This window comes from Pontitalea aquivivens, assembly GCF_046507575.1.
In the GTDB taxonomy this organism is placed as follows: domain Bacteria; phylum Pseudomonadota; class Alphaproteobacteria; order Rhodobacterales; family Rhodobacteraceae; genus Pontitalea; species Pontitalea aquivivens.
In genome coordinates, this window is sequence record NZ_JBKFEY010000020.1 from 1 (window position 1) to 52,086 (window position 52,086).

Annotated in this window: 48 protein-coding genes and 1 pseudogene; 11 read left to right on the forward strand and 38 right to left on the reverse strand. The window is 62.7% G+C overall.

The annotated features are described in order from the left end of the window. Positions 1–618, reverse strand: a 618-nt coding sequence (msrQ, locus tag ACK8OU_RS15725) for a protein-methionine-sulfoxide reductase heme-binding subunit MsrQ (RefSeq protein ID WP_410304363.1), incomplete at its 3' end; no start/stop codon positions are given. Next, positions 618–1,550, reverse strand: a complete 933-nt coding sequence (gene msrP, locus ACK8OU_RS15730) for a protein-methionine-sulfoxide reductase catalytic subunit MsrP (RefSeq protein WP_410304364.1) — start codon at positions 1,548–1,550, stop codon at positions 618–620. The genes msrQ and msrP, both read right to left, overlap by 1 nt. A 167-nt stretch (positions 1,551–1,717) precedes the next feature. Between msrP and ACK8OU_RS15735 the strand changes: the two genes are divergently transcribed. The 5 genes from ACK8OU_RS15735 to ACK8OU_RS15755 all read left to right on the forward strand — a co-directional run bounded on the left by ACK8OU_RS15735 (position 1,718) and on the right by ACK8OU_RS15755 (position 5,505). After that, a complete protein-coding gene (locus ACK8OU_RS15735) occupies positions 1,718–2,170 on the forward strand; it encodes a DUF302 domain-containing protein (protein WP_410304365.1) in 453 nt (150 codons plus the stop codon). Positions 2,171–2,356: 186 nt separating this feature from the next. Beyond that, on the forward strand, positions 2,357–2,836 hold the full coding sequence (locus ACK8OU_RS15740; RefSeq protein WP_410304366.1) for a fasciclin domain-containing protein: 480 nt from the start codon (positions 2,357–2,359) through the stop codon (positions 2,834–2,836). A gap of 84 nt (positions 2,837–2,920) precedes the next feature. Next, a complete protein-coding gene (gene smpB, locus ACK8OU_RS15745; protein ID WP_410304410.1) occupies positions 2,921–3,394 on the forward strand; it encodes an SsrA-binding protein SmpB in 474 nt (157 codons plus the stop codon). A gap of 72 nt (positions 3,395–3,466) precedes the next feature. Further along, entirely contained in the window at positions 3,467–4,324 is an 858-nt protein-coding gene (sseA, locus tag ACK8OU_RS15750; RefSeq protein WP_410304367.1) for a 3-mercaptopyruvate sulfurtransferase, read from the forward strand. Next, on the forward strand, positions 4,324–5,505 hold the full coding sequence (locus ACK8OU_RS15755) for an amino acid aminotransferase (protein ID WP_410304368.1): 1,182 nt from the start codon (positions 4,324–4,326) through the stop codon (positions 5,503–5,505). Before sseA ends, ACK8OU_RS15755 begins: the two co-directional genes overlap by 1 nt. A 46-nt stretch (positions 5,506–5,551) precedes the next feature. Here the strand turns inward: ACK8OU_RS15755 and ACK8OU_RS15760 are convergent, their stop codons facing one another. The 17 genes from ACK8OU_RS15760 to ACK8OU_RS15840 all read right to left on the reverse strand — a co-directional run bounded on the left by ACK8OU_RS15760 (position 5,552) and on the right by ACK8OU_RS15840 (position 26,764). Continuing rightward, positions 5,552–6,175: an exopolysaccharide biosynthesis protein gene (locus ACK8OU_RS15760; protein WP_410304369.1), complete on the reverse strand. Its 624-nt coding sequence runs from the start codon at positions 6,173–6,175 to the stop codon at positions 5,552–5,554. Between the two features lie 85 nt (positions 6,176–6,260). Further along, complete coding sequence (locus ACK8OU_RS15765) at positions 6,261–7,619, reverse strand: NAD(P)H-dependent oxidoreductase (protein WP_410304370.1); 1,359 nt, start codon at positions 7,617–7,619, stop codon at positions 6,261–6,263. Between the two features lie 68 nt (positions 7,620–7,687). Further along, positions 7,688–8,047, reverse strand: a complete 360-nt coding sequence (locus ACK8OU_RS15770; protein WP_410304371.1) for a hypothetical protein — start codon at positions 8,045–8,047, stop codon at positions 7,688–7,690. Beyond that, a complete protein-coding gene (locus tag ACK8OU_RS15775; RefSeq protein WP_410304372.1) occupies positions 8,044–9,123 on the reverse strand; it encodes an EscU/YscU/HrcU family type III secretion system export apparatus switch protein in 1,080 nt (359 codons plus the stop codon). The genes ACK8OU_RS15770 and ACK8OU_RS15775 overlap by 4 nt, the downstream gene beginning before the upstream one ends. After that, positions 9,120–9,884, reverse strand: coding sequence for a flagellar biosynthetic protein FliR (locus tag ACK8OU_RS15780; RefSeq protein ID WP_410304373.1), 765 nt, complete (start codon positions 9,882–9,884; stop codon positions 9,120–9,122). Before ACK8OU_RS15780 ends, ACK8OU_RS15775 begins: the two co-directional genes overlap by 4 nt. Continuing rightward, positions 9,881–11,971 (reverse strand): flagellar biosynthesis protein FlhA, encoded by a 2,091-nt coding sequence (gene flhA / locus ACK8OU_RS15785; protein ID WP_410304374.1) that lies wholly within the window; start codon positions 11,969–11,971, stop codon positions 9,881–9,883. The genes ACK8OU_RS15780 and flhA overlap by 4 nt, the downstream gene beginning before the upstream one ends. After that, positions 11,971–12,741 (reverse strand): transglycosylase SLT domain-containing protein, encoded by a 771-nt coding sequence (locus tag ACK8OU_RS15790; protein WP_410304375.1) that lies wholly within the window; start codon positions 12,739–12,741, stop codon positions 11,971–11,973. The genes flhA and ACK8OU_RS15790 overlap by 1 nt, the downstream gene beginning before the upstream one ends. A gap of 139 nt (positions 12,742–12,880) precedes the next feature. Further along, complete coding sequence (gene gyrB, locus ACK8OU_RS15795; protein ID WP_410304376.1) at positions 12,881–15,319, reverse strand: DNA topoisomerase (ATP-hydrolyzing) subunit B; 2,439 nt, start codon at positions 15,317–15,319, stop codon at positions 12,881–12,883. Positions 15,320–15,392: 73 nt separating this feature from the next. Further along, positions 15,393–16,457, reverse strand: a complete 1,065-nt coding sequence (recF, locus tag ACK8OU_RS15800; RefSeq protein WP_410304377.1) for a DNA replication/repair protein RecF — start codon at positions 16,455–16,457, stop codon at positions 15,393–15,395. A gap of 43 nt (positions 16,458–16,500) precedes the next feature. Further along, entirely contained in the window at positions 16,501–17,619 is a 1,119-nt protein-coding gene (gene dnaN / locus ACK8OU_RS15805) for a DNA polymerase III subunit beta (RefSeq protein ID WP_410304378.1), read from the reverse strand. A gap of 99 nt (positions 17,620–17,718) precedes the next feature. Beyond that, complete coding sequence (gene dnaA, locus ACK8OU_RS15810) at positions 17,719–19,080, reverse strand: chromosomal replication initiator protein DnaA (protein WP_410304379.1); 1,362 nt, start codon at positions 19,078–19,080, stop codon at positions 17,719–17,721. 672 nt (positions 19,081–19,752) lie between these two features. Continuing rightward, positions 19,753–20,844: a quaternary amine ABC transporter ATP-binding protein gene (locus ACK8OU_RS15815; RefSeq protein ID WP_410304380.1), complete on the reverse strand. Its 1,092-nt coding sequence runs from the start codon at positions 20,842–20,844 to the stop codon at positions 19,753–19,755. Then, positions 20,837–21,721: an ABC transporter permease gene (locus ACK8OU_RS15820; protein WP_410304381.1), complete on the reverse strand. Its 885-nt coding sequence runs from the start codon at positions 21,719–21,721 to the stop codon at positions 20,837–20,839. The genes ACK8OU_RS15815 and ACK8OU_RS15820 overlap by 8 nt, the downstream gene beginning before the upstream one ends. Positions 21,722–21,801: 80 nt before the next feature. Then, positions 21,802–22,797, reverse strand: coding sequence for an ABC transporter substrate-binding protein (locus tag ACK8OU_RS15825; protein ID WP_410304382.1), 996 nt, complete (start codon positions 22,795–22,797; stop codon positions 21,802–21,804). A gap of 716 nt (positions 22,798–23,513) precedes the next feature. Next, positions 23,514–24,494: an NAD(P)H-dependent flavin oxidoreductase gene (locus tag ACK8OU_RS15830; RefSeq protein WP_410304383.1), complete on the reverse strand. Its 981-nt coding sequence runs from the start codon at positions 24,492–24,494 to the stop codon at positions 23,514–23,516. After that, a complete protein-coding gene (gene bktB / locus ACK8OU_RS15835) occupies positions 24,491–25,699 on the reverse strand; it encodes a beta-ketothiolase BktB (RefSeq protein ID WP_458524358.1) in 1,209 nt (402 codons plus the stop codon). The genes ACK8OU_RS15830 and bktB overlap by 4 nt, the downstream gene beginning before the upstream one ends. A 63-nt stretch (positions 25,700–25,762) precedes the next feature. Next, complete coding sequence (locus ACK8OU_RS15840) at positions 25,763–26,764, reverse strand: 3-hydroxyacyl-CoA dehydrogenase family protein (RefSeq protein ID WP_410304385.1); 1,002 nt, start codon at positions 26,762–26,764, stop codon at positions 25,763–25,765. Between the two features lie 256 nt (positions 26,765–27,020). On the opposite strand from ACK8OU_RS15840, the gene ACK8OU_RS15845 reads away from it, so the two are divergent. Beyond that, positions 27,021–27,884, forward strand: coding sequence for a crotonase/enoyl-CoA hydratase family protein (locus ACK8OU_RS15845; RefSeq protein WP_410304386.1), 864 nt, complete (start codon positions 27,021–27,023; stop codon positions 27,882–27,884). Positions 27,885–28,129: 245 nt separating this feature from the next. Next, on the forward strand, positions 28,130–28,987 hold the full coding sequence (locus ACK8OU_RS15850; protein WP_410304387.1) for an IclR family transcriptional regulator: 858 nt from the start codon (positions 28,130–28,132) through the stop codon (positions 28,985–28,987). 77 nt (positions 28,988–29,064) lie between these two features. On the opposite strand, the gene ACK8OU_RS15855 is transcribed toward ACK8OU_RS15850, so the two are convergent. The 19 genes from ACK8OU_RS15855 to ehuR form a co-directional block, all read right to left on the reverse strand. Beyond that, the gene (locus tag ACK8OU_RS15855) at positions 29,065–30,006 is read right to left on the reverse strand and encodes an AEC family transporter (protein ID WP_410304388.1); all 942 of its coding nucleotides are present in this window, start codon (positions 30,004–30,006) and stop codon (positions 29,065–29,067) included. Positions 30,007–30,058: 52 nt separating this feature from the next. Next, positions 30,059–31,264 carry a CaiB/BaiF CoA transferase family protein gene (locus tag ACK8OU_RS15860; protein WP_410304389.1) on the reverse strand — a complete coding sequence of 402 codons (1,206 nt, stop codon included), beginning with the start codon at positions 31,262–31,264 and terminating at the stop codon, positions 30,059–30,061. Beyond that, complete coding sequence (locus tag ACK8OU_RS15865) at positions 31,261–32,769, reverse strand: tripartite tricarboxylate transporter permease (RefSeq protein ID WP_410304390.1); 1,509 nt, start codon at positions 32,767–32,769, stop codon at positions 31,261–31,263. The genes ACK8OU_RS15860 and ACK8OU_RS15865 overlap by 4 nt, the downstream gene beginning before the upstream one ends. A gap of 4 nt (positions 32,770–32,773) precedes the next feature. Then, positions 32,774–33,256, reverse strand: a complete 483-nt coding sequence (locus ACK8OU_RS15870; protein WP_410304391.1) for a tripartite tricarboxylate transporter TctB family protein — start codon at positions 33,254–33,256, stop codon at positions 32,774–32,776. Between the two features lie 4 nt (positions 33,257–33,260). Beyond that, positions 33,261–34,208 (reverse strand): Bug family tripartite tricarboxylate transporter substrate binding protein, encoded by a 948-nt coding sequence (locus tag ACK8OU_RS15875; RefSeq protein ID WP_410304392.1) that lies wholly within the window; start codon positions 34,206–34,208, stop codon positions 33,261–33,263. A gap of 65 nt (positions 34,209–34,273) precedes the next feature. Next, positions 34,274–35,509 (reverse strand): acyl-CoA dehydrogenase family protein, encoded by a 1,236-nt coding sequence (locus tag ACK8OU_RS15880; RefSeq protein WP_410304393.1) that lies wholly within the window; start codon positions 35,507–35,509, stop codon positions 34,274–34,276. A 1-nt stretch (position 35,510) separates the two neighbouring features. Further along, the gene (locus ACK8OU_RS15885) at positions 35,511–36,911 is read right to left on the reverse strand and encodes an acyl-CoA dehydrogenase family protein (protein WP_410304394.1); all 1,401 of its coding nucleotides are present in this window, start codon (positions 36,909–36,911) and stop codon (positions 35,511–35,513) included. Next, the gene (locus ACK8OU_RS15890; RefSeq protein ID WP_410304395.1) at positions 36,908–37,057 is read right to left on the reverse strand and encodes a hypothetical protein; all 150 of its coding nucleotides are present in this window, start codon (positions 37,055–37,057) and stop codon (positions 36,908–36,910) included. Before ACK8OU_RS15890 ends, ACK8OU_RS15885 begins: the two co-directional genes overlap by 4 nt. Before the next feature lie 359 nt (positions 37,058–37,416). Further along, a complete protein-coding gene (locus tag ACK8OU_RS15895; RefSeq protein ID WP_410304396.1) occupies positions 37,417–38,304 on the reverse strand; it encodes a DMT family transporter in 888 nt (295 codons plus the stop codon). A 50-nt stretch (positions 38,305–38,354) separates the two neighbouring features. After that, the gene (gene doeB / locus ACK8OU_RS15900) at positions 38,355–39,362 is read right to left on the reverse strand and encodes a N(2)-acetyl-L-2,4-diaminobutanoate deacetylase DoeB (RefSeq protein ID WP_410304397.1); all 1,008 of its coding nucleotides are present in this window, start codon (positions 39,360–39,362) and stop codon (positions 38,355–38,357) included. Positions 39,363–39,366: 4 nt separating this feature from the next. Continuing rightward, positions 39,367–40,548, reverse strand: a complete 1,182-nt coding sequence (gene doeA, locus ACK8OU_RS15905; protein WP_410304398.1) for an ectoine hydrolase DoeA — start codon at positions 40,546–40,548, stop codon at positions 39,367–39,369. Between the two features lie 41 nt (positions 40,549–40,589). Then, a complete protein-coding gene (gene eutC, locus ACK8OU_RS15910) occupies positions 40,590–41,573 on the reverse strand; it encodes an ectoine utilization protein EutC (RefSeq protein ID WP_410304399.1) in 984 nt (327 codons plus the stop codon). Further along, positions 41,570–42,538 (reverse strand): hydroxyectoine utilization dehydratase EutB, encoded by a 969-nt coding sequence (gene eutB / locus ACK8OU_RS15915; protein WP_410304400.1) that lies wholly within the window; start codon positions 42,536–42,538, stop codon positions 41,570–41,572. The genes eutC and eutB overlap by 4 nt, the downstream gene beginning before the upstream one ends. After that, positions 42,535–43,299 carry an ectoine utilization protein EutA gene (gene eutA, locus ACK8OU_RS15920; RefSeq protein WP_410304401.1) on the reverse strand — a complete coding sequence of 255 codons (765 nt, stop codon included), beginning with the start codon at positions 43,297–43,299 and terminating at the stop codon, positions 42,535–42,537. The genes eutB and eutA overlap by 4 nt, the downstream gene beginning before the upstream one ends. Continuing rightward, a complete protein-coding gene (gene ehuD / locus ACK8OU_RS15925; protein ID WP_410304402.1) occupies positions 43,296–43,955 on the reverse strand; it encodes an ectoine/hydroxyectoine ABC transporter permease subunit EhuD in 660 nt (219 codons plus the stop codon). The genes eutA and ehuD overlap by 4 nt, the downstream gene beginning before the upstream one ends. A 1-nt stretch (position 43,956) precedes the next feature. Next, on the reverse strand, positions 43,957–44,613 hold the full coding sequence (gene ehuC / locus ACK8OU_RS15930) for an ectoine/hydroxyectoine ABC transporter permease subunit EhuC (protein WP_410304403.1): 657 nt from the start codon (positions 44,611–44,613) through the stop codon (positions 43,957–43,959). A gap of 87 nt (positions 44,614–44,700) precedes the next feature. Further along, complete coding sequence (ehuB, locus tag ACK8OU_RS15935; RefSeq protein WP_410304404.1) at positions 44,701–45,519, reverse strand: ectoine/hydroxyectoine ABC transporter substrate-binding protein EhuB; 819 nt, start codon at positions 45,517–45,519, stop codon at positions 44,701–44,703. A 25-nt stretch (positions 45,520–45,544) separates the two neighbouring features. Then, the gene (gene ehuA / locus ACK8OU_RS15940) at positions 45,545–46,330 is read right to left on the reverse strand and encodes an ectoine/hydroxyectoine ABC transporter ATP-binding protein EhuA (RefSeq protein WP_410304405.1); all 786 of its coding nucleotides are present in this window, start codon (positions 46,328–46,330) and stop codon (positions 45,545–45,547) included. Positions 46,331–46,441: 111 nt separating this feature from the next. Beyond that, positions 46,442–47,827 carry a MocR-like ectoine utilization transcription factor EhuR gene (ehuR, locus tag ACK8OU_RS15945; RefSeq protein ID WP_410304406.1) on the reverse strand — a complete coding sequence of 462 codons (1,386 nt, stop codon included), beginning with the start codon at positions 47,825–47,827 and terminating at the stop codon, positions 46,442–46,444. A gap of 57 nt (positions 47,828–47,884) precedes the next feature. On the opposite strand from ehuR, the gene ACK8OU_RS15950 reads away from it, so the two are divergent. From ACK8OU_RS15950 to ACK8OU_RS20640, 4 genes and pseudogenes are all read left to right on the forward strand, one after another. After that, complete coding sequence (locus tag ACK8OU_RS15950) at positions 47,885–48,361, forward strand: Lrp/AsnC family transcriptional regulator (protein ID WP_410304407.1); 477 nt, start codon at positions 47,885–47,887, stop codon at positions 48,359–48,361. A gap of 183 nt (positions 48,362–48,544) precedes the next feature. Then, positions 48,545–50,068 carry an NAD-dependent succinate-semialdehyde dehydrogenase gene (locus ACK8OU_RS15955; protein ID WP_410304408.1) on the forward strand — a complete coding sequence of 508 codons (1,524 nt, stop codon included), beginning with the start codon at positions 48,545–48,547 and terminating at the stop codon, positions 50,066–50,068. 19 nt (positions 50,069–50,087) lie between these two features. Further along, complete coding sequence (locus ACK8OU_RS15960; RefSeq protein WP_410304409.1) at positions 50,088–51,461, forward strand: aspartate aminotransferase family protein; 1,374 nt, start codon at positions 50,088–50,090, stop codon at positions 51,459–51,461. 230 nt (positions 51,462–51,691) lie between these two features. Continuing rightward, positions 51,692–51,868: pseudogene (locus ACK8OU_RS20640) on the forward strand (IS30 family transposase); the annotation flags it as partial. Positions 51,869–52,086 lie beyond the last annotated feature (218 nt).

Here is a 52,086-nt window from a genome sequence, read left to right on the forward strand (position 1 = left end):
CGAAGCCCCGCAGCGATTCCCGAAAAACCACCGCAAAGGCCGCAGCCGAGTCGCCAACAGGACCAGAATCGTCCCCAACCACAGCCACCCTTCCAGCGTGACGACCTTCATCTGCCACAGATAGTGCGCCACCCCGAGCAGCGCGGCCGGATAGACCAGCCAGTGCAGTCGCCGCCAGTTACCGCGCAGCCAGCGGACCGCGCGATCGTTCGACGTCATGGCCAGGGGCACCAGCAAAACGAAACCGCCAAACCCCAGAACCAGATACGACCGCTTGACCAGATCGGCCGCAACCTGTGCCCACAACATGCCCATGTCCAGGATCGCCCACGCCGCCAGGTGCAGCACCACATAAAAGAACGCCAGAAGCCCCAGCGCCCGCCGAAAGCGGACCAGGTTGACACCAACAAACCGGCGCAGCGGCGTTACAACAAGCCCGCCGGCCAGAAGCCACAGGGCAATCTTGCCCAGCCGGTGTTCGATCTCTTTCACCGGATCGACACCAAGATCGCCGACAACCCCAAGCCAGACGATCCAGACCAAGGGCAGCAAGCCCGCCATATATACCACGAAGGGCGGCAGCTGGCGCAGGGCGTCATTGAAACGGGCCGCCCGCATCAGTAGAGCTTCGCCAGGTCCATGCCCGCATAAAGCCTGGCGACATGATCGCCATAACCGTTGAACATCAATGTCGGCTCACGCGCCGCAAAGATGCCCGCGCCGATGCGGCGTTCGGTGGCCTGGCTCCATCGCGGGTGGTCCACGGTCGGGTTCACATTGGCATAAAAGCCGTATTCCGAGGGCTGGAGGCTTTTCCAGGTGGTCGCGGGCTCTTGATCGGTCAAGGACAGGCGCACGATCGACTTGATGGATTTGAAACCATATTTCCACGGAACCACCAGGCGGATTGGCGCACCGTTCTGGTTGGGCAACTCTTCGCCATAAAGACCTGTCGCCAGAATCGTCAGCGGATGCATCGCCTCATCCAGACGCAGGCCTTCACGATAGGGCCAGTCGATCCCGCCGCTGCGTTGACCAGGCATTTCCTCGGGACGCAAAAGCGTTTCAAAGGCCACATATTTCGCGCCCGGCTGCACGCCCACGCGGTCCAGCAGCGCCGACAGTTCGAACCCGATCCAGGGGATCACCATCCCCCAGGCCTCGACGCAGCGGAACCGATAGATCCGTTCCTCAAGCGTGACGGGCGCCAGAATATCCTCAAGCCCATAGGTACCGGGGCGGTCCACCAGACCATCGATCCGGATCGACCAGGGATCGGTCTTCATCAGATGCGCATTGCGGCGCGGGTCGGACTTGTCCCAGCCAAATTCGTAGAAATTGTTGTACGTCGTGATTTCCTGATAGGTGTTCGGCGCCGCATCCGTCGACCACCCCGAGGGTTTCGCCGCAATCTTCGCGCCCGCGCGCCCCGGCAAGGCCCCCGCCAGAACCGCCCCGCCCGCAGCCGCAATCAACGCACGGCGGTTCAGAAAGACGGCCTTTGGCGTCACCTCGGACCACTTCGGTTGCTTCAGATCACGCAAGCGCATCACTCTCTCCTACACCAGTTTGGCCATAGATAGCGCGCCAACACCGGCCATCTTGTCACAATAGCTTGAAATTCGCGCGGCGTTAGCCCTTTGCCCCGCGCGATTTTGTCGCCAGACTGTCCCCATCAGGGCGCCGGGGCAGCCGGCCAGATGTTGAGGAGTGACAGATGCACAGATTTTGGACCACCTGCCTGATGGCGGCCCTTTTCATGGGCGGGGCCGCACAGGCCCAGGACATTCACGTCTGGGAAGTCGAGGACAGTTTCGACAATGTCGCCTTCGCCGTTGAAAACGCGATCATCGGCCAGGGCCTGGTCATCGACCATACAAGCCATGTCGGCGACATGCTGGAACGCACCAAGGCCGATGTCGGCGCCAGCAAGACGATCTTCACGGGTGCACAGATCTTTTCCTTCTGTTCGGCCAGCGTTTCGCGGGCGGTGATGGAAACCGATCCCGCGCTTGTCCAGTTCTGTCCCTATGGCATCTTCGTCTATGAAACGCCCGACCGGCCAGGCACGGTCGCCGTAGGCTTCCGCGACTATCCCGAAGGACCGATGGATCAGGTCGAAGATCTTCTGTCGCGCATCATCACTGATGCCCTGATGCTGGAAGATTGAGACCGGATCACGACCGTTTCGATCACAAGAATCTGATTGGAAATCTGCGTGGCGCCGGGCTTGGTCCGGCACCGCCATAATTCAAGACCAAAGGATCAGGGTTTTTTCATGATCCGGCACGGGTGGTGTCGCGTTTTTCCCACGTTGCCGAAACAACGGCATCGCAGATTTCTAGGGAGAAACGTCATGATCCGCAGAACCCTCCTCGCTTTCGCAGCCTCGACCTTCCTGGCCGCCCCCGCACTGGCGGACAACCATTCCAAGGACATCGTGGACACCGCCGTTGCGGCGGGCGGCTTTACCACGCTTGTCGCCGCCGTGCAGGCCGCGGGCCTTGTCGACACGCTGAAGGGCGAAGGCCCGTTCACAGTGTTCGCGCCCACCGACGACGCCTTTGCCGCGCTGCCCGCCGGCACGGTCGAAGACCTGCTGAAGCCGGAAAACAAGGACAAGCTGACCGCAGTCCTGACCTATCACGTCGTCCCGGGCAAAGTGATGTCGGGTGATCTGGCCAACGGCATGAAGGCCGCCACCGTACAGGGCGCAGAAGTGACCATCATGACCGAAGGCGGCGTCAAGGTCGACGCGGCCAACGTCACCACCGCCGATATCGAGGCGTCAAATGGCGTGATCCATGTGATCGACGCCGTGATCCTGCCCAAGTAACCCCTTTTAACCCCTTTCCGGGCGGTGCTGTCGCGCCGCCCGGATCTGGACAGATCGGCGCATCGCCATTATCTCGGTGCGATCATGGTCAAGAAATCCGATCCCAATTCCAGGCTGATCGCCGAAAACCGGCAGGCACGCTATCATTACGCCATCGAGGATGACCTTGAGGCGGGCATCGTCCTGACCGGCTCCGAGGTGAAATCGCTGCGGACGGGCCAGTCGAACATCGCCGAAAGCTATGCCTCGGTCGAAGAAGGCGAACTGTGGCTGATCAACGCCTATATTGCCGCCTACAAGGAGGCCGGCGTCTTCGGCCATGAGGAACGGCGCAAGCGCAAGCTTCTGGTGTCCAGGAAGGAACTGTCCCGGCTGTGGAACGCGACGGGGCGCGAAGGCATGACGCTTGTGCCCCTAAGCATGTATTTCAACGAAAAGGGCCGTGTGAAGATCAAGATCGGCATCGCCAAGGGCAAGAAGCTTGCCGACAAACGCGAAACCGAGGCCAAGCGCGACTGGAACCGGCAAAAACAGCGCCTTTTGAAGCAGGGCGGCTGATCGCGTCGCCTTCCGGCCTTGCCCGATTGCGCCTTCCCGGCTAAGGAAAATCCGTTGAACGGAGGGCGCAAGATGGCCGTGGACGATCCCAAAACCCTGGTTTCCACCGAATGGCTGGAAGCGCATCTGAAGGACCCCGATCTGCGGGTGCTGGATGGGTCCTGGTTCTTGCCGGCAATGGGCATGGACGCAAAGGCCGGCTATGCCGCGGCCCATATCCCCGGCGCCCGTTTTTTCGACATCGACGACATTTCCGACAACCGCTCGGCCCTGCCGCACACGGCCCCGCCGGTGGAAAAATTCATCAGCCGGATGCGCGCGATGGGCGTGGGCGACGGTCATCAGGTGGTGGTCTATGATCAGCACGGCATATTTTCCGCCCCCCGCGTCTGGTGGACCTTCCGCCTGATGGGCAAAACCGACATCGCCGTGCTGGATGGCGGCCTGCCGAAGTGGCTGGCCGAGGGGCGCCCGGTCGAAGACATGCCCCCGATCGTGCGCGATCGCCACATCACGGTGCAGCGCAACGCGGCACTGGTGAAAGATGTCACCCAGGTGGCCCATGCCTCGAAGCTGGGCGATCACGAAATCCTGGATGCCCGCCCCGCCGGCCGCTTTACCGGGGCCGAGCCCGAACCCCGCCCCGGCCTGCGCCAGGGCCACATCCCGGGGGCCAAGAACATCCCCTGGTCCAGCCTGCTGAATGGCGATGGCACGATGAAATCCCCCGGGGATCTGCGCGCCCTGTTCACCGCCACGGGCGTCGACCTGGCGAAACCGGCGATCTGCAGCTGCGGGTCGGGCGTTTCGGCGGCGATGATCGCCCTGGCGCTGGAACGGATCGGGCACCGCAACCATTCCGTCTATGACGGGTCCTGGGCGGAATGGGGTATGTACAACGACCTGCGCATCGCAACCGGAGAGAAATGATGTTCAACACCCTCAAACCGCAGGCGCCGGACAAGATCCTGGCGCTGATGGGGCAGTTCAAGGCGGACAGCCGGGCCGACAAGATCGACCTGGGCGTGGGCGTCTACAAGGACGCGAACGGCCATACCCCGGTGATGCGCGCGATCAAGGCCGCGGAAAAGAAACTGTGGGAAGCCGAAACCACCAAGACCTATACCGCGCTGGCCGGTGAAGCCGATTATCACGCCGCGATGGCCGAAATGGTGCTGGGCGCGGGCTATCCGAAGGACCGGCTTTCGGCACTGGCCACCGTGGGCGGCACCGGCGCCTGCCGTCAGGGCTTTGAGCTGGCGCGTATGGCCAGCCCCGGCTGCACGATCTGGGTTTCCGACCCGACCTGGCCGAACCACCTGTCGATCCTGGCTTTCATGAAACAGGATTACAAACTCTACCGCTATTTCGACGCGGCCACCCGCTCGGTCAGCTTCGACGCGATGATGCAGGATCTGCAAGACGTGAAGGCGGGCGATGTCGTGCTGCTGCACGGCTGCTGCCACAACCCGACCGGGGCGAACCTGACGCTGGATCAATGGTCGGCCGTGGCCGACCTGCTGGAAGCCAGGGGCGCGGTGCCGATGATCGACCTGGCCTATCAGGGCTTTGGCGACGGGCTTGAGGCCGATGCCGCCGGCACCCGCCTGATCGCGCAGCGCCTGCCCGAGGTGATGATCGCGGCCTCTTGTTCCAAGAATTTCGGCATCTACCGCGAACGCACCGGCATCCTGCTGGTCCTGTCCGACGCCGCCGCGCGCGACACGACGCAGGGCACGCTGGCCTATCTGAACCGCCAGAACTATTCTTTCGCGCCCGATCACGGCGCGCGCCTGGTGACCATGGTTCTGACCGATCCGGCGCTGCGCAAGGAATGGGAAACCGAGCTGGAAGAGGTGCGCACCGGCATGCTGGGCCTGCGCGAACAACTGGCGGCGGAACTGCGGCAGCTGTCGAATTCCGACCGCTTCGATTTCATCGCGCGCCACCGCGGGATGTTTTCGCGGCTTGGCGCCAGCCCCGAACAGGTGGAAAAGATGCGCGTGGACAACGCCATCTACATGGTCGGCGATTCGCGGCTGAATATCGCGGGGCTGAACGCCACGACGGTTCCGATCCTGGCCCGCGCAATCATCGCCGCCCGGGTCTGATCCCGGGCCGGAAAACGGCAAAGGCCCGCGCGCCTGATACGGCCCCTCAGCCGATCACGGCGCGCGCGCCCGCCGACACGGTCATGACCACCGCCAGCGTGACCAACACCGAAACGGCCCCCAGCACCAGCCCCGCGGCCGATATCAGCCCATCGCGTTCAATCAGTCCGAAGCCGCTGACAAGCAGCGAGATGGCTGGAAACCAACCGCTCAGCGGGATGGGCAGAAACAGGGTAAAGGCGATGACGAACAGCGCCAAACCCAAAAGCCGTTCATTGCGGCCATGAAACAGCCAGATCATCCGCGGCCGCACCAGCCGTTCCACCGGGCGCGATATCGGGCGCAACCGTATGACCGTGCGCCGCAGCGCCGCTTCATCAATCCGGCGCTGCGCCAGGAACCGCGGCAACCGCAGATAGGGATAGCCCATCGCCAGCTGCGCCGACAACAGCAACAGCGGAAGCGCCGTCACCAACGTTGAGCCCAGCGGAAGTGGCAGCAGATTCACCAGCGAAAACAGCAAAAGCGCCCAACCGAACGACCTGTCCCCCAGGCTGGCCAGCAAGCCCCCCAAGGTCGTCGTGGCGGTGCGATCCCTTTCGCGGATGACCCGAAGCAGAGCCGAGGACGGAGAACGCCTTTTGCGCCGTTCGATCTTGGGGTTGTCCATCCGACTCTCCTGAAAGCTGCACCTATATCGGCGCGCCCAAGGCGGAAATCAATGCATCGCCCACGACGGAATGCGCCGCCGCCCCTCAGGCCGGGTGAAACAGCGCCTCCATCGCGCGGCGCACGCGCACCGGCTCGGTCTCGGGCGCTTCGACATCGTGCCAGGACAGCATCTGCCCCGCCTCCACCCCGCGCCGCAGCCGCATGCCATGGGCAAGCCCGATCGGCAACCCGCCACCGGCCAGCGAATCCTCGGCCCGGGCAAGCCTGCCCCAGACCGTAAAGCCGCCTTCGCCATCAAGCATCTCGCCCGCCGACAGGTCGCGCTTGGCCACGGCGACAACGTCCGAGACAAAACCATTGGTGCGCCCCGTCGGCTCGCCCCGCAAAGCGGCATTGGCGACGCTGATACCCAGTTCCAGTCCGATCAGATGGGTCGGGCGGAACAACGTCGCATACCGGCCGGACCGGTCGGTCATCACCTGGTATTCGCGGAAACAACGGCGCACATAATCGGCCCCGGCCCCCCCATCCTCGGCCGCCTCAAAGGTGACATAGACCCCCCAGCGCAAATCGCCGACAACCTGACGCCCATCCCTTTCCAGGCTTGAAACCACCTCGACCATGCCCGGTTCTTCCAGAACGCCCCCCGCCGCCCGGGGTTTCAGCACATCGGCCAGATCATGCGTTCCGGCGGGCGGGAACAACAGCCCGCCCCGCGGCGCCAAAAGCCCCGAGGCATTCGAAATCGCTGCCATCTCCAGCGCGGATTTGGTGCCATCCAGGAATGAGTTGAACATCTGCGGGTTCATCCCGCCCTGCGCGGCCTCTTCGGCGGTAAGACCATAATGGTCCCAGACGGTATCCGGTGTCGAGCAGGCATACTGCGGCAGATATTTTGTGCCCTTCCCTGCAGCGACCACGCGAAACCCGCAGGTCCGCGCCCAGTCGATCAATTCACAGACCAGCGCCGGTTGATCACCATAAGCCATTGAATAGACCAGACCCGCGCGGTCGAATTCACGCACAAGATAGGCCCCGGCCAGAACGTCCGCCTCGACATTGACCATGACGATGTGGCGGCCATGCCGCGCCGCCAGCAACGCATGCCGGATGCCCGCCCCGGGATTGCCGGTGGCTTCGATCACCACGTCAAGGCCGGATGCCTCGATCAGCTGTGCAGGATCGTCGGTGATGCAGGTGCGCCCATTCGCCAGGGCATCAGCGAACGAGCTCGCCCGCGCCGAGGCGACATCCCATCCGGTATGGACCAGGGCATCATGCGCGCGTTGCGCGGACAGATCCGCAATTCCCATCAGATGCATGCCTGGCGTATGACGCACCTGCGACAGGAACATAGATCCGAACTTACCCGCCCCGATCAGCCCGACGCGAATCGGCCGTCCCTCGTTATGGCGTTGCAAAAGCTTGGCATGAAGGTTCAAAAGGGGCCTCCTTATCAGGGCGGTTCTGCGGCTTGTCCGGGACGAGTTTCACCATCGCGCCATTGCGGTCAAGCACGCCCGCGCGGCCCCGCCCGGTTGCGGATGACACGCAGGACTTCGGCACGGCTGAACAGACGCGCCGCCAATTGGCGCTGCAAGGAAACTTCCTGCGCGATATCCGCTGCTTCGGCCTCCAGCACCGCTGCCTGCCGCGTGGTCCATATATGAAAGAATTGCGCAACCGAGGCCATTGCCGGGTCGCCAAGCGCCTGATCATCTGCCTGCCGGGCCTGCATTTCAAGCGCGCTGCGGGCCTTATGCAGCGCCTCTTCGCGGCTGCGGGCCTGGGCCAGCCGTGCAAGCGCCGCCTGGCTTTCCATATCGGCCAGTTGGCGAAGCCGCTCCAGCTTGGCCCGGTCAACCGTCATGACCACCCACCTCTCGCCTTGTGACGCATCCTTTCGGCAAATCGGATCGCCGCGGCAATTGCCTTGTAATGCTCGGGCCGGATTTCATCGCCAATGTCGATCGTGGCGTGCAAGGCGCGTGCGGTGGGCGGATCGGAATGGATCGGCACACCGTTTTCCATGGCAATCCCGCGAATGCGGGCCGCGATTTCATCGACACCTTTCGCAACGCAATAGGGCGCACGACCGCGGCCCCTTTCCCATTTCAGCGCAACAGCATAATGGGTCGGGTTCACGACGACCACATCCGCCTTCGGGACATCGGCAAGCATACTGTTGGTCGCAATTTCCATCCCACGCTGACGACGTTGCGCCTTCATATGCGGGTCGCCCTCAGAGTTCTTCATTTCATCGACCAGCTCTTGCCGGCTCATCCGGTTGCGGCGCAGGTGCTCAAGGCGTTGCCAGAAATAGTCGATGATTCCGAAAGCCAAGGCGAGCACCACGACAAGAACCATGAACTCCTGGATCAGTGCCGCAAGCTCGGCCGCCACGATACCCGGATCATAACCCTGGCTGATCAGTATCCTCGGCATGCGACTGATCAGGAAATTACCCAGCAACACCGCGATCAAAACAAGCTTGACGAAACTTTTGACAAATTCGAACAGTCCGTTGCGCCCGAATTTCTGCCCGGCATTCTTGACCGGATCGATCCGGTTGAGCTTGGGTAAAAGTTTGTCCGGCGCGAAGACAACCGCCCGCTGCGCCGCCAGCGCGGCCACGGCAGCCCCCATCGGCAGCAAGAACCAGGGCGCCGCGAAAATGGCCAGTTCACCCACCCACGCGCCAAGCATGGCTGAATCAAAGACCGCGGTCCGGCCAGCCACGCCATCCGCGCGCGACAACAGATAGGAGGCAGTATTGGCAAAAGCTGACAGCGAGGCCTGACCAAAAACAATCGCCGCAATCAGGAAACCGGCATAAACGGCCGCAACCGTCAGATCCGCCGACTTTACAAGATCGCCTTTCTTTCGCGCCTCATCCAGTTTGTGCTGGGTTGGCTCATGTTCCTTTTCGGCCGCTTCGTTGCTCACCATGCACCCCCGAACGCGTCGTTCAGAAATGTGGTGAAGTTTGCCTGCCAGTGGACAAGGCCGCCCGGCACCGCAATAGCCAGCAGCGCAAGCCCGCCCAACGTCAGCGCCGGCGCCCCGACAAAGGACACCATCAGTTGCGGCATTGCCCGGTTGATGACGCCCAGCGCCACATTGTAAACCAGCCCCGCCAGAACGAACGGGGCGGCAATCGAAAAGGCCAGGCCGAACGTGTGCGCCACGCCACTGACCCCCCAGGCCCGAAGCGCCTCGGCATCGGGCAATTGCCCCGGTGGAAGCACATCGTAAGACGCGATGATCAGCGCCGCGACCTGAACGTGAAGCCCCGCCATGACCGCCAATGCCAGTCCGGCCGTGGTCAGCAGATGACCAACGGCGGGCTGCGGTTCGCCGGATGTGCCGCCGAACAGTTGCGAAAGTGAGGTGGCCTGCGCCGCGATCGTTCCAGCCACCTGAAGAGCCAGAACGAAGAACCGGATACCGGCCCCCAGCGCAAGGCCGATCAACGCTTCGCCAAAGAGGATCGCCCCACCCCCCACCGCCTGGACTGGTGCCGCGACCGCAGGTGCCACGACAAGTGTGAACGCGAAGGACAGCACAAGCTTGATCCGGGCAGACAGGAACTGTTCACCAAAGGCCGGCAGCACGGCCATCAGGCCGCCGACCCGCAGAAAGATCACGAAACCGATTTCAAGAAAGCCTTGCCCCAAAAGAAGGATCGGGCTGAGGTCAAGCGTCATGCCGCAACAACCCCGACCATAGCGGGGCGCGCGTTCATGCCGATTTCCTCAAAGCTCAGCACCGGGGCGGTTATGCCGCGCGCGCCCAGAACCGTTCGCAGAAAACGCCGGCGGCGGCTGGACGTGACAAGCGCAGGAAACGTACCGTTTTCTGCTGCCCGGGCGACCTTTTCCGAAACGTTGCTGACCAGTCGGTTGAACTTGTCGGGTGGCAGCGCGACATCATGGCTGCCGCGTTCGCCCGGCAACTGATAGGTGGTAAAGACGTCTTCCCATTCCGGGGCCAGTTGCAGAAGGGGAATCGTGCCGTCTTCGCGCTTCATCTCGGCGACCAGCTGAAAGCCAAGGCGCTGGCGTACATGTTCGCAGATCGCTTCGGGGGTCGATAGCCCGCGGCCTTCCGCGATCACCTCGATGATCATCAGAAGGTTGCGGATGGAAACGCGCTCCTCAAGCAACAATCGCAGGACACTCAGCAACAGATCGACCGGCACCTTTTCGGGGATAAGTTCATCCAGAATTCGCCGGTTCGATGCGGCCCGTTCCGGATCGGAAAGATTGCAGGTTTCATCCAGCAGCCGGCGCAGGGCGCGCAGTGTCAGCAGTCGACTGAAGTTCGATTTGATCACTTCCAGAAGATGCGTCGCCAGAACTTCGGTCGGCCCGACAACCGTAGACCCGGTCAGGGCGGCCTCTTCCTGCATCACGGTGGGAATCCAGCGCGCAGGGGCGCCATAGACCGGCTCACGCACGTCTTCGCCTTTCGGCAAAAAATCGGCGTTATCCACCACCAGCGCCAGAATGCAATCGGGGAAAAGCCTGTCTTTTGCCTGCTCGCCCCCCTGAATGCGGATGCGGTAACCGCCCGGCGGCAGGGTCGCATCATCGGTCAGGCGGATCTCGGGAAGAATAAGGCCATACCCGGCAGCCACATGATTTCGCATGTTCGCGATACGCGCATCAAGCCCCGTTGCCGGATCAAGTGCCATCGCCACAAGATCCGGAGAGAATTCGACGTGAATGTCATCGACATCCAGCACGTCACCAAGCGATTTCCGGCGAGGTCCGGCATCAACGGGCGGCTGCATACGCATCGCATCGCGCCGAAGACGGCGCAGTTCGGCCCGCTGCACCGCGAAACCGGCCCCGGCCAGTGCCGCCGCACCGGCGATGAACGGCGCGAACGGAAGCCCGGGCACGATGGCGAACAGCGCCATCAGCAGGGCAACAGTATAAAGCGCAGGCGGATACTTCCCCAGTTGACGGAACAGGTCCAGGTCGACGGCGCCTTTCGTCCCCCCCCGGGACAGAAGGATCGCGGAGGCGACAGAGATGATGACCGCCGGGATCTGACTGACAAGCCCGTCCCCCACCGTCAGGATCGCATAGGTTTCAAGCGCGCGACCGATCGGCATGCCATGCACGGCGGCGCCGATGATCAGGCCCATTACCATGTTCAACATCGTTATCAGAAGACCCGCAACCGCATCGCCCTTGACGAACTTTGATGCCCCGTCAAGAGATCCGAAAAAGGTGGTCTCTGCCTGCTCTTTTTCACGACGCTCTTTCGCCTCGGCGTGATCGATCGCACCGGCATTCATGTCGCTGTCGATGGCAAGTTGCTTGCCGGGCATCGCATCCAGCGCAAAGCGGGCACCGACCTCGGCCATGCGCCCGGCACCTTTCGTGATCACCATGAAGTTCACGATCATGATGACACAAAACACCACAAGACCGATCAGCACCGACCCGCCCATGATGAAATCCGCAAAACCCTCAATCACCTCGCCCGCGGCGCCGGTGCCGGTATGGCCCTGTCCGATGATCAGTTTCGTTGACGATATGTTCAGCGAAAGCCGCAACATCAGCGTCGCCAGCAATACGGTCGGAAATGCCGAGAAATCCAGCGGCCGTTCGACAAACAATGTCACCGTGAAAATCAGGATCGCCAGCGCGAAGGACACTGCAAGCCCGATGTCGAGGATCCAGGCGGGCATCGGCAGCACCATCATGACGATGATGGCCATCAGCGCCAGGGACAGAAGCACCGTAGGCTGGAAAACGTTGGAAAACGTCAGGCGGCGCATCATTCCCCCCTTTCCTGCAAGGCCGCCGCGAACAGGCTGGCGCCGGCCGCAGCCCCAAGCGAGGGCGCCTGTGTGCCCTGACGCCGTAGCAGCGGATAACGGTTTTCCCGGTAGGGCAGATCGGCTGCCGGGCCCTTGCGGGCAGCAAGGACGATATCGGGGATTTCTGGAATGTCGGGCGGGGCACCTGTCGTCGCACCAGCCGGCGACAGTGGCGCCGCAGCAAGTTGATTGCGAAAGCGGTTGAAACGTTCGGTATAGCGCTGCGCATATTCCGGGGTGCGCGAATGATAGGCCCCCGCCGCCTTGGGCCAGGACCCCATTTCCTGATACAGATCGTCCAGAAAGCGTGCCGCGTAAAGCGCATTCGCCATCGGCTCAAACATCTCGTCGATGGATGAAAACGCTTCGCCATGCCATTTGTAATTGATCTGAAAACAGCCCACGTCAAAGCTTCGGGCACCGCGCTTGAATTCCTTGAAGACAAAGGCCCGCGCTTCATCCAGCGTGTCGAACCAATGGCCCGCACCTTCCATGTTGACGGTCCAGGGCCAGGGCTGAACCTGCCCGCCGGCCTTGCGGCCGGTTTCGGTACGGGAAATCGCCAGCAACACATCGACCGGAACGCCTGTCGTCTCGGCGGCGCGCCGGGCGACGACATCGCAGATGGCAGTATCGCCAAAGCCCGCGGCAACGGAAGGCGTGCAAAGCACACCCAGCCAAAGCGCCGACAGACCGCCCAGAAACGCGCGGATAAACATCTTGTACATGGGATTCGCCCGGTTCCTGCAGTTCTTGCTGCATGCAACGCTAGGCAAAGACGGTTTAGAAACCGTAACCCTGTTTCAGAATAGCTCATCGGGCGCAGGTCCCGCCGAAGCAAGGCGCCCAGACCCCGGATGCCGTCGATCAGAAATCCAGGTTTTCGACGCTCAGGGCGTTTTGCTGGATGAACTCGCGCCGCGGCTCTACGACATCGCCCATCAGCTTGGTGAACAGATCTTCGGCTTCGGCCACATCCTCAACCCGGACCTGCAACAAGGTCCGTGCCGAAGGGTCAAGCGTGGTTTCCCAAAGCTGTTCGGGATTCATCTCGCCCAGCCCCTTGTAGCGCTGCAGCGACAGACCCTTTTCACCCTCTTGCAGGATAGCAGCAAGCAGTTCCAGCGGACCATGGATCATCTGTTCGCGATCCTTGCGAACCAACCTTGCCGGCGTGGAATAAACCTCCTGCAACGCCTCTGTATGGCTGGCCAATCGCCGCGCCTCGCCCGATCGCAGCACCGGGCCGTCCAGCGTCCGCGCCTCTTCGACACCGCGAAGCGACCGGGTGAACCGCAAGCCATGATCCTGGGTCGGACGACCGGTCCAGCCGCGTTCGTATTCCAGCGCGATCACATCCAACCGCTGCGCCACCACATCGGCCACGCCCTGCGCATCGGCATCGACACGGCCCGGAACCAACGCACCGGCGATCGCCGCCTGTTCCAGGATGCGCTGCGGATAATGGGTCGGGAAAGCCTGCAGGATGCGGCGCACGACGCGCGCCTCTTCGACCACGCGCGCCAGATCTGCGCCGGTGATCTCTTCACCATTGTCCAACCGCAGAATGGCTCCGTCAACCCCCTGATGAATAAGGAAATCCTCAAGGGCAGCCTGGTCCTTCAGATAGACCTCGGACTTGCCGCGCGCGACCTTGAACAGCGGTGGCTGCGCGATGTACAGATGCCCCGCCTCAATCAGTTCGGGCATCTGCCGGAAGAAGAAGGTCAGCAGCAACGTGCGGATATGCGCGCCATCCACATCGGCATCGGTCATGATGATGATCTTGTGATAGCGCAGCCTGGCCAGATTGAACTCATCCCGGCCAATGCCCGTGCCCAGCGCGGTGATCAGCGTACCGATCATGTCCGAGGCCAGCATCCGGTCGAACCGGGCGCGTTCCACATTCAGAATCTTACCACGCAGGGGCAGAACCGCCTGGTTCTTCCGCTCGCGGCCCTGCTTGGCGGAGCCGCCGGCAGAGTCACCCTCGACGATGAACAGCTCGGAAAGCGCGGGGTCCTTTTCCTGGCAATCGGCCAGCTTGCCGGGCAGGCTGGCGACATCCATCGCGGTCTTGCGCCGGGTCAGTTCGCGGGCTTTGCGCGCCGCCTCGCGCGCAAGCGCCGCCTCGATGATCTTGCCGACAATCTGCTTGGCCTCGGCGGGATGTTCTTCGAACCACTCTGACAATTTTTCGCTTACGAGGTTCTCAACCGCGGGGCGAACCTCGGATGACACCAGCTTGTCCTTGGTCTGGCTGGAAAATTTCGGGTCCGGCACCTTGACCGACAGAACGCAGGTCAACCCTTCGCGCGCATCATCGCCGGTGAAGTCGACTTTCTCCCTCTTCGCGATCCCGGAAGATTGAGCATAGGCATTGATCGTGCGCGTCAGCGCCCCGCGGAAGCCCGCAAGATGCGTGCCCCCATCGCGCTGGGGGATGTTGTTGGTAAACGGCAGGACGGTTTCGTGATAGCTGTCGTTCCACCACATCGCGACCTCAACACCGATGCCCCCGCGATCACCAGAGATGAAGATCGGCTCGGGCATCACCGACGTCTTTGACCGGTCCAGATAACGCACGAATTCGCGCACGCCCCCCTCATAGAACAGTTCCGACCGCACCGGCTCAACCGGGCGTTCATCCTCCAGGATGATCTTCACACCCGAGTTCAGGAAGGCCAGTTCGCGCAGCCGGTTTTCCAGCGTCTTGAGGCTGTAGTCGAGGTTCGAGAAGGTGCCGTCGGGCCGGTTCGTCTTGGCCGAGGCCAGAAAGCGTACCTCGGTTCCCTTTTCGCCCGGCGCGGCATCGCCCACCACCTTCAGCGGCACGGCTGTTTCGCCAAATTCAAAACGCGCGTAATGTTCCTTGCCATTGCGCCAGATACGCAGGTCAAGCCATTCCGACAGCGCGTTCACGACGGAAACGCCAACGCCGTGCAGACCGCCCGACACCTTGTAGCTATTCTGATCGAATTTGCCGCCCGCATGCAGCTGGGTCATGATGACCTCGGCTGCGGAAACGCCTTCCTCGGGGTGAATGTCGACCGGAATTCCGCGCCCGTTATCGCGCACCGAAACGCTGCTGTCGGCGTGAATCTTCACATGGACAAAATCCGCATGCCCCGCCAAAGCCTCATCGATGCCGTTGTCCACGACCTCATAGACCATGTGATGCAGGCCGGACCCGTCGTCGGTATCGCCGATATACATGCCCGGCCGCTTGCGCACCGCCTCCAGGCCCTTGAGAACCTTGATAGATTCCGCGCCGTATTCGCTCGGGTTCCTGGTTTCTTCGGTCATGCCCGCCCGTCCTGTTTCTTGCCCCCGTCTTATAGGGGTTCGACAGAGGATTGTCACGCCAAAGACACAAGATTTAGGGGGGTGCGGGCCTTTCGATGACGGTCGAGACACCACCCGTCTCGGTCACTTCGAAATACTGGCCCCGCGGGCCCAGGGCGTCGAACAGCTCGGCCCCTGTCCCCGTCATCAGCACCTGCGCCCCAAGTGCGCAGATTTCATCGTAAAGCGCGGCCCGGCGCCCGGCGTCCAGATGGGCGGCCACCTCATCCAGCAGCAGCACGACATCTTCGCCCGCCAGGGCCCGGGCATTTGCCAGAATGAGAGAGATCAGCAGCGCCTTCTGTTCCCCGGTGGAACATTGCGCGGCCGGGGCATCCTTTGCGGCATAGACCGCGCCAAGATCCGCGCGGTGCGGACCTTCAAGCGTACGGCCCGCCGCCATGTCACGGCTGCGCCCCGCAGCCAGGGCCGCCGCCAGATCGACAGGCCCGGCATTTTCAATCGACAGGCGCGCGGCGGGAAAAACCGGATCGGCACCCTGTTGTGCCGCTACGACACGGGCCAGCGCCGCCGCGCGGTTGTCGGCAATCTGCGCACCCGCATCGGCCATCCGCGCCTCCAGCGCGCCATACCAGGCTGCATCGCGCACCGCATCCTTCAACAGCCGGTTACGTTCGCGCATGGCCTTTTCGTAATCCAGCACCGCTTCGGCATGCGAAGGAACAAAAGACATCGTCATCCGGTCCAGAAACCGCCGCCGCCCCTCGCCCCCCTCGATCCACAGCCGGTCCATTGCCGGCACCAGCCAGATCACCCGCAACAAGCGCCCCAGCGCGACCTGTGGCGCGGGTTTGCCATCGATCAACACGGTACGCGCCTGCCCGGGCAACGCCGAGGATTCCAGGTCATGCCTGTACAGCTTCGCCTGGATTTTCCAGCCGACGGCCTCTTGCCGGCGCATCATGTCTTCGGCACCCGCACGACGCAGCCCGCGCCCCGGCGACAACAGGGAAACCGCTTCAAGAATATTGGTCTTGCCCGCGCCGTTCGGCCCATGGATCGCCACCGGACGATCGCCGAACTCAAGAACGGCCCGGCGATGCGAACGGAACTGCAACAATGTCAGTTGCCGCAGCATCACCGCCCCTTCATTCCGCAAACGCCCGAAGGTCGGGGGCGTGTCACACGCGCATCGGCATCACGACATAGACCGCCGAGGTATCGTTGCCCTCGCGCATCAGAGTCGGGTCGCCAGAAGAGTTGAACAGGAAAACCGCATTCTCCCGGTCCACCTGGCTTGCGATTTCCAGCAGGTATTTCGCATTGAAGCCGATTTCCAGACGCTCGTCGCCATAGGCAACGGCCAGCTCTTCCTCGGCGGCGCCCGCATCGGGGGCGTTGACCGACAGGACCAGCCTGTCTTCATCCAGGCTCAGCTTCACGGCGCGGGACCGTTCGGATGACACCGTCGCCACCCGGTCCACGGCCTTTGCAAATTCCGAGGCATCCACCTCCAGCCGGCGGGTATTGCCCATCGGGATGACGCGGGAATAATCCGGGAAGGTCCCGTCGATGACCTTTGAGGTCAGCGTGATGGCCGGCGTGGCAAAACGAACCTTTGTCTCGGACACGGAAACGGCGATCTGCGCGTCATCGTCATCCAGCAGCTTGCGCAATTCACCCACGGTCTTGCGCGGCACGATCACGCCAGGCATGCCCTGCGCCCCGTCGGGCAAGGGCGCATCGATTCGCGCCAGCCTGTGCCCATCGGTCGCCACGCAGCGCAGCACCGGCCCGTCTTCGCCCTGCGCCACATGCATATAGACACCGTTCAGATAATAGCGTGTTTCTTCGGTCGAGATCGCGAATTTCGACTTGTCGAACAGCCGCCGCAGCACCTTGGCCGGTGCCGAGAAATTCGCGGTATATTCGGACGATGCCATCACCGGAAAATCTTCGCGCGGCAGCGTCGCAAGATTAAAGCTTGACCGCCCCGCCTGTACCGAAAGCCGCCCCGACGCCGGATCATCGGACAGCGAAATCAGCGCGCCATCGGGCAATTTCCGCACGATTTCATGCAGCATAACCGCAGAAACGGTTGTGGCGCCCGCGCGTTCGACCTGCGCATGGGTCTTGTCGACCACCTCGATGTCAAGATCGGTGGCGCGGAAAGATACGGTATCCCCCTCTGCCTCGATCAGCACATTGGCAAGGATCGGGATCGTGTTGCGCCGTTCCACCACCGATTGGGCCTGCGCCACGGCCTTCAGAAGCGCCGCGCGTTCGATGCTGATCTTCATTTCCATCCCCTAAGCTGCCGGGAACGAAAAACTAGCAGCTTTCCGCTCAGGCTCAAGATTTTTCAGGACATTCGACCGCTTTCCGGTGACCGTCAAGGCTCAGGTCTCCAGAAGGCGGCGCAGCAGGTCGATATCCTCGGCCATCTGACGGTCGGCCACCTGCAACTCCTCAACCTTGCGAATGCCATGCATGATCGTGGTGTGATCGCGCCCGCCGAAACGCCGGCCAATCTCGGGCAGGCTGCGGGTGGTCATCTGCTTGGCCAGGAACATCGCCACCTGACGCGGCCGCGCTATGGTGCGCTGCCGTTTCGGACCAATCATGTCCGACAGGCGAATATTGTAATGGTCGGCCACCTTGCGCTGGATCTCTTCGATCGTGACCTTGCGGTCCGAGGCGCGCAGGATGTCGACCAGACATTCCTGCGCCAGATCCAGCGTGATTTCACGCCCCACAAGCGACGCAAAGGCGAACAGCCGCGTCAGCGCGCCTTCCAGCACACGCACGTTGGTCGTGATGCGATGGGCAAGGAATTCCAGCACACCATCGGCCAGTTTCAGCCCGGGATACTGGCCGCGATAGGCTTCGGCCTTGGTCTGCAGGATGCCCAGCCGCAATTCGTAATCAGTCGGGTGCAGATCGACCACCAGCCCGCATTGCAGGCGCGATTTGATGCGTTCCTCAAGATCCTTGATCTCGCCGGGGGCACGATCGGCAGAAATCACGATCTGTTTTTGCTGATCGACCAGCACGTTGAACGTATGGAAGAATTCTTCCTGCGTCGAATCCTTGCCGGCGATGAACTGGACGTCATCGACCATCAGCACATCGACGGACCGGAACATTTCCTTGAAATCCATGATCTGGCGTTCGCGCAGCGCCTGGACAAAGCGATACATGAACTGTTCGGCAGACAGATAAAGCACGCGCAGTTCGGGGCGGCGCAGCTGCAGTTCATGCGCGATCGCGTGCATCAGGTGTGTCTTGCCCAGCCCCACCCCACCATAGAGAAACAGCGGGTTGAAGGTCACAGGGCCGCCCTCGGCCACGCGGCGGGCGGCGGCATGGGCCAGCTCATTGGGCTTGCCGACCACAAAGCTGTCAAAGGTAAAGCGCGAATCAAGCGGCGCGCCGGGCAATTCGGCATCATCGGCGGGGCGGGCCTGTTTCCTGGACTGTGCGGGCTTGGCCACCGCCGCCGGGCGCGGCGCACGGCCGGCTTCGGGAACGCGGATCTCGACCCGTTCCACCTCGACGCCGGCTTTTTCCAGTTCACGGCGGATCTGATCGGCAAAGTTGCGCGAAACCCAATCGCGCATGAATTTCGTGGGGGCATCGAAGCGAACGATTCCCTCAGAGACCCCGTTCAACTGGAGCGGCTCAATCCAGGTCGTGAAGTTGTTCTTGCCAACGCTTCTAAGCAACTCATCACGCACCCGCCCCCAGGTCTCTTCTGTCATGTTCTTGTCCAATCATGCCTACATCCAGCTGCAAGCCACGACCTTGGACACGCAAACACCAACCGGATCGGGCCGGACCCCGATCCGCCCTTGTGGCGGCAGCATGCATGAGGACACCGGAAACCACGCCTGGCAAGCAGACGAAGCGTAGTTCCGCCAGAAACCGGCTCGAACCCGGTTCTCTGAAAACGCATCTTTTCACCGGGCAGCCCGGCGTTTTTATCGAATCGGACCTTCAGGCCCGAACAGGCCGAAAAAGATGCGCCATGTCCCCCAAGGCGACGTGAATCGCACCCAGACGCTAGCAAGCCCCCCGAGGGGGGCGCAACTGATCTTCGCGCTTGACGCCATTTTCCCGCAAGCGAATCTGCCGGGGTGGGCGGATTCGCAACACAAATTCCTATATACCTGAAATCGCTTGATTTTCTGGATTTTGCCTAAAAGACATGGCATTCGTTTGTCCAAGGCCCATGACCCCGCACCGCCCGCCCGGGCAAATCGCCAATCATACCGCCACAGCACCTTTGCGCCCCATATTCATGGCCGGCGCCACCTGTGGCGCCAGCTTCCTGCCCGACCCGGGCTGTTCCCCCACCCTGCGCGCACCGGGCAGGGGCGCTTGCGGGCCCGTACACATCCGTCTGTCACCGCACGATGCGAATCGGAGCACGGTCAATCGTCGCTCGCGGCGGTGACCGGGTTGACCATCGCATCCAGAATGGCGGGCAGGTCGATCAGGCCAACCAGCGTGCCATCGGCCTCGCGCACCTGTGCGGTTCGTACATCGGCCTTGATCATCCGTCGCGCGACCAGATCCAGTTCCGAACGGGCGCGGACGGTGAAATCCGGCAGGATCGCGCCCTCGGCGGCCGGAGTGGCGATGGTGCGGGCCTTGATGATGCGGCCGCGGTTCACCTCTTTCACAAAGCTGGCGATGTAGTCATTGGCGGGGTTCAAAACGATGTCCTGCCCGGTGCCGACCTGTTCCAGCGCGCCATCGCGCAGGATGGCGATCTTGTCACCCAGCCGCAGCGCCTCATCCAGATCATGGGTGATGAAAATGATCGTCTTGTGCAGTTCCTCCTGCAGTTCCAGAAGAATCGACTGCATTTCGACACGGATCAGCGGATCAAGCGCGGAAAACGCCTCATCCATCAGCAATATCTCGGCATCATTGGTCAGCGCGCGCGCAAGGCCCACACGCTGCTGCATACCGCCCGACAGCTGCTTGGGATAGTAATCCTCATAGCCCTGAAGCCCCACCCGGTCGATCCAGTAGCGGGCCTTTTCCTCGGCCGCGGCGCGCGCCACGCCCTGAATCGACAGGCCATAGATCGTGTTTTCCAGCACCGTGCGATGCGGCAGCAGCGCGAATTTCTGGAACACCATGGCGGTCTTGCGCCGACGAAAGTCGCGCAACTGCGCCGGGGTCATCGACACCACGTCCTGGCCTTCATGAATCACCTCGCCCGCGGTCGGGGTAATCAGGCCGTTGATGTGCCGGATCAGCGTCGACTTGCCCGATCCCGACAGCCCCATGATCACGGTTATCTTGCCGAAAGGGATGGTCAGGTTGATGTTGTGCAGCCCCAGAACGTGGTTGTGGCGGCTGTTCAGTTCTTCCTTCGTCATGCCGGCCTTGACGGCGGCGATGTGGCGATGGGCCTCGGGGCCAAAGATCTTGTAAAGATCACGGATCTCGATGTCATGACCCTGCGGGGTGACGGCCTGTGCCGCCTGCGTCTGGGCTTGCATGTCAGTCATGGCCGACCTCCGAATGTTTCTGAAGGCGCTTGCCATAGGCCTGTGTCGCACGGTCGAAGATGATGGCGATGGCGACAATGGCCAGGCCGTTCATGACCCCCAGCGTGAAATACTGGTTGTTGATCGCCTGCAGCACCGGCTGCCCCAGCCCCCGCACCCCGATCATCGAGGCGACGACGACCATCGCAAGGCTCATCATGATGGTCTGGTTCACCCCCGCCATGATCGTGGGCAAAGCCAGCGGCAATTGCACGTTGCGCAGCTTTTGCCAGGCGTCTGACCCGAAGGCCTCGGCCGCCTCCAGCACATCGGCGGGGACTTGTCGGATACCAAGGTTGGTCAGCCGGATGATCGGCGGGATCGCATAAATCACCACCGCAATCACACCGGGCACCTTGCCCAGGCCAAAGATCATCACCACCGGAATCAGATAGACGAAGCTCGGCATCGTCTGCATCATGTCCAGAAGCGGCGTGACCCAGGCGTTCAGCCGGTCAGACCGCGCCATCAGGACACCCATCGGAATGCCCAGAACGATCGCCACCAGGGTGCAGACCGCCACCATGGCTATGGTGCGCATCGTATCTTCCCACATGCCGAAATAGCCGATCAGCAGCATCGCCAGCACCGTGCCGGCGACGATCTTCCAACTGCGGCTCATGATCCAGATCAGCGCGGCGATCACCGCAAGCACAACCACCCAGGGGCTGTTGATCATCAGGGTTTCGATCAGCACCAGAAGGGCGCGGATCGGGTCGAACAGGTTTTCCAGCGTCTCGCCATAGGCGCGGGTAAAGTCACGAAATGCGCCGTCGATTGCAAGGCGCATGGCGCGCAGATCACCGCGGCCCATTTCGGGAAAATCATACAGGTCCATGCAGGGGTCCTTATCTGCCTTGGAATGGAATACGGGCGGGAAAGCGATGCCGCCCCCGCCCGATCACGCCATGCCGCGCCTTACAGCGCCGCCTTTACCTTTTCGGCGACATCGGCCGGGACCCACTGGGTCCACAGATCCTCATGCGTCATCAGGAATTCATAGGCGCCATCCTCGTTCGAGGCCTGGTTGTCCCCCATCCACGACAGCATCTTGTTCACCGTGTCATTCGTCCAGGCGCGGGTCTGGACGTAATCCATGGCAACGCCCGCCTTGTCTGCAAACTCTTTGGTGACGGTGGTGAACACATCCGACATGGGCCATTCGGTAACCTTCGGGTCAAGGCAATCGGCGGTCACGATGCAATTGTCCCAATGCTCGCGGTCGAACCCGGCCTCAAGATCCAGCCGTGTCATGTCATATTTGCCCAGGATCGCCGTGGGGGCCCAGTAATAGCCCAGCCAGCCTTCCTGCCGGTTGAAGGCCCGCGCGATCGACCCGTCCAGCCCGGCTGCAGACCCCGGATCGACCAGTTCAAACCCCTTGTCGTCCGCGCCCGCGCCCAGATACTGGTTGCGCGCGATGTGCTGGCAGGCCCACCCCGACGGGCAGCCAAAGAAGGCCCCCTTCGACGGATCCTCGGCACCGGGGAACAGATCGGGGCGTTCCAGCGCCTGTTTCAGCGTGGTGATGCCGTGCTCCTGCGCCAGCCAGGTGGGGATCCAGATGCCTTCGACCCCGCCATCGGTCAGGATCTGGCTGGCGATCACCAGCCGCCCTTCGGCCACGGCCTGATCCAGCGGCTCCTTGACGGCATTAACCCACATTTCGGGGGCTATGTCGGGTTCGGCCTTTTCATTCATCGAGGTGAAGGTCGGCATGGTATCGCCCGCGACCAGTTCCACCTTGCAGCCATAGCCTTCCTCAAGAATGATCTTGTCGACCCAGGCGGCCAGACCGGCCGAAGCCCAGTTCATTTCGGCGATGGTGATGTTGCCGCAACCCTCGGCGGCCAGCGCCGGGGTCGCAAGGGCAGCGCCAAGGGCAAAACCCGTCGAGGCAAGAAACTTGCGCATGTAAGTCCTTTCGTTCGCGTGGCGCTTTCTTGATGACCACACCCCACGCACCACGCGGACAGGGCGGCCCTGTTGATTTTGTGCCGCAAGAAGTACCCGAAAGACGGGCAAGGCGGCGGGCCACAGAATGGTCGAACGTGGCCGAAACGACTGCCGTGATGGCAGAAAGAAAGCCCGGAACGGGCCGTTGTGCGCGCAATTATAGCGAAAAACTCAACAGAATCAAGGCACCGCACGGAAGGCCGGTTACCGCCCGCACATCGGCACCAAAGACGCAGGTCCCGGGGGGCCGCGCCAAAACAGATTATTCGCCCTATTCCAGAGGCTTGGCACAAAGCACCCGCGACCCGCAGGCGCCGCGTCATGGCCAAACGGTGACGACAGCGGGGAACGGCAGGTTCCCCGATGCCGACCGGCAGATGCGGGCCCGAACGCCAAACTCCGCACAAGCCGTGCGGGCACGATCCACCAGCGGCCTGACAAACCACAAAAGGCATGTCGCGCACCGGGCCAATGCGGCCCGAAGCCCGACCGCCTGGTGCATTGCAACCACGTCGGCGACAGGTCTTAACGCATCATGTCGGGCAGCCACAGGATGAGGCCGGTGAAGGCCAGAAACCGGACAAAGGTCAACGCCCCCGGATCGGCATGAAGATCATGGCGGCGGTCCGCACCGGAAAACACTGCCTCCGGGCGGTCCAGGGTTGGCGGCCGGATCAGACCCCGGCGGCAATACCGCGCAGCCGGTCGTTGATCAGACTGTCTGCCTCTCGCATAATCCGCTCGATCAGATCCTTGACGGTCGGGATATCATAGACGAGCCCGGCAACCATACCGCAAGACCAGGCCCCCACATCTGTCTGGCCGTCAATCATGACTTTCGGGTAGACACCTGCAACATCGGCAGCGATGTCCGAGAAGGTAAGATCGCGCCCCAATGCCAGTTCCTTTTCAACGACGCGCTGGACGGCCTCGTTATTGAGAACTCGCTCGGTATTACGCAGCGGGCGCATGATCAACCGCGTATCCAGCTCGGTTGCGGCAAGGATCGCCTGTTTGACATTGTCATGAACAGGGGCGTCCTGGGTTGCGACAAAACGTGTTCCCATGTTCATACCCTCTGCGCCCATCGCCAGAGCGGCGACCAGGGACCGGGCATCCGCCATGCCGCCGGATGCGACAAAGGGAATATCCAACTCGTCCGCTGCACGGGGAAGAAGGATCATGTTCGGAATGTCGTCTTCGCCAGGGTGACCACCGCATTCAAAGCCGTCGATCGACAACGCATCGACGCCGATGCTTTGTGCCTTCATCGCGTGCCGGACACTTGTGCATTTGTGAATGACCTTGATGCCATGGTCCTTCAACCGTGGCAGCCATTTCGCCGGATTGTTGCCGGCCGTTTCGACGATTTTCACCCCGCCATTGATGATCGCCTGGATATAGCCGGGATAGTCCGGCTGATTGACGATCGGCAGAAAGGTAAGGTTTACCGCGAATGGCTTGTCCGTCAGATCCCGGCACAAGGCGATTTCATTGGCCAGATCTGCCGGAGTTTTCTGGGTTAGCCCGGTGATCGTTCCGAGCCCGCCGGCATTGGAAACGGCCGCCGCCAGTTTTGCAAAGCCAACATAGTGCATCCCGCCCTGTATAATAGGGTGTTGGATACCAAAGAGCTCCGTAATCCTTGTTTTCATGGATTTTTCCCTTGACCATTCGTTCCAGTCGGAACCTTGACGGCGAGTGCGATGCCCTGCCCCCCGCCGATACACATGGTGGCCAGCCCAAGACCACCGCCCCGGCAAGACAGTTCGTGAATGAGTTTTACGATCAGGATCGCCCCTGTTGCTCCGATCGGATGCCCGAGCGCGATTGCGCCACCATTCGGATTCACCTTTGCAGGATCGAAGCCCAGTTCGCGCGACACTGCGATGGCTTGGCTTGCAAAGGCTTCATTGGATTCGATCACGTCAAAATCATCAACATTCAACCCGTGCCTATCGAGAAGCTTTCTCACGGCTGAGACCGGCCCGATGCCCATGACCTCGGGGGCCACACCAGAATGCGCATAACCGATGATCTCGGCCATCGGCAGCAAGCCCCGGCTTTCGGCCCTGGCCGTCTCCATCAGAACCAGCGCCGCGGCACCATCATTGATTCCCGAGCTGTTGCCTGCCGTTACGGTGCCATCGGATTGGAAGACCGGTTTCAACTTCTTCAGATCCGCCGTTGTGACATCCGGCCTGAAATGCTCATCACGAAGGAATTCGGTCACATTTCCCCGGGCGCGGATCTCAACCTTTGCGATCTGGTCTGCAAAAAGGCCGACTTCCCAGGCCCGCTCGGCGCGGCGGTGACTTTCGACTGCGAAACTGTCCTGATCCTCACGGCTGATCCCCCAGCGTTTGGCAACATTTTCGGCCGTGACACCCATATGGCCGTTGCCAAAGGGATCCGTCAGGGAACCAACCAGCATATCGGTCATGACCATATCGCCAAGTCGAACCCCATTGCGACTGCTGAATGCACCATGCGGCGCCCGTGACATCGATTCTGCGCCGCCCGCCAGGGCCACGTCGCAATCGCCAAGCAGGATCGATTGAGAGGCCGATATCACCGCCTGCATTCCCGACCCGCAAAGTCGGTTAAGTGTCATTGCGGGGGCCTGATGCGGCACACCTGCGGACATTGCGACAACGCGCGACAGGTACATGTCGGAGGCTTGCGTATGGATGACATTGCCGAAGACCGTATGTTCGATTTCTTCTGCTGCGATGCCCGAACGCCCGATAGCGGCATGGGCGGCGACGCGGCCCAATTCGGTGGGCGGAAGGCCGCTCAGACCTCCGCAAAACCCTCCGATTGGCGTTCGCATGCCAGCCAATATCGATACGGAACGCACCTGCTGTTTCATGTCTTGAAGCCCCTATGCCTGCATGCTGTGGAAGTATTGATAACTTTCAGGTCAGTCCGGATTATCGGCCAACATCTGGAAAGGCCCCCGGCCCCATCGCAATGCAAGCTTCGCGCAACGATCGATTTCCTGGGGGTCGGCAATCCCGGCCTGGCGAATTTCTTCGGCTGGTGCGGCGATGGATTTCAAAAGCAGTTGCCTGATAGCGGCGCTGTCGTGCCCAAGGTCGGCCTCGCCTTCGACAGCCCAAAGCTCGCCACGCTCCACCAGATCATCCAACCCTTCGGACAGGGTATAAGCCGGCCCCAGCTCTGCCAGATTCTTCATTGCGTTTCTGGCGATCACCGGCTTGATGAAATTCATGACATCGAACGGCCCGACCGGGCTGCCGACCAGATCACGCCCGATTTCATTGACTTGTCGGATTGTGCCGCCACCATGATCGATGATTTGCGCCGCTGCATTCAGAAACGGCACGAAGAAACGATTAATGGCAAAACCCGGAGCGTCCTTGCAATGAAGGATGGTCCGGCCGGTAGCCTGAAGAAAGGCGGCCGCCCGGGCCAAAGCCTCGGCACTTGTTTGTTCGCCCTGCACGAGCTCGACAACTGGTGACGTATCCGCCGGGGAAAAGTAATGCATGCCCAGGAAGCGGCCAGGGCAGGCGACGGCCTTTGCCAGCCCCGACACCCTGAGAGCGCTTGTGTTCGTTGCGATAAGAGTTGTCTCGGAGCAAACGGCGCTGATATGCCCAAGCAGTTTCGTCTTGACCGCGAAGTCCTCGAAGACGGCCTCGATGACAAGATCAGCCTCCAGGGGCGCATCAACATCATCGGTGTAGCGAATATGTGACCGACACGCCCTTGCTTGCGCAGCGTCAAGGCGCCCCGCTTCCTCATGTTTCTGAAGTTGCCTGGCAATTTGCTGCGCCGAACGGTCCAGAGCCTGCCGCGACCGGTCCAGCATCGTAACCTCGATGCCATGGCGAACCGCGTTTGACGCAATTCCGGTTCCCATCGTGCCAGCTCCGACAATGGCGATGCTCGAAACCATGATCCTGCCCCCTTGATGTGCCCGGGCTTTCACCCGCTTCGGTCGCGCCCTTTGGGACACCACCGATGAAGCCGCTCCGCTCAGTGGATCTGGTGACACAAAATCGGGCATTTTGCAATATATTTTTCATTATTCGAAATTTTATTGCATAAATATTTCTATATAGTAAAGTGAGGGTGAAGAGAGTACGCCGCATCACCGGCTGCCGGGATTCGGTTCCACAGTCGGATTGGTCCGGCAGAAAACGGGGGAGAAGATGGAATTTGCCACGCTGCGGTATGAGGTGTCCGACAACATTGCCATTGTCACGCTTTCGCGCCCGCAGAGGCTCAACGCGTTCACGTTGGAGATGGGCCGTGAAATCGTCAGCGCCCTGGATGCCGCCGAAGAAGATGACGCGGTTCGCGCGGTCATCGTTACCGGGGATGGGCGTGCATTTTGTGCCGGCATGGATCTGTCTGTGAACGGGAATGTTTTTGGCCTGGACGAAACAGTCGATCCGATGGGTCAAGACGCGGCGAAGATCCGCGATTCCGGCGGCCTTGTGACACTTCGCATCTTCCGGATGACCAAACCCGTCATCGGGGCGCTGAATGGTGTTGCGGTTGGGATCGGCGCCACAATGACCTTGCCGATGGATGCGCGCATTGTCTCCAGCAATGCGCGTGTCGGCTTTGTATTTTCCCGCATCGGGATTTGCACGGAGGCTTGCTCCAGCTGGTTCCTGCCAAGGCTGGTGGGCATGAGCCGATCGCTCGAATGGGTTTTGTCCGGCGAGGTCCAGTCCAGCGAAACGCTACTCGAAGCCGGTTTCGCGCAGAAAGTAACCTCCCCCGAAAGTCTGCTCGACGAGGCGATGGCAACCGCCCGGCGTTTCACGTCGGGCACATCGCCACTGTCTGTTGCCGCCAACAGGCAATTGCTTTGGCATATGAGCGGCGCAAGCCACCCGATGGAGGCGCATCAGCTGGACAGCCGCCTTATGCTTGAACTCAGCATGTCGGATGGCAAGGAAGGTGTCACTGCATTCCGCGAGAAGCGGCAGCCCGTGTTTTCGCAAGCTGTCGAAGGTCGACTGCCGCTAACTCTGGGCTGGCTGAAAGAGCCTCCGTTCGAGTGACCGCGCAACTCCGCACCGCATCATGACCCCCTGCCCGACCCTCGGACAGGTCAAGCTCACGGCCGTGTCGCGGGCCTGCCGGGAAGTCGGGCCGGTCAACCTTGCGGGACATTTACGCGACAAGGACACCGTCAGAATCCGGTGCTGCATTCAAGGCACCACTCACTTAAAAATTTCACATAGTAGTGCCGCGCCGAGCCGCCATTGCGGTTTTCAAAATTATGGCCATAATCAGGATCGTTAAGATGTCAGGCCAGTTTTCAGCTGGTTGTTCCGAACGCAACCGGATGCCCACTATGCGCAAAATCCAAAATGAAGACCTGGTGGATCCTGCAGATCAGGACGGCACTAAAGGCATGTCGAGCACGCTGATCCGCGGACTGGACGTGTTGTCGGCTTTCCGGGGAATACAGGAAACCCTGTCCAATAGCGAACTCGCCGACCGCCTGAACCTGCCAAGGCCTACGATCACCCGCCTCTGCAGCACGCTCGCATATGCGGGATATCTCACCAAAGTCAAGGCGGGCAATTATCGGCTTGGCTTGCGTGTCCTGGAACTGGCCTATCCGGTGTTATCGTCGATGACATTTCGTCAGCGCGCGATTACGGTGATGCGGGAATTCGCGGAATTCACTGGCGGCGCGGTATCGCTGGCAACAATACATGGCGCAAACCTCATCTTCGTGCAAACGGTCCACCTGTCGCAGTCGATGGCACATAGCCCGGAAATTGGTGCGATCGGGCCACTCTACAAATCCGCGATGGGTCGTGCCCTGTTGTCGATGCTCGATGCCGACATGCTACGCGCGAAGGAAGCCGAGATCGCGGCAGCCTACCCCGAAGAGTGGAAAGAATTCAAACCCAGGGTGCGGGAAGGGATCGCGCATTGCCGCGAACACGGTTTCGTCGTGGCACTTGGTGACTGGCGGCCCGGGTTTTATGGTGCGGCGGCGCCGATCAAACAGCTGAAAAGCGGGCTCTATATTGCCATCAACTGTGGCGTTCCCGAACACAAGATTTCGGCTGAAGAGTTCACTGACGTCATGGGAAGAAAAGTTGGTGCCTCTGCGAAGGTTCTGCGGGACAGCTTCGCGGATCTCTGAATATCTCTGGCACGGGAACCCGATATTGCTCGTGACATGACGTTGTCCCGAACGCCCAGGCATGTTCATCATCAGCACTATGTCGGCAAGGGAAACCCGCCCTCAACCAGATAAAGCGTGAACGGCAATGTCAGGAACGACAGGGCGGTCTGCAACGTCACGATATTTACCATCAGCGGAACGTCCCCGCCGAGTTCCCGGGCCAGGGCCTGCGACGACGCAGCGGTAGGAACGGCGGCAAAGATCGCCAGCACCAGCGCCGGAACACCGGAAAGCCCGGACATCGCCGCGATCCCGACAACCGCCAGCGGAAAAACAAAGAGTTTTACTGCCGTTGCCAGCATCAACGGCCCCGGAGAAACCCGAAAGGCCCCGAACCGCAAGCTCGCCCCGACACAGAGCAGCATCAGCGGCAGGGCCGCGCTACCCAGCAATCGGGTCAGGTCGAAGGCAAGACCCAACATCTGAGAGGGCAGGGCATTGACCGCGAGCCCGGCAAAAACGGCGATCAGCACAGGATTGCGGTACAGGTCGCGCAGGATCGCGCGTCCGCCACTGATATTGCGATCCGAATGGGACAGTTCCACCATCATCGGTGTAATCGTCAGGTTCGTGATCAACACGAGGATCGCGGCTGCAAGCGACGCAAGCGCAAGACCTGTTTGCCCGAAAATTCGTTCGGCAACCGCCAGCGCAATGAATGTGTTGTGACGCGCCGCGCCCTGCAGAACGGAACTGGTCACCGATCGGGGCAAAGGCAGGGCACGCCCCGCGATCCGCACCAACAGCACCACCAGGAAGAATGCACCCGCCAATGTTATAATGTATGGTAGTACGAGATCACCCTCGAAGCGGGTTGTCCCGAGCTTCGAGAACAGAAGGGCCGGCATCAGCACCCAATAGACGAGCCGTGCGGACTGCTGCCAGAATTCGTCCGAAAATATCCCCACCCGGAACAGGATTTGCCCTGCGATCAGCAGCCCGAAAATCGGCACCACGGTCGACATCACCGCAATCATGTTAGAGCCATCCAGATTGGGGCCGCTGCAAAACCAACCGTGATCGCAAGTCTCATTCGCGCCGGCCGGCCTGCGTCTGCTGTGCTATGCCGGATGCGACAGCATCGACATATGCGCCAAGCACCTCTTCGTTGTCACGACCAAGCTTTCCGGCGCTACTGCGCACCTGGCATGGCGAACGGCTGAAACGGGGCACAATACCCTGCATCTTCACGGAACCGAAATCGTCGTCGGGCACAGATACAATGGCATCGCGTGCCTGATACTGCGCATCCTTGAATATCATGTCGACAGAGAAAATTGGCGCCAAGGTGCCGCCCTCGCGTTCGAAAGCCGCTACGATATCTACCAGATCATGCTCGGCAAACCACTGGCGGAACACGGCATCAATTTCCGCTGAATTCTCGACCCGCAACTTGTTTGTCGCATAGCGCGGATCATTCAGCAGGTCGGTCCGCTGGATGGACCTCAGATTGGCGGCAAATGTATTGTTCGTGCTGCCCGACAGCGAGACATACTTGCCATCACGGGTCGGATAGACATCTGAGGGCGCAGAATATTGGTTCAGGTTGCCATTCCGCCTGAACACCTGACCAAGCTGATCATAGGCAATGGTCTGGAAATCAAGAAGCCGGAATACAGCTTCGGTCAATGACAGATCAACAACCTGCCCCCGTCTTTCGGGATCGCTACGCACCGAATGCAACGCGGTCATGATCGACAGGGCGCCGAACAGGCCCCCGATGGCGTCACCCATCGGGTATGATGGATGAATCGGTGGACCGTCCGCCTCGCCGGTCAGATGGGCCAGCCCGGACATTGCCTCGAAAAGTCTTGCAAAACCGGGCTTTGCCGCACGGGGCCCGTCCTGGCCGAAACCAGTCACCCGCAAGATGACCAAAGACGGGTTGATGGCGTGCAGCACCTCTGGTCCCAAGCCCCAGCGTTCAAGCGTGCCGGGGCGAAAATTTTCGACCACGACATCGAAATCGCGCACCATGCGCAGGAAGATCGCGGCGCCTTCGGTCGTCCGCAGGTCCAGTTCCACGAAACGTTTGCCGCGGTTCGTCACCTTCCACCACAGCGATTCTCCTTTCTTGAAAGGCGGGAAGCTACGCATGCCATCACCCTGACCGGGCATTTCCACCTTCACCACGTCGGCGCCGTAATCCGCCATCAATGTGGCCGCGAAGGGCGCAGCAATAATGGTCGAGATGTCGAGCACGCGAAGATCGCTGAGTGGCCCGGTGGCAGTCATGTCGGTTCTCCTTTGCGGCGCGCCGCACGCCTGTCCAGTCCCCAGCGCACGGTCGGCCAGGCGAGGAACGCCAATGTCATTGCGAACAATACCAGAGCTATGGGCGAGGTGAAAAAGGCCAGAAAACTGTCGTTCGTCAGGATCAGTCCGCGGCGCAGGCTGCTTTCGATCATCGGGCTGAGAACAAAGCCGATCACCACCGGCGCCAGCGGAACCTCAAGCCAGCGGAAGGCAAAACCGATCAGCCCCGCGACAAACAGCACGACCAAATCGAAGCCACTGAGATTGACCGAATAGGTTCCCACCACGATCAGCCCGATAACGCAGGCCATCAGCACTGGTTCAGGAATTCGCAGCACGCGGCTGAACAGCGGCGCAAGGGAAATGCCCATTACGAACATCACCACATTGACCGCGAACAACGCCATGAAAAGGTACATCACCAGGTCCGGCTGATTGACGAACAGTGAGGGGCCCGGCACCACATTCTGGATTGTCATCGCGCCCAGCATCACCGCGGTCACCGGATCCCCGGGGACGCCAAGTGCCAGGGTCGGCACCAGCGCACCGGCGGTCACTGCATTGTTGGACGCCTCTGAGGCGATGATGCCGTCGGGTGTGCCCGTCCCGAACTTGTCGCGATCGGGTGAGCTGCGCTTGGCCTCGGCATAACTGACCAGAGAGGCCGCAGTGGCGCCGACGCCCGGCAGGCTTCCGATCCAGGTGCCGATAAGCGACGATTTCAGCAGCAGCTTCCAGCGTTTGACAACCTCGGCCAGCGGCGGCACGGCAAAGCCCACCTTGTGCTGGATCGGCGTCTCTTTTCCATGTGGTCCAGCGACGCGCCACATCACCTCGGAAAGGGCGAACAACCCTACCAGCACCGGGATCAGGGCCAGCCCGGCCGACAGATCATAGATGCCGAAATCGTAGCGCGTGACACCCGATATGGGGTCCTGGCCGATCAGCGCCAGAAAAAGCCCGAAAGAAGTGCCAAAGATCCCCTTGATCGCGCTTTCGCGTGCCACCGAAACAATGCAGGTCAGCGCAAAGATACCAAGCGCGAAATACTCGATTGGGCCGAAACGCAGCCCAAACCGTGCCAGCAACGGTGCGGCAACCGCCAGGATCACGCAGGCGATGATACCGCCCACGGCTGAACTGAGGGTTGCCCAGCCAAGTGCCAGGCCCGGCTGGCCGCGCCGCGCCATCGGATAGCCGTCGAACAACGTCGCCGCCGATTGCGGTGTGCCCGGTGTGTTCAAGAGAATCGCCGGGATCGACCCACCGTAGACCGAGCCGCAATAGGTGCCCAGCAGCAGCGCGATGCTGGCCGTCTGGTCCAGAACGAAAGTGAACGGAAGGATAACAGTAATGCCCAGTACCGAGCCGAGGCCGGGAATGGCACCGATCAGGATGCCGTAGAGCGTGCCGAGCGCGATTGCCAGAATGGCCTCGAACGAAGCCAGCATCCCCAGCGCATCCATGATGGTTTGCGTCGTCATGGCTTCAGCCCCCCAGATGCAGGAAATCGGGAAGGGCGGTCATCTGCACCTCAAGCAGCACGGCAAAGACCAACCAGGTCAATCCCGCGAAAACAAAGGTAGAGACCGCGATCACGACCGGATTGCGATAACCGAAAGCCACGCTGAAGACTGGCACGAAAGCCAGAATCGGCAGCCAGAAACCAAGCCACCCGAAGCCCACCAGAAACAGCGCGGTCAGACCGAAGCCCGTGACCAGCCGCCCGGACGCGATGCGGGCCAGCGGATTTGCCGCGCCCGCGCCGCAACGCAGGCCGGCCAATCCCCTGATCGCGATCCCCAGCGCGCCAAGACCGCCGATCGCAAGCCACAGGCGCGGCATTAGACCGGCGTCATAAGCGACACCCCCGCCCATTCGGTAGCCGGCAGAGACCGTATAAAGATACAGCCCGGCCGATCCTAGTGCCAGCACTACACCCGACACGATGTTGGCGATGTCGCGATTCATGCGCTTAGCCCCCGGTCAGATTGAGCGCCGAAATGATCTCGCTGTTAATGCGGGATTCCTCGGCGGCAAACGCTTCGAAATCGGGGCCGCTGCGATAGACCGGCTTGCTGACCATCTTCGCCATCTCGGTCGCGTATTCCTCCGACCCCACGGCTGTCTCGCACGCGGCAGACAGCGCGGTCTGCGCTTCCCCGGGAATCCCCTTGGGCGCAATCACGCCACCCCACAGGCTGAAGTCATAATCATAACCGGCCTCTTTGGCGGTGGGGGCGCCGGACAGTTGCTCGATGCGCTCGGGCGCAAAGACTGCGACGGTCTTGACCTCTTTGCCGACAACCGAACTGGCCGCGATGATCGCCAGGTCGACATGCTTGCCAAGCGCGCCTGTGATCGCCCCGGAATCGCCTTCCATCGGCACATGACGCATCTCGACACCAGCCTCCTTGAGGACCCGCACCATTGAGATGTGCGGCAGGCTGCCAGGTCCAGCCGAGCTGTAGGTCAACTCGCCCGGTTGCGCCTTGGCATATTCAATCACCTCGGCGAAGTTTGAAAACTGCGAGTCCGGCGCCGTCGACAGCACCACAGGCGAACTGAACGTCTGGCAGATATAGGTATAGGATCCGAGGTCATAATTCAGCGCGCGCAGATGCGGCTGGATAGACAGCGGTGCGGCGGGGATCATCGCGACGGTATAGCCGTCCGGGCGCGCGCGCGCGACTTCGGTCATGCCAATGGTCCCTGCCGCGCCGTTCTTGTTCACGACGACAATCTTTTCGCCCAGGGTCTTTTGCATTTCGGCGGCAGTGATGCGCCCCATCGTATCGGTGATGCCGCCCGCACCATATGGCACGATCATCGTAACTGTTTTCGCGGGATAGTCTGCTGCCGCCGCGGAAGTCGCAACACCAAGCATCAACAGGCCAAAAGCGGCCTTTACTGAATAGTTCATGTATTCCTCCTCCTGTGTGGTTGGGTTTCCCCGATCAGGCCGCTCCTCCAGGCCCGATGACTTCGTTATGCGTCCCTCACGATTACGGTCGCGTCCGTCCCGGCAAAGGGCTCGCTCCGGTAAATCTGTCGCAGATGCACCTCGTCCGGACCGTCGGCGATCCGAAACATTCGCGCATAGACAAAGGCGTGGTGAATCAGGTGGTCGTCGCTGCCACCGGCAGCCCCGAAAACCTGGATGGCGCGATCCGCAATCTTTTGCAGCATCCTGGGCACACTGACCTTGACCATGGAAACATCGCGCCAGCTGGCCTTGAAGCCCTGCTGGTCCAGCATCGCGGCTGCCCGCAACACGAACAGTCGGTTCTGCTCGATGGCGATGCGCGCTTCGGAAATCCACTGCTGGATGGTTCCGTAGTTGTTCAGCGTCTGGCCGAATGCCCGGCGCAAGACGCTGCGCTGCTTCATCAGGTCGAGCAGCATCTCGCTCAACCCGATGCAGCGCATCGCGTGATGGATGCGTGCAGGTCCAAGACGGACCTGTGCAGCGGCGAACCCTCGCCCTTCCTCGCCCAGAAGATTGGCCACCGGGACCCTTACGTTTTCGAACAGTATCTCGCCGATCGGCGCGGCATGATCGTTCCAGCCCAGGAACCGCAGCTCACGCATGACGGTGATGCCGGGCGTGTCGGCAGGTACCAGCACCATGGAGTGCTGCGCATTTCTTGCGGCCTGTGGATCAGTGACCCCCATCACAATATGAAATCCGAGATCGGGCGCCGCGCCGCCGGTAATATACCACTTGCGTCCCTCGATGACATATTCGTCGCCCTCTCGACGGATGGACGTGGCGATATTGGTGGCATCCGAAGACGCCACCGCCGGCTCTGTCATCGAGAACGCCGAACTCGTTTCGCCCGCCAGCAGCGGATCAAGGAATTCGCGCTTCTGGTCAGGGGTCGCCAGAGCATTAAGCATAACCATGTTCGGCAGGTCCGGTGCATGGCAGTTGAACACCTGTGACGCCCAGGGCAAACGCCCCGTCATCTCGGCGACCGGGGCAAAATCAAGATTGCTCATCCGGGTTCCCGGCGCGCCTGCGGGCAATTCGGTCATTCCCATGTTCCAAAGCCCCTGCTTGCGGGCGTCGCACCGCAAGTCGGCAATAAACGCGGGGGTTCCATCTCCATGCGCAATGCTGCGCATCCATTCGGCATGTCGCGGCAAAATCCGGTCGTGGTAAAAGCCGGCGACCCGGCCGTGCATGTCCTGACCATGCCCGGAAAAACGCAGGTCAATCACCTCAGGCCACCGACGCGGCAAGCGCTGCCGCCTTTTTCAATGTCCGCTTGGCGATATTCAACTGGTGGATTTGGCTCGTTCCTTCATAAAGGCGGAACAGCCGGGCGTCTCGGTAAAGGCGCTCGATACAGCTATAGTCGGCGACATAGCCCGCCCCACCAAACACCTGAACCGCCCTGTCGGCAACCCGGCCGCAGGCCTCCGAGGCGTGGTACTTGCAGATCGACGCCTCCATGATGACATCTTCGCCAGCATCCCACCGCCGCGCGGTATCCAGAATCAGCGCCCGTGCCGTGTGCACATCGGTCTGGCTGTCAGCGATCAGCGCCTGTACAAGCTGAAAATCCCCAATCCGGCTACCGTATTGCCGGCGGGTCAAAGCGTAGGCAACCATCTCGTCCAGCATGCGTATCGCAGAGCCGGTGCACAGCGCGGCCAGATTGATGCGCTGCTTGTTCAGCGCCTTCATCATGGTTTCGAACCCCTTGCCCTCAACCCCTCCCAAAAGGTTTTCGGCGGGCACCCGGCAATCCTGAAGATAGACTTCGGATACCGGCGAGCCTTCCTGCCCCATCTTGCGGTAGGGTGCGCCCGTGCCAAGACCCGGCGTGCCGCGTTCAACCAGAAACGCGCTTAACGCCCGCGACCCACGCACATTCGGGTCTGTGCGTGCGATGACCGTGAAAAGATCCGCGATCGGCGCATTGGTGATGAATACCTTGGTGCCGTTAAGGACATAGCTGTCGCCGTCGCGCACTGCGGTTGTTGTCATGGCAGTGGCATCCGATCCGGCTTCAGGCTCGGTGATCGCCATGCAGCTTGTCAATTCTCCGGTCGCCAACCGCGGAAGAAAGCGCGCTTTCTGCGCGTCGGTCCCGTCGCGCACCAATCCCTCGACGCCAATGCCGGTGTTGGTCCCGAAACGGGCGCGAAAGGCGGTCGAGCTTTGCGCAATCTCCATATCCGCAAGGGCAAGTTGCTCCATCGAGAAGCCCGCGCCGCCGAACTCGCGGGGGATGATCCAGCCAAAAAAGCCTTTGTCGCGCATTTGCTGAACCAGGTCTTCGGGAACCTCATCCGCTTCGGCAACGCGCGCCTCATTGGGGATAGCAACGGCCCTCACCCAGGTTCGGAGACTGGCCAGCGATTGCTCAAACCCGGGCATCGATTGCTGCATCGTCCTTACCTTTCGAATCTGTAAAGTGGAACGCCAATCATCAATACTTTCATATAATAAAATTATCAACGGATATTTTTCTTCTTTGTGGATGGTCTTGGCGAGGTTCCGATCCACCGCTGCGGCCCCTGATGCCCGCCCTTTCCGGCCCCACCGAAAGGTGAGACCGGCCTGGCCGCCCTGGCGCACCTTCAGATAGCGGTATCCAGACAGACATAGGATCATTCGCCGGTGAGCGGGTGGCTCAGAAACTCACCCACCCGGCGGATCAAGACGCCGCAGTTCCAAACCTTCTGGATAACGGCCACCAGCGCCTGCCCCGAGGTATTGCGGACTTCGGGGAAGCCCAAACTGCCCGGGTCGGCGGCCATTCGACGATTTCCTCGCCGATCAGCACCGCCAGCTTCACCAGTTCATGCCGCGGATCGATCAAGCCAAGCGGTCTGAAACGCAGCGGGCATCCTGTTCCGGGGCCCCGGGCGGTGCCCGATGGGCGGAACTGAAATTGCAGGGTTTCGACCAAAATCATACGAAAGCCTGCAAGCCCATGCCAGGAAAGCTGCGCGTTTAACACGCAAGATCAATTGGTTAATTGCCACTCAGCAGGAACTACTTGTATCCGGCGATCCAGATCTCGCCCTTCGGCCCCAGCGCAGGACATCGCCCCCGAGACCGGAGCCAGGCAGCAGTTCCATCATGCAGACGAAACCGAACTGGCGCAGCGCGCGGCTCAGCCCGGGCCGGACGCTTCGGTCCCGGCTGCCACGGCGGGTGCCCGCGTGATCAGCGCCACCCCCGCCAGAACCACCGCGCCCCCCACAAGCCGCGGCAGGCTCAGCCCCTCGCCCAGGAAAAGGACGCCCCCGATCACCGAAAAGACCGGCAAGAGCAGCAGATAGGGCGCGACCTGTCCGACCTCATTGCGCAACAGAAGACCGTTCCACAGGAAATAACCCAGCGTCGTCATCACCAGGCCCAGATAAAGCGCCGCCCCCCAGGCCCCGGCACCTGCGCTGGCCAGCGCCGCGATCTGACCGGTCTCGAACAGCGCCGACAAAAGGAAAAGCTGCGGCGTCGCCAGGATCGCGATCCAGGCGGTGACCGACAGGCCGGTCATCCCTTTCAGTCCGCGCACCAGAACCTGACCCAGCGCCCAGAAAAAGCTACCGGCCATGACCTGCGCCACCGGCAGCAGCGCGCCCGAAAACCGTTCCTGCGCCGCGATCAGCCCCACCCCGCCAAAGGCGATGGCGATGCCCAGCCATTTCAGCGGCGCCGGTCGCTCGCCCAGCAAAAGCGCGCCCAGCATCACCAGAAAGGGCACCTCAAGCTGCACGACCATCGCGGAAAGCCCCGCCCCCAGCCCCTTCACCCCGGTGAAGGTCAGCGCATATTGCACCGAGGCCCCGACGACCGAAATCAACCCGAGCCGACCAAGATTGCCCCCGGACGGCCCCAGAAACCACAAAAGCGCCACCGCCGTGATGGCAAAGCGCAGCGCCATCAGCAGGATCGGCGGAAAGTGGGACATGCCGCCCTTGGCCACGACAAAGCCCATGCCCCAGATCAGGGCCACCAGCACCGCCAGCCCCCGGTCGCGCAGCGACAGTCCCGCCATTCCGCACTCCTCCCGACCGATGGGCAGCCCCCGCCCCTGCTCCGGCGCGATCAGCCTGCCATCTCTACCGCGATCACCGCGACGCAATCGCCCGGCTTGACCAGCCCGGGGAAATGCCGCGCCGTGAACAGGCCCGACCGCCGTGCCGTCAACGTGACCGGGTCCAGCCCCGTCCTCCCGGTCGGATAGATCATGGCCAGCACCTGACCCTTTTCCACCCGCTCGCCCAGATCGGCGCAAAAACGGATCAGCCCCGCATCTTCCGAGAAGGTAAAGCAGTCGTCGTCGGGCATGTCGAGCCATTGCGTCGGCCGCGCCGCCACCTCACCCGTCAGGATGCCCGCCGCGACCAGCAGATTGCGCGCCCCGGCCATGGCAATGCCAGCGGTGCGGGCGCTGGCGGTGCCGCCGCCGCCCAGTTCGGTGGTGACAAAGACCTTGCCCATATCTTCGGCGGCGCTGTCATACATGCCTACCGCGTCGATTTCGAGCATCTTGACACTGTAGGGCGCGCCAAAGGCCCGCACCAGACGAAAGGCCTCGGTCGCCTGCGCCTTGTCCGGCAGGATATGGGCGGCGCAAAAGGGCAGGAAATCCAGCGTCTTGCCGCCCGAATGAAAATCCAGCACCACATCGGCCATGGGCAGAAGCACGCGCTGAAAGTAATCGGCGATCTTTTCGGTCACCGTGCCGTCGGGCCGGCCCGGAAAGCTGCGGTTCATGTTGCCGCGGTCGATGGGCGAGGTGCGGGTGCCGGCGGCAAAGGCCGGCTGGTTCATCGCCGGAACGATGATGACGCGGCCGCTGACCTCTTCAGGGCGCAGGCTGCGCGCCAGATCGAAAAGCGCGATCGGCCCCTCGTATTCGTCGCCGTGATTGGCCCCGGTGAGCAGGGCCGTGGGGCCCTCGCCGTTCTTCACCACCGTGACCGGGATCATGACCGATCCCCAGGCCGCGTCATCGCGGCTGTAGGGCAAGCGCAGAAAGCCATGCTGCACGCCATCGGCCGCGAAATCCACCGTCGCCGAGACGGGCGAGGGCCTTTGATGCTGGCTCATGCGCTCAGTCCTTCACGAAAAGCTTGCGTGGCACATCCGACAGGCATTCAACCCCGGTTTCAGTGATCAGGATCGACTCGGTCAGTTCGAAGCCCATATCCTCAAGCCAGAGCCCGGTCATGAAGTGAAAGGTCATGCCCGGTTGCAGCACGGTGCGATCGCCGGGGCGCAGCGACATGGTGCGTTCGCCCCAGTCCGGCGGATAGCTGACCCCGATCGGATAGCCGGTGCGGTTATCCTTGATGATGCCGTATTTCTTCAACACGTCGAAAAAACCACGGGCGATGTCCTCGCAGGTGTTGCCCGGCCTCGCGGCGGCCAGACCCGCCTCCATGCCTTCCAGCGTCGCCTTTTCGGCGTCAAGGAAGGCCTGCGTCGGCTTGCCCAGAAACACCGTGCGCGACAGAGGCAGGTGATAGCGGTGATAGCAGCCGGCTATTTCAAAGAAGGTGCCCATGCCGGGCTGCATCGGCTTGTCATCCCAGGTCAGGTGCGGCGCGCTGGCATCGCGCCCCGAGGGCAGCAGCGGCACGATCGCGGGGTAATCTCCGCCGAAATCGGCCTCGCCCCGGATACCGGCATCATAGATTTCCGCCACCAGATCGCATTTGCGCATCCCGACCTCAATCTTGTCGAAAATGCGGGCATGCATCTTTTCGACGATACGGCCCGCCTTGCGCATATAGGCGATTTCCTGCGGCGACTTGACCGCGCGCTGCCAGTTCACCAGCGCGGTGCAATCGGTGAAACGGGCATTGGGCAGGTTGCGCGTCAGCGAGGCAAAGGCCGCCGCCGAGAAATAGTAATTGTCCATCTCGACCCCGATGCGCAGGCCGCCCCAGCCCCGGTCGGTCAGCAGACCCGACAGATAATCCATCGGGTGCCGTTCGGTCGATTGCACATAATGGTCGGGGTAACCGATGATGTTCTCGTCGCGCAGACAGGCGGTCAGTTTCGCGCCATTGGCATCCTGGCCCCGGCCGTACCAGATCGGTTCGCCCGAAGGCGGCACGATCACGCATTGATGCACATAGAACGACCAGCCGTCATAGCCGGTCAGCCAGTTCATGTTGGACGGGTCGGTGACGATCAGCAGATCGACGCCCTTCGCCTCCATCGCGCGCCGCGTCTTGTCCAGACGGGCCGCGAATTCGGCGCGGGTAAAGCGCAGGTCCACATCGGGCATGGGTTGGTCCTCCTTCGGGCGCGGGGCCCGGGTGTTTGATCTCAGACGGTAAAGCTTTGGCCGGCCCGTGCCGCGCGGGCGCGCGTCACGGCCAGGGCGGCGATCGCGGTATCCTGGATGCCGGTGCCGGTCAGGTCGGCCAGGGTGATCTGGTCGGCCGAGGTCCGCCCCGGCGCCATTCCGGCCACCACAGCGCCCAGTTCGGCAAAGGGGCGGTCGGCCGGAATGGCGCCGGCGGCGATGGCATGGCGCAGCTCACCCAGCACACGGGTCTGCGACAGCCGGTCGGCGACGTAGTGGGCCGCAGCGACCAGCGCCGGCGCGATCTCGTTCTTGTGTTCGCTGTCCGACCCCATGGCGGTGACATGCTGGCCCGGCGCGGCCCCGGTCAGGACCGGCCGCGGCGCAGGCGTGGTCGTCACGATGACATCGGCGCCGGTCGTCGCCTCGACGACCGAGGCATGGGGCGTGGCGGCCAGGCCATGCACCGTCAGCCGCTCGCAAAGCGCCGCCGCCCGGGCCGGATCGCGGGCCCAGATGCGGAACCGCTTGACCGGACGCACCAGCGCCAGCGCCCGGGCCTGCATCTCGGCCTGCATGCCGGCGCCAAGAATGGCGGCCACGGCGCTGTCGGGACGGGCAAGATGGCGGGCCGCCACCGCGCCGGCGGCGGCGGTGCGCACATCGGTCAGATAGCCATTGTCCAGAAGCAGCGCCTGCACCAGCCCGGTGCGCGCTGACAGCACCACCATCATGCCGCTGGTCGTCGGCAGGCCAATCCCGGGATTGCCGAAGAAGCCGGGGCTGATCTTGATCGCGAAATGGTCGATGCCCGGCACATAGGCCGTTTTCACATCGACTTCACCCCGATGTTCGGGAATGTCCAGCCGCAGGATCGGCGGCATGGCGACCGGCCGCGTCGCCAGCGCGCGAAAGGCCTCTTCGATGCAATCGACCGCCGCAAGGTCCAGCGGCACCAGGGTCCGCAGGTCGGTTTCGGTCAGGATGGTGACGGGGTCTTTCATGCGGGGCGGTCCTTCAGGATGCGGGCAAAGGCCTCGGGCGCGACATTGGCCCCCGAAAGCAGGCAGACGGTGGCGGGCGCGGGCCGGTGACGGCCCGACAGGATGGCCGCGACCCCCACCGCCGCCGCCCCCTCTACCGCATCGCCCGTCACGGCATGAATATGGCGCATGGCCGCCGCGATCTCGTCCTCTTCGACCAGGATCACCTCATCCAGCAGCGCGCGGCACATGGCGAAGGTCACGCGATTGGCCAGGCCGATGCCACCGCCAAGGGAATCGGCCAGCGTCGGTTCCTCGACCACCTCGACCGGATGGCCAGCGGCGAGACTGGCCGCCATGGCCGCGCCGCGCCGCATCGACACCCCGATCAGCCGGGTGCCCGGCGCCTGCGCCCGGATCGCCGCCGACACACCGGCCGCCAGACCGCCGCCAGACAGCGGGATCAGCACCGCCGAAGGCGCCGGACAATCGCCGAGGATCTCCAGCCCCAGTGTGCCCTGCCCCGCCACTACCGCCGGATCGTCAAAGGGCGGCACCTCGGTCAGCCCCTCTTCAGCGACAGCCCGGGCGACTTCGGTCATCGCCTCGTCCTGGCTTTGCCCGGTGATGCGCACCTCGGCCCCCAGCGCGCGCACCGCCGTCACCTTGTTACGCGGCACAAGATGCGACAGGCAGACCACAGCCCGCACCCCAAGCCCGCGCGCCGCATGGGCCAGCGCCCGGCCGTGATTGCCGGTCGAGGCGGTCACCACCCCGCGCGCCAGCCGGTCGGCCGGCAGGCCCAGCAGGGCATTGGTCGCCCCCCTCAGCTTGAAGGCACCAGTGTCCTGGCGATATTCCTGTTTCAAAAGCACGCCGGCCAGCGCCGGGTCGGCCAGCATCGGCGTGACCCGCACCCGCCCCGCAAGGCGCCGGGCGGCGGCGCGGATGTCGTCGGGCGTGACGGCAAGCGCGGCCGGGGTCATTGCGGCAGCCCCAGCGTCATCAGATGGCCCGGGGCCAACACCCCGCCCTGCCCGCAGACCCGTGCCACGTTCCAGGCGGCGGCATAATTCGATGACAACGCCGCAAGGCCGGTCGCGGCCTCAATCCGGTCGATAACCGAGGCGGCCCGCAGCGCCGTGCAAGAGATGAAAAGCGCCTCGGATGCCCGGTCTGTGGCGGTCGCGGCCAGATCCACCAGATCGTCCAGCGCGATCCGCGCCATCTCGCGGTCATCGGTCAGGTTCAGGCAAGTAAAGCGGTCGATGGCCAGGCCCTCTGCCTCGAACATCGCGGCCATCGGGCGCGAGGTCTCGACCGTATAGGGCGTCAGGACCGAGATCCGCCGCGCGCCCAGCGCCCTGAGACCCGCCAGCGCCGCCGAAACCGGCGTCACCACCGGGCAGCCCGGCTTGCCGCGCGCCACCTGCGCCCGCACCTCGGCATCGCCGATGCAGACCGAGGCCGAGGTGCAGCCATAGACCACCGCATCCAGCGCCTCGCCCGGCAGGATCAGGGCCGCCCCCTCGGTCAGGTCGGGCGCCATGGCGCGCAGGGTCGCGGGCGTCACCGGATTGGCAAAGGGAATGCGGTTGACATAGATGCCGATGCCGGCCGGGGCCAGGATACGGGCGAAATCGACCTCGGTCGTGTGATCGGTTGACAGCGCCACCAGCCCGACACGATGCGCCAACGGGCGGTCATCCAGCCGGGGACGGCGGGGGGAAACCAGGATGTCGGTCATTTTCCAAGCCTTCCGAAACGATGTTCCAGCCAGCGCAGCACGACCACGGAAACCAGGCTCATGACGAGGAAGAAGACCCCGACCATGGTCATCGGTTCGATGTAGCGATAGCTCGAATTGGCCACCGATTTGGCCTGGTTCATCAGCTCCAGCACCGTGATGGCCGACAAAAGCGGCGTTTCCTTGAACATGGCAATCAGGTAATTCGCCAGCGCCGGGATCATCGGCGGCACCGCCTGGGGAATGATCACATGCACCCAGGTCTGGCGCGCCGTCAGATTGGCGGCCCGCGCCGCCTCCCACTGGCCGCGCGCGACATTCTCGATGCCGGCGCGATAGACCTCGGCGGTATAGGTCGCGTAATGCAGCCCCATGCCGATCACGCCGGCCACCAGCGGCGGCAGAAGGATGCCGACATCGGGCAGCACATAGAAGATGAAATAAAGCTGCACCAAAAGCGGCGTGCCGCGGATGAACTCCACCGCCATCGCCACCGGCCGCGCCACCATCGGTCGGCCCGAGCGGCGCAGGATGGCCAGCACCAGCCCCAACACGGCGGCGACGCCCGCGGAAAGAACCGTCACCAGCAAGGTCAGGCGCAACCCGGCCAGCAGTGTCGGGGTGATTTCGACGGCAAAAGCCCAGTCCCATTGCATGTCAGCGCACTCCGTCCAGGCCGCGTGTCAGGCGCCGCTCAAGCATCCGCACCAGCGCCGTGATGACCGAGGCCATGGCGAAATAGAGGATGAGGATGGTCAGAAAGGGCATCAGCGTGCTGCCGGTCTGGCCGCGCACGATCTGCGCCTGAAAGGTCATGTCGCTGAGCGAGATCAGCGAGACGACGGCGGTCGCCTTCAAAAGTTCGATCGCATTGTTGCCAAAGGTCGGCAGCATCAGCGGCAGCGCCTGGGGCAGGATGACATGGCGCATCCGCTGCAACCGCGTCAGGTTCAGCGCGACCGTCGCCTCATACTGGTCCCTGGGCACCGACAGGATGGCGCCACGCACCACCTCGGCGGCATAGGCCCCGACATTCAAGCCCAGCGCCAGCACCCCCGCCCCCAGCGGCGACAGGGTGATACCGACAAAGGGCAGCACGAAATAGGCCCAAAACAACTGGACATAGATCGAGGTGCCGCGGAAGAATTCGATGTAAAGCGTCGCCAGCCAGCGCAGAGGCCACCAGGGCGCCAGCCGGCCAAGCCCGGCCAGAAAGGCCGCGATCAGCGCCAGCGCCGAGCCAAACAGCGTCAGCTTCGCCGTCACCAGCGCACCCTGCAGGATCAGGGTCAGATATCCGGTCCATTCGGGCATGGGCAAAGGCCTTGGAACTTGGGGAAAGGACGGTAGCGGGCAGCCCCCCTGCCCCTTGCGGGACATCGGGCGCTGCCCGGTCGGAAATCATTCGCCGCAGAGCGTGGCGCGGCTGGTCGACATGGCGGCGGCGGCCGAAAAGCCATAGGGCTCGATGATCGCCGCGAACTCGCCCGAAGCCTTCATCTTGGCCAGTTCCAGGTCAAAGGCGTCGCGCAGGGCGGTGTCCCCCTTGCGGAAGGCTGCACCGTCACAATAGACCGGGGCACCGACGACCGGGGCCACCATCTCGAGGTTCGGGTCGGCCGCCTTGGCCAGCAGGTCGGAAATCGACAGAACCGGCAGCGAATAGGCGTCGATCCGGCCATCCTGCACCATCTTCAGGCCCGACTGGCCATCGGGCACCACGATGACGCGGTCGCGCGGAACGCCGGCTTCAAGCGCCAGCTTTTCTTCGGTGCCCCCGCCCGGGGCACCGATGGTGGCCGTGGCATCGGCAGCAATGTCGGCATAGGATTTGAAGCCCTTGGGATTGCCCTTGGCTACCAGTAAGGCCTCGGCGTCGCACAGCACCGGCTCGGAATAGGCCACGGCGGCGCAACGCTCAGGCTTCATGAAGAGGCCGGCGGTGATGGCGTCATGGCGCCCGGCCTGAAGGCCCGGGATCATCGCGCCATATTCCGAGATCGAAGCGACGACATCGCCGACGCCGAGGCGTTTGAATATCTCGCGCGCCACGTCGGGTGCGGCGCCCGAAACCTTGCCGTCGGCGGCAACGGCGGTAAAGGGCGGCTCGTTGGCAATGGCGATGCGTACGAAGCCCTGTTCCTTCAGGTCATCAAGCGTATCGGCGGTGGCGACGACGGGCGCCGCCAGCAGGGCAAGGGTCAGAAGGGTCTTTTTCATGTTCTTCCTCTCTGTTGGTCGGGGATCAGACGCGGTGCCCTGCGGCAATGATCTTGCGCAGGAAGGCTTGGGTTCGTTCGTGCGTCGGATTGCGGAAAATCTGGTCGGGCGGGCCCTGTTCGACGATGCGGCCCTTGTCGAAGAACAGCACACGGTCGGCGAATTCATGGGCAAAACCCATCTCATGGGTGACCAGAAGCATCGTCATGTCGGTTTCGGCCGCAAGACGTTTCATCACCAGAAGCACCTCTTCGACCAGTTCGGGGTCCAGGGCGCTGGTCACCTCATCGAAAAGCATGATGCGCGGCTGAAGCGCCAGGGCGCGGGCGATGGCCACGCGCTGCTTTTGCCCACCCGAAAGCTGGCTGGGCATGGCGCCGGCCTTGTCGGCAAGGCCCACCATCTCAAGCAATTCGCGCGCCCGCGCCTCGGCCCGGGGTCGGCTTTCACCCTTGGTCAGGATTGGGGCCAGTGTGATGTTGTCCAGCACCGACTTGTGCGGAAAGAGGTTGAAGTGCTGAAAGACCATGCCGATGTGGCGGCGCATGTGATGCAGATGCGCCTCGTCGGCGGGCATCTCGCGGCCATTTTTCCGCATGTGGTAAAGCTGCTCGCCGCAGACCTCGATATGGCCGCCCGAGATGGTTTCCAGCGTCATCAGGATACGCAGGATCGTGGTCTTGCCCGACCCCGAAGGCCCGATCAGCGCCAGCTTTTCGCCCGGCATGACGTCGAAGGACAGCCCGTCCAGCACCTTCAGCGTGCCAAAGGCCTTGTCCAGCCTGTCGATGCGGATGATCGGTTCGCCCACGCCATTTCCCCCGAGCTGTTACTGCGGGCAGAATTGGATCTGTTTTAAATCATGTCAATTTTTAAATAATCTCATGACAACTATTCCTGCGCCATTCTTCGCCGCCGCCTCTCAAATGCTCGGCAGCAGCACTTCGGGCTCCTCCGACAGCATGGCGGCGACCGTGGACAGGCCCCGGCGCAGTTCGTCCAGGCGGGTTGAGCCAAGTGAGACGCGAATCGCCTCGCGCCGCCAGCGTTCGGACACGCGAAAGGAATTGCCCGCCGCGACCGCCACCCCACGTTGGCGGGCCTGGGTGGCAAAGGCCTCTTCCGTCCAGCCCCCCGGCAGCGGCAGCCACAGATGCAGGCTGTTGCCATGGCACTGCGGCATGTCGGCGCCCAGAACCTCGGCCGCCAGGCGGTGGCGCTCAGCCATGGCCCGGGCCTGCCAGGCGGCCAGGTCGGCCACCGTGCCGTCGGTAACCCAATGCGACAGCAGATCGGCCATGGCGGGCGTTGCCATCCAGTTCGCCACCAGATGGCGGTTGGCCATGGCCGTGGCATGGCGCGGCGGGGCATGCAGATAGGCCATGCGCATACCGGGCACCGTAATCTTGGAAAAGCCGCAGATATGCAGTGTACGTTCGGGTGCCAGCGCGGCAAAGGCCGGGGCGCGGTCGGGAATCATCACGTTCAGAATGTCGTTCTCGACGATGGCAAGGTCGTGGCGGCGCGCCACCTCGACCAGTTCGGCCCGCCGGTCGGCAGGCATGACACAGGCCAGGGGGTTGATGACATTCGGTTGCAGATAGATGGCACGCAGCGATCCCTTGCGCGCCACCTCATGCAGCGCCGCTGGCAGCATGCCCCATTCATCCATCGCCACCGCCTCAAGATGCAGGCCCAGATAGGTGCAAAGCGGCATCATGGTGTGATGGGTCAACGCCTCTGCCGCGATGCCTGCGCCCGGGGGGGCGACGCTCATCACCGCCGCGGTGATCGCCGGCGTCGCGCCGTTGGTCAGGGCGATCCCCTGGGCCTCGGCCGGAATACCCTGCCGCATCAGCCAGTCGGCCGCCACGGCGCGGTGATGCGGCATCACCATGTTCGGTCGGAACGACAGGGCCGAGGGCGCGGCCAGATTCTCGGCCAGCCAGGCGAATCCCTGGCGCATGCGGTCCAGATGCATCGCCTCGACCACCGGCTTCAGGATCGACAGATCGATCTCCTTGCCCGGGCGTTCGGGCAGATAGGGCTGGCGCGCCTCGGCCCCCGGCCCCAACACGAAAGAGCCACGCCCCACCTCGCCCGCGATCAACCCGCGGCGTATCAACTCATCATAGGCGCGGCTGACCGTCTGCACCGACAGGCCCAGACGGTCAGCCAGCTTGCGGTGCGGCATCAGCCGGCAGCCGACCGGCAGGGCACCGCTTTCGATGGCGCGCGCGAATTGTTCGGCCAGCGACTGATAGGCCGGGCGAAAAAGTGAGGCGGGGTCAGGCATCCAGTTTGTCATGATTGCCAATCTGTGCAATTTCATATCAATCTGCAAATGAAGACTTGCGGGGATGGAATGAAACTCGACGCGATCGACCTGCGTATCCTGGATGCCGTGCAGCGCGACGGCCGCATCACCAAGCTGAAGCTGGCCGAGGTGGCGGGCCTGTCACCGACGCCCTGCTGGCTGCGGCTGCGCAGGCTGGAACAGACGGGCCTCATCGCGGGCTGGCAGGCCCGGCTCAACCCCCGCCGCGTCGCCGCTTTTGCCACCGTTCTGGTCGAGGTGACACTGGCCAATCACCGGCAGGCTGATTTCGACCGCTTCGAGCGCGCGGTCGGGGCGATGGAAGAGGTGATCGCCTGCTGGTCGGTGGGTGGGGGGGTGGATTACTTCCTCAAGGTCGTCGCCCGCGACATCGACGCCTATCAGCGCCTGATCGACCGTATGCTGGCCGCCGAAATCGGCATCGATCGCTATTTCACCTATATCGTGACCAAGGCGGTCAAGGAAGACGCCCCCCTGCCCTTGACCCTTTTCGCCACCAGCTGAGGACGTGCCCCCAAGCCAGGACCGCCGCCGCCCGGGGGCGCGTGGCCTTTGGCCCGCCGCTAGAGACTTTCTCTATTTTCGTCCCCCGAAAGGCGGGGTTCGGGCCACAATCCTTGCCGGATTTGGTCCCCTTTTCTGCGGCGACCCCGGCATTCTGGCACCAACCAGTCAGGAGCCCGCCCGATGAACGCCCGCGCCCCGCATCCGCCCCACCCGGCAACCGGCCACCCGGCCCCGACCCACCCGGCCCTTTCGCGGCTGAACGACCGCGCGCTGCTGCGGACGCTCGGCCATGTCGGCGGTCGCTGGACCGCAGCCCCCGACGCCGCCGATTTCGCGGTGACCGATCCGGCTTCGGGTCTTCTGGTGGCCCGCGTCGCCGCCCTTGGCACCGACATGGCCGACGCCGCCATCGCCGCCGCCAGCGCCGCCTTTCCCGCCTGGTCGCGCCGCCTGCCGCAGGATCGCGCCCGCATCCTGCGGCGCTGGGCCGAACTGATGCTGGCCGCCACCGAAGACCTGGCCCTGATTATGACGCTGGAACAGGGCAAACCCCTGGCCGAAAGCCGGGGCGAGATCGCCTATGCCGCAGAATTCCTTGACTGGTATGCCGGAGAGGCTTTGCGGATGAATGCCGAGGGTGTGACCCCCCATCTCGCCGATGTCGAGATGATCGTCCGGCGCGAGGCGCTGGGTCCGGTGGGGGTGGTGACGCCCTGGAACTTCCCCTCGGCCATGATCACCCGCAAGGTGGCGGCGGCGCTGGCAGCGGGCTGCACCTGCGTCGTACATCCTTCGGCCGAAACGCCCCTGTCGGGGCTGGCGCTGGCCGAACTGGCCGAACGCGCCGGCCTGCCCGCTGGGGTAATGAACCTGGTGCCGGGCGACGCGGCCACCATCGTCGGTCACATGTGCGCCGACAGCCGGCTTCGCGCCATGTCCTTTACCGGGTCGACCGGCATCGGCCGGCTGATCGCGGCGCAATGCGCGCCCACGATGAAGCGGCTGGTGATGGAACTGGGTGGCCATGCGCCCCTGATCGTCTTTGCCGATGCTGATCTCGACCGGGCGGTGCAGATCACTATGGATGCGAAATTCGCCACCTCGGGGCAGGATTGTCTGGCCGCCAACCGCATCTATGTCGAACGCGCCCTGCTGCCGGCCTTTTCGGCGCGGCTTGCCGCCCGCATCGCGGCGCTGAAGGTCGGTCCGGGACTGGAACCGGACAGCGACATCGGCCCCCTGATGCATGGCCGCGCCCTGGCCAAGGTGGCCGACCAGGTCGCCGATGCCCGGGCCCTTGGCGCCCGCATCGTCACCGGCGGCGCGGTGCATCCCGACCTGCCGCTCGCCTATCTGCCGACTCTGATCGAGGGCGCCCCCGATGAGGCGCTGATCCATCACGAGGAAACCTTTGGCCCTGTCGCCTCGCTCTTGCCCTTTGACAGCGAAGCCGAGGTCATCGCCCGCGCCAATGCCACCGAATACGGGCTGGTCGCCTATGTCGTCACCCGCGACGGGGCCCGCGCCCTGCGGCTGTCACGCGCGCTGGACTTTGGCATGGTGGCGGTGAACCGGGTCAAGATCACCGGCGGCCCTGTCCCCTTTGGCGGCTGGAAACAGTCAGGCCTTGGCCGTGAAGGATCGCGCCACGGGATGGAGGCCTTCACCGAGCTGAAATATCTTTGCATCGACACGACCGCCTGAGGGCGGGAAAGGAACCGACATGCTTGACCGCGACAATGACCTGAACGCCTGGGACCGCGACCATTTCTTTCACCCCTCGACCCATATGGGCGCCCATGCCCGGGGCGAGACGCCCCGCCGGGTGATCACCGGCGGCCAGGGCTGCACCATCTTCGACGCGACCGGCAAGCGCAGCCTTGACGCCTTTGCCGGGCTTTACTGCGTCAATGTCGGCTATGGCCGCCCCGAAGTGGCCGAAGCCATCGCCCGCCAGGCCCATGAGCTGGCCTATTACCACGCCTATGTCGGCCACGGCACCGAGGCCAGCATCACGCTGGCCCGCATGATAATCGAACGCGCCCCCGCGCATATGAGCCGGGTCTATTTCGGCCTGTCGGGTTCGGATGCCAACGAGACCAACATCAAGCTGATCTGGTATTACAACAACATCCTTGGCCGGCCCGAGAAGAAGAAGATCATCAGCCGCTGGCGCGGCTATCACGGATCGGGCGTGATGACGGGCAGCCTGACGGGGCTGCACCTGTTCCACAATGCCTTCGACCTGCCGCGCGCGCCGATCCTGCACACCGAAGCGCCCTATTACTTCCGCCGCGAGGATCGCAGCCAGAACGAAGAGCAGTTCAGCGCCCATTGCGCGGCCAAACTGGAAGAGATGATCCTTGCCGAAGGCCCCGACACCATCGCCGCCTTCATCGGCGAGCCGATCCTGGGCACGGGCGGCATCGTGCCCCCGCCCCGGGGCTACTGGGCCGCGATCCAGGCGGTGCTTGAGAAATACGACATCCTGCTTGTCGCCGATGAGGTCGTCACCGGCTTCGGACGCCTGGGCAGCATGTTCGGCTCGGATCATTACGGGATGAAGCCCGACCTGATCACCATCGCCAAGGGCCTGACCTCGGCCTATGCGCCGCTTTCGGGCTCGATCGTGTCGGACCGGATGTGGCAGGTTCTGGTGCAGGGCTCGGACCAGCTGGGCCCGATCGGCCATGGCTGGACCTATTCCGCCCATCCGGTCTGTGCCGCGGCCGGGGTGGCGAACCTGAAGCTGATCGACGAGATGGGTCTGGTAAAGAATGCCGGCGAAACCGGGGCCCATTTCCGCAAGGGCCTGTCCGATGCGCTGGCCAGCCACCGCCATGTGGGCGAAGTGCGCGGCGACGGACTGATGGCCGCCGTGGAATTCGTCGAAGACCGCGACGACCGCCGTTTTTTCGATCCCGCGCGCAAGATCGGCCCGGCCATCGCCGCCGCCCTTCTGGACGAGGGGGTCATCGGCCGCGCCATGCCGCAGGGTGACATCCTGGGCTTTGCCCCGCCACTGTGCCTGACCCCGGCCGAAGCCGATCAGGTGGTAGCCGCCACCGCCCGCGCGGTGAAGCAGGTGCTTGGCTGACCGCGGCCGCCTCCTGTCACAAAGCCAAAGGCCCCGGCGGCGTGTGCCTCACACGGCCCGGGGCCTTTGACGGCCCCGGGCCGGATCCAGATCCTTGATGAACAGGATTTATTCGCAGGCATCGACCTGCCAGTCGCCCTTGGCCAGCGGCCGACGGGCGGCTTCGTCACAGCCACTGATCCGGCAGGGCCGCCCGCCCCTCGCTCTGGCTTGCAGGATTTCATATGATCTCTGCAGAAACCCTGAACAAGCGGGACCGGCGCGACCTGCCACGGGACACGCCCTTGGCCGCGCCATAAAATCGCAATATGATAACGTGTGACCGTCTGAACGAAACCCCAAGGAAGTGCCGGGGCCGGAAGGCCCAAACCAAAACATTCAGGGATGAAATGACGAAGCTGCGATAGCGGATCCGTCGTAACGACCCTTGAGCTTTTACAGGTATTCCATAGGGTTAATGCTTAAAAACTCCATTAACGCCCATGAAGGGTTTCAGGAATTGGCGAATTGACCAGAATGGGTTGTTTCATCATCCCGGCTTATTCATCCAAATCGGCTGTAAAAGTTGCGTGCGCCTGAAAGCGCTGTAGAATCAAGCTGCTAAACACGATCTTCCAGCAGCTCC

Excerpts from the sequence above, each read along its gene's own strand:
- ACK8OU_RS15820 (WP_410304381.1), bottom strand. The coding sequence starts at position 21,721 with ATGGACCTGTATGATTTTCCCGAAATGGGCCGCGGTGATCTGCGCGCC.
- ACK8OU_RS15860 (WP_410304389.1), bottom strand. The coding sequence starts at position 31,264 with ATGACTGCCACCGGGCCACTCAGCGATCTTCGCGTGCTCGACATCTCG.
- ehuB (WP_410304404.1), bottom strand. The coding sequence starts at position 45,519 with ATGAAAAAGACCCTTCTGACCCTTGCCCTGCTGGCGGCGCCCGTCGTC.
- recF (WP_410304377.1), bottom strand. The coding sequence starts at position 16,457 with ATGCTGCGGCAACTGACATTGTTGCAGTTCCGTTCGCATCGCCGGGCC.
- eutA (WP_410304401.1), bottom strand. The coding sequence starts at position 43,299 with ATGACCGACATCCTGGTTTCCCCCCGCCGTCCCCGGCTGGATGACCGC.
- ACK8OU_RS15740 (WP_410304366.1), top strand. The coding sequence starts at position 2,357 with ATGATCCGCAGAACCCTCCTCGCTTTCGCAGCCTCGACCTTCCTGGCC.
- ehuR (WP_410304406.1), bottom strand. The coding sequence starts at position 47,827 with ATGACAAACTGGATGCCTGACCCCGCCTCACTTTTTCGCCCGGCCTAT.
- ACK8OU_RS15815 (WP_410304380.1), bottom strand. The coding sequence starts at position 20,844 with ATGACTGACATGCAAGCCCAGACGCAGGCGGCACAGGCCGTCACCCCG.
- ACK8OU_RS15755 (WP_410304368.1), top strand. The coding sequence starts at position 4,324 with ATGTTCAACACCCTCAAACCGCAGGCGCCGGACAAGATCCTGGCGCTG.
- ACK8OU_RS15845 (WP_410304386.1), top strand. The coding sequence starts at position 27,021 with ATGGAATTTGCCACGCTGCGGTATGAGGTGTCCGACAACATTGCCATT.
- ACK8OU_RS15865 (WP_410304390.1), bottom strand. The coding sequence starts at position 32,769 with ATGACGACGCAAACCATCATGGATGCGCTGGGGATGCTGGCTTCGTTC.
- ACK8OU_RS15875 (WP_410304392.1), bottom strand. The coding sequence starts at position 34,208 with ATGAACTATTCAGTAAAGGCCGCTTTTGGCCTGTTGATGCTTGGTGTT.
- ACK8OU_RS15830 (WP_410304383.1), bottom strand. The coding sequence starts at position 24,494 with ATGAAAACAAGGATTACGGAGCTCTTTGGTATCCAACACCCTATTATA.
- dnaN (WP_410304378.1), bottom strand. The coding sequence starts at position 17,619 with ATGAAGATCAGCATCGAACGCGCGGCGCTTCTGAAGGCCGTGGCGCAG.
- ACK8OU_RS15960 (WP_410304409.1), top strand. The coding sequence starts at position 50,088 with ATGCTTGACCGCGACAATGACCTGAACGCCTGGGACCGCGACCATTTC.
- doeA (WP_410304398.1), bottom strand. The coding sequence starts at position 40,548 with ATGCCCGATGTGGACCTGCGCTTTACCCGCGCCGAATTCGCGGCCCGT.
- eutC (WP_410304399.1), bottom strand. The coding sequence starts at position 41,573 with ATGAAAGACCCCGTCACCATCCTGACCGAAACCGACCTGCGGACCCTG.
- ACK8OU_RS15790 (WP_410304375.1), bottom strand. The coding sequence starts at position 12,741 with ATGTACAAGATGTTTATCCGCGCGTTTCTGGGCGGTCTGTCGGCGCTT.
- doeB (WP_410304397.1), bottom strand. The coding sequence starts at position 39,362 with ATGAGCCAGCATCAAAGGCCCTCGCCCGTCTCGGCGACGGTGGATTTC.
- ACK8OU_RS15850 (WP_410304387.1), top strand. The coding sequence starts at position 28,130 with ATGTCAGGCCAGTTTTCAGCTGGTTGTTCCGAACGCAACCGGATGCCC.
- sseA (WP_410304367.1), top strand. The coding sequence starts at position 3,467 with ATGGCCGTGGACGATCCCAAAACCCTGGTTTCCACCGAATGGCTGGAA.
- ACK8OU_RS15895 (WP_410304396.1), bottom strand. The coding sequence starts at position 38,304 with ATGGCGGGACTGTCGCTGCGCGACCGGGGGCTGGCGGTGCTGGTGGCC.
- ACK8OU_RS15955 (WP_410304408.1), top strand. The coding sequence starts at position 48,545 with ATGAACGCCCGCGCCCCGCATCCGCCCCACCCGGCAACCGGCCACCCG.
- smpB (WP_410304410.1), top strand. The coding sequence starts at position 2,921 with ATGGTCAAGAAATCCGATCCCAATTCCAGGCTGATCGCCGAAAACCGG.
- ACK8OU_RS15735 (WP_410304365.1), top strand. The coding sequence starts at position 1,718 with ATGCACAGATTTTGGACCACCTGCCTGATGGCGGCCCTTTTCATGGGC.
- ehuC (WP_410304403.1), bottom strand. The coding sequence starts at position 44,613 with ATGCCCGAATGGACCGGATATCTGACCCTGATCCTGCAGGGTGCGCTG.
- ACK8OU_RS15770 (WP_410304371.1), bottom strand. The coding sequence starts at position 8,047 with ATGACGGTTGACCGGGCCAAGCTGGAGCGGCTTCGCCAACTGGCCGAT.
- msrP (WP_410304364.1), bottom strand. The coding sequence starts at position 1,550 with ATGCGCTTGCGTGATCTGAAGCAACCGAAGTGGTCCGAGGTGACGCCA.
- ACK8OU_RS15950 (WP_410304407.1), top strand. The coding sequence starts at position 47,885 with ATGAAACTCGACGCGATCGACCTGCGTATCCTGGATGCCGTGCAGCGC.
- ACK8OU_RS15760 (WP_410304369.1), bottom strand. The coding sequence starts at position 6,175 with ATGGACAACCCCAAGATCGAACGGCGCAAAAGGCGTTCTCCGTCCTCG.
- ACK8OU_RS15840 (WP_410304385.1), bottom strand. The coding sequence starts at position 26,764 with ATGGTTTCGAGCATCGCCATTGTCGGAGCTGGCACGATGGGAACCGGA.
- eutB (WP_410304400.1), bottom strand. The coding sequence starts at position 42,538 with ATGACCCCGGCCGCGCTTGCCGTCACGCCCGACGACATCCGCGCCGCC.
- ACK8OU_RS15825 (WP_410304382.1), bottom strand. The coding sequence starts at position 22,797 with ATGCGCAAGTTTCTTGCCTCGACGGGTTTTGCCCTTGGCGCTGCCCTT.
- dnaA (WP_410304379.1), bottom strand. The coding sequence starts at position 19,080 with ATGACAGAAGAGACCTGGGGGCGGGTGCGTGATGAGTTGCTTAGAAGC.
- ACK8OU_RS15885 (WP_410304394.1), bottom strand. The coding sequence starts at position 36,911 with ATGATCCTATGTCTGTCTGGATACCGCTATCTGAAGGTGCGCCAGGGC.
- ehuD (WP_410304402.1), bottom strand. The coding sequence starts at position 43,955 with ATGCAATGGGACTGGGCTTTTGCCGTCGAAATCACCCCGACACTGCTG.
- ACK8OU_RS15780 (WP_410304373.1), bottom strand. The coding sequence starts at position 9,884 with ATGACGCTTGACCTCAGCCCGATCCTTCTTTTGGGGCAAGGCTTTCTT.
- ACK8OU_RS15870 (WP_410304391.1), bottom strand. The coding sequence starts at position 33,256 with ATGAATCGCGACATCGCCAACATCGTGTCGGGTGTAGTGCTGGCACTA.
- gyrB (WP_410304376.1), bottom strand. The coding sequence starts at position 15,319 with ATGACCGAAGAAACCAGGAACCCGAGCGAATACGGCGCGGAATCTATC.
- ACK8OU_RS15855 (WP_410304388.1), bottom strand. The coding sequence starts at position 30,006 with ATGATTGCGGTGATGTCGACCGTGGTGCCGATTTTCGGGCTGCTGATC.
- flhA (WP_410304374.1), bottom strand. The coding sequence starts at position 11,971 with ATGCGCCGCCTGACGTTTTCCAACGTTTTCCAGCCTACGGTGCTTCTG.
- ACK8OU_RS15890 (WP_410304395.1), bottom strand. The coding sequence starts at position 37,057 with ATGGCCGCCGACCCGGGCAGTTTGGGCTTCCCCGAAGTCCGCAATACC.